Source organism: Streptomyces sp. UF-297 (genome assembly GCF_058245575.1).
The window spans coordinates 56,329-113,463 of the sequence record NZ_JBSIBZ010000011.1 but is presented as its reverse complement, the minus strand read 5'-3'; the positions used below and the strand labels follow the sequence as shown (position 1 = coordinate 113,463).

44 protein-coding genes and 2 pseudogenes (2 of these 46 cut by a window edge) are annotated in these 57,135 nt (G+C 72.1%); 18 read left to right on the top strand and 28 right to left on the bottom strand.

The genetic code is table 11. From position 1 onward, the window contains the following. Together AC4IJH_RS09600 and AC4IJH_RS09595 are read right to left on the bottom strand one after the other, a co-directional pair. On the bottom strand, positions 1-775 hold the 5' portion of the coding sequence (locus AC4IJH_RS09600) for an MDR family NADP-dependent oxidoreductase (protein WP_490851147.1). The gene continues 245 nt to the left of window position 1, outside the view; the window shows 775 of its 1,020 coding nt (coding positions 1-775); it begins with the start codon at positions 773-775; the stop codon falls past the left edge of the window. A 72-nt stretch (positions 776-847) separates the two neighbouring features. Next, on the bottom strand, positions 848-1,618 hold the full coding sequence (locus AC4IJH_RS09595) for an SDR family NAD(P)-dependent oxidoreductase (protein WP_490851146.1): 771 nt from the start codon (positions 1,616-1,618) through the stop codon (positions 848-850). Between the two features lie 226 nt (positions 1,619-1,844). Between AC4IJH_RS09595 and AC4IJH_RS09590 the strand changes: the two genes are divergently transcribed. Together AC4IJH_RS09590 and AC4IJH_RS09585 are read left to right on the top strand one after the other, a co-directional pair. Continuing rightward, positions 1,845-2,441 (top strand): ScbR family autoregulator-binding transcription factor, encoded by a 597-nt coding sequence (locus AC4IJH_RS09590; protein ID WP_490851145.1) that lies wholly within the window; start codon positions 1,845-1,847, stop codon positions 2,439-2,441. A gap of 153 nt (positions 2,442-2,594) precedes the next feature. Beyond that, positions 2,595-3,581, top strand: coding sequence for a ScbA/BarX family gamma-butyrolactone biosynthesis protein (locus AC4IJH_RS09585; RefSeq protein WP_490851144.1), 987 nt, complete (start codon positions 2,595-2,597; stop codon positions 3,579-3,581). A gap of 73 nt (positions 3,582-3,654) precedes the next feature. On the opposite strand, the gene AC4IJH_RS09580 is transcribed toward AC4IJH_RS09585, so the two are convergent. Both AC4IJH_RS09580 and AC4IJH_RS09575 read right to left on the bottom strand, forming a co-directional pair. Further along, on the bottom strand, positions 3,655-5,937 hold the full coding sequence (locus AC4IJH_RS09580) for a bifunctional salicylyl-CoA 5-hydroxylase/oxidoreductase (RefSeq protein ID WP_490851174.1): 2,283 nt from the start codon (positions 5,935-5,937) through the stop codon (positions 3,655-3,657). Between the two features lie 2 nt (positions 5,938-5,939). Continuing rightward, positions 5,940-6,767, bottom strand: coding sequence for an enoyl-CoA hydratase family protein (locus AC4IJH_RS09575; RefSeq protein ID WP_490851143.1), 828 nt, complete (start codon positions 6,765-6,767; stop codon positions 5,940-5,942). Between the two features lie 197 nt (positions 6,768-6,964). On the opposite strand from AC4IJH_RS09575, the gene AC4IJH_RS09570 reads away from it, so the two are divergent. Next, a complete protein-coding gene (locus tag AC4IJH_RS09570; protein ID WP_490851142.1) occupies positions 6,965-10,699 on the top strand; it encodes an nSTAND1 domain-containing NTPase in 3,735 nt (1,244 codons plus the stop codon). A 173-nt stretch (positions 10,700-10,872) separates the two neighbouring features. Further along, positions 10,873-11,328 carry an ATP-binding protein gene (locus tag AC4IJH_RS09565; RefSeq protein ID WP_490851141.1) on the top strand — a complete coding sequence of 152 codons (456 nt, stop codon included), beginning with the start codon at positions 10,873-10,875 and terminating at the stop codon, positions 11,326-11,328. Here the strand turns inward: AC4IJH_RS09565 and AC4IJH_RS09560 are convergent. The 4 genes from AC4IJH_RS09560 to AC4IJH_RS09545 form a co-directional block, all read right to left on the bottom strand. Further along, entirely contained in the window at positions 11,288-12,742 is a 1,455-nt protein-coding gene (locus AC4IJH_RS09560; protein ID WP_490851140.1) for an amino acid permease, read from the bottom strand. The two genes, AC4IJH_RS09565 and AC4IJH_RS09560, sit on opposite strands and share 41 nt — an antisense overlap. 92 nt (positions 12,743-12,834) lie before the next feature. Next, the gene (gene argF / locus AC4IJH_RS09555; protein ID WP_490851139.1) at positions 12,835-13,839 is read right to left on the bottom strand and encodes an ornithine carbamoyltransferase; all 1,005 of its coding nucleotides are present in this window, start codon (positions 13,837-13,839) and stop codon (positions 12,835-12,837) included. A 122-nt stretch (positions 13,840-13,961) separates the two neighbouring features. Beyond that, positions 13,962-15,191 carry an arginine deiminase gene (locus AC4IJH_RS09550; protein WP_490851138.1) on the bottom strand — a complete coding sequence of 410 codons (1,230 nt, stop codon included), beginning with the start codon at positions 15,189-15,191 and terminating at the stop codon, positions 13,962-13,964. A 207-nt stretch (positions 15,192-15,398) separates the two neighbouring features. Then, on the bottom strand, positions 15,399-16,814 hold the full coding sequence (locus tag AC4IJH_RS09545; protein WP_490851137.1) for an MFS transporter: 1,416 nt from the start codon (positions 16,812-16,814) through the stop codon (positions 15,399-15,401). A gap of 72 nt (positions 16,815-16,886) precedes the next feature. Between AC4IJH_RS09545 and AC4IJH_RS09540 the strand changes: the two genes are divergently transcribed. After that, positions 16,887-17,852, top strand: a complete 966-nt coding sequence (locus AC4IJH_RS09540) for a GlxA family transcriptional regulator (protein ID WP_490851136.1) — start codon at positions 16,887-16,889, stop codon at positions 17,850-17,852. A gap of 126 nt (positions 17,853-17,978) precedes the next feature. On the opposite strand, the gene AC4IJH_RS09535 is transcribed toward AC4IJH_RS09540, so the two are convergent. The 3 genes from AC4IJH_RS09535 to AC4IJH_RS09525 form a co-directional block, all read right to left on the bottom strand. Beyond that, positions 17,979-20,564 carry a polynucleotide kinase-phosphatase gene (locus AC4IJH_RS09535; RefSeq protein WP_490851135.1) on the bottom strand — a complete coding sequence of 862 codons (2,586 nt, stop codon included), beginning with the start codon at positions 20,562-20,564 and terminating at the stop codon, positions 17,979-17,981. Continuing rightward, entirely contained in the window at positions 20,561-22,120 is a 1,560-nt protein-coding gene (locus AC4IJH_RS09530) for a 3' terminal RNA ribose 2'-O-methyltransferase Hen1 (RefSeq protein ID WP_490851134.1), read from the bottom strand. Before AC4IJH_RS09530 ends, AC4IJH_RS09535 begins: the two co-directional genes overlap by 4 nt. Positions 22,121-22,242: 122 nt before the next feature. Further along, positions 22,243-23,166 (bottom strand): LLM class F420-dependent oxidoreductase, encoded by a 924-nt coding sequence (locus tag AC4IJH_RS09525; protein WP_490851133.1) that lies wholly within the window; start codon positions 23,164-23,166, stop codon positions 22,243-22,245. Positions 23,167-23,413: 247 nt separating this feature from the next. Here AC4IJH_RS09525 and AC4IJH_RS09520 point away from each other — a divergent pair, with 247 nt between their 5' ends. Then, a complete protein-coding gene (locus AC4IJH_RS09520; protein ID WP_490851176.1) occupies positions 23,414-23,674 on the top strand; it encodes a hypothetical protein in 261 nt (86 codons plus the stop codon). A gap of 186 nt (positions 23,675-23,860) precedes the next feature. Then, entirely contained in the window at positions 23,861-24,367 is a 507-nt protein-coding gene (locus AC4IJH_RS09515; protein WP_490851132.1) for an NUDIX hydrolase, read from the top strand. 87 nt (positions 24,368-24,454) lie between these two features. Here AC4IJH_RS09515 and AC4IJH_RS09510 read toward each other — a convergent pair whose 3' ends face one another. The 4 genes from AC4IJH_RS09510 to AC4IJH_RS09495 all read right to left on the bottom strand — a co-directional run bounded on the left by AC4IJH_RS09510 (position 24,455) and on the right by AC4IJH_RS09495 (position 27,089). Next, positions 24,455-24,910 carry a DUF6099 family protein gene (locus AC4IJH_RS09510; RefSeq protein ID WP_490851131.1) on the bottom strand — a complete coding sequence of 152 codons (456 nt, stop codon included), beginning with the start codon at positions 24,908-24,910 and terminating at the stop codon, positions 24,455-24,457. A 160-nt stretch (positions 24,911-25,070) separates the two neighbouring features. Next, positions 25,071-25,442: a nucleotide pyrophosphohydrolase gene (locus tag AC4IJH_RS09505; RefSeq protein ID WP_490851130.1), complete on the bottom strand. Its 372-nt coding sequence runs from the start codon at positions 25,440-25,442 to the stop codon at positions 25,071-25,073. Then, on the bottom strand, positions 25,439-26,644 hold the full coding sequence (locus AC4IJH_RS09500; RefSeq protein ID WP_490851129.1) for an ATP-binding protein: 1,206 nt from the start codon (positions 26,642-26,644) through the stop codon (positions 25,439-25,441). The genes AC4IJH_RS09505 and AC4IJH_RS09500 overlap by 4 nt, the downstream gene beginning before the upstream one ends. Positions 26,645-26,699: 55 nt before the next feature. Further along, positions 26,700-27,089, bottom strand: a complete 390-nt coding sequence (locus AC4IJH_RS09495) for a cell division protein SepF (protein WP_490851128.1) — start codon at positions 27,087-27,089, stop codon at positions 26,700-26,702. Between the two features lie 229 nt (positions 27,090-27,318). On the opposite strand from AC4IJH_RS09495, the gene AC4IJH_RS09490 reads away from it, so the two are divergent. Continuing rightward, positions 27,319-28,488 (top strand): magnesium and cobalt transport protein CorA, encoded by a 1,170-nt coding sequence (locus AC4IJH_RS09490; protein WP_490851127.1) that lies wholly within the window; start codon positions 27,319-27,321, stop codon positions 28,486-28,488. 228 nt (positions 28,489-28,716) lie between these two features. On the opposite strand, the pseudogene AC4IJH_RS09485 reads toward AC4IJH_RS09490, so the two are convergent. Together AC4IJH_RS09485 and AC4IJH_RS09480 are read right to left on the bottom strand one after the other, a co-directional pair. Then, positions 28,717-28,884, bottom strand: a pseudogene (locus AC4IJH_RS09485) (thioesterase domain-containing protein); the annotation flags it as partial. Between the two features lie 179 nt (positions 28,885-29,063). Then, the gene (locus AC4IJH_RS09480) at positions 29,064-29,504 is read right to left on the bottom strand and encodes a cold shock domain-containing protein (RefSeq protein WP_490851126.1); all 441 of its coding nucleotides are present in this window, start codon (positions 29,502-29,504) and stop codon (positions 29,064-29,066) included. A 437-nt stretch (positions 29,505-29,941) separates the two neighbouring features. Between AC4IJH_RS09480 and AC4IJH_RS09475 the strand changes: the two genes are divergently transcribed. Further along, a complete protein-coding gene (locus tag AC4IJH_RS09475; protein ID WP_490851125.1) occupies positions 29,942-30,367 on the top strand; it encodes a hypothetical protein in 426 nt (141 codons plus the stop codon). 113 nt (positions 30,368-30,480) lie between these two features. Here AC4IJH_RS09475 and AC4IJH_RS09470 read toward each other — a convergent pair whose 3' ends face one another. Next, on the bottom strand, positions 30,481-30,612 hold the full coding sequence (locus AC4IJH_RS09470) for a hypothetical protein (RefSeq protein WP_490851124.1): 132 nt from the start codon (positions 30,610-30,612) through the stop codon (positions 30,481-30,483). Between the two features lie 428 nt (positions 30,613-31,040). On the opposite strand from AC4IJH_RS09470, the gene AC4IJH_RS09465 reads away from it, so the two are divergent. Both AC4IJH_RS09465 and AC4IJH_RS09460 read left to right on the top strand, forming a co-directional pair. Further along, positions 31,041-32,171 carry a sensor histidine kinase gene (locus AC4IJH_RS09465; protein ID WP_490851123.1) on the top strand — a complete coding sequence of 377 codons (1,131 nt, stop codon included), beginning with the start codon at positions 31,041-31,043 and terminating at the stop codon, positions 32,169-32,171. Beyond that, positions 32,168-32,776 (top strand): response regulator transcription factor, encoded by a 609-nt coding sequence (locus tag AC4IJH_RS09460; protein WP_490851122.1) that lies wholly within the window; start codon positions 32,168-32,170, stop codon positions 32,774-32,776. The genes AC4IJH_RS09465 and AC4IJH_RS09460 overlap by 4 nt, the downstream gene beginning before the upstream one ends. A 147-nt stretch (positions 32,777-32,923) precedes the next feature. Here AC4IJH_RS09460 and AC4IJH_RS09455 read toward each other — a convergent pair whose 3' ends face one another. Next, positions 32,924-33,703, bottom strand: a complete 780-nt coding sequence (locus AC4IJH_RS09455) for an alpha/beta hydrolase family protein (RefSeq protein WP_490851121.1) — start codon at positions 33,701-33,703, stop codon at positions 32,924-32,926. Between the two features lie 210 nt (positions 33,704-33,913). Between AC4IJH_RS09455 and AC4IJH_RS09450 the strand changes: the two genes are divergently transcribed. The 5 genes and pseudogenes from AC4IJH_RS09450 to AC4IJH_RS09430 all read left to right on the top strand — a co-directional run bounded on the left by AC4IJH_RS09450 (position 33,914) and on the right by AC4IJH_RS09430 (position 38,047). Next, entirely contained in the window at positions 33,914-34,585 is a 672-nt protein-coding gene (locus AC4IJH_RS09450) for a TetR/AcrR family transcriptional regulator (RefSeq protein ID WP_490851120.1), read from the top strand. A gap of 162 nt (positions 34,586-34,747) precedes the next feature. Continuing rightward, positions 34,748-35,284 carry a DUF4863 family protein gene (locus AC4IJH_RS09445; RefSeq protein WP_490851119.1) on the top strand — a complete coding sequence of 179 codons (537 nt, stop codon included), beginning with the start codon at positions 34,748-34,750 and terminating at the stop codon, positions 35,282-35,284. A gap of 85 nt (positions 35,285-35,369) precedes the next feature. Then, on the top strand, positions 35,370-35,906 hold the full coding sequence (locus AC4IJH_RS09440) for a hypothetical protein (RefSeq protein WP_490851118.1): 537 nt from the start codon (positions 35,370-35,372) through the stop codon (positions 35,904-35,906). A gap of 82 nt (positions 35,907-35,988) precedes the next feature. Then, a pseudogene (locus AC4IJH_RS09435) lies at positions 35,989-37,262 on the top strand (VWA domain-containing protein). Beyond that, positions 37,262-38,047, top strand: coding sequence for a hypothetical protein (locus AC4IJH_RS09430; RefSeq protein WP_490851117.1), 786 nt, complete (start codon positions 37,262-37,264; stop codon positions 38,045-38,047). Before AC4IJH_RS09435 ends, AC4IJH_RS09430 begins: the two are co-directional and overlap by 1 nt. Positions 38,048-38,152: 105 nt before the next feature. On the opposite strand, the gene AC4IJH_RS09425 is transcribed toward AC4IJH_RS09430, so the two are convergent. Beyond that, complete coding sequence (locus tag AC4IJH_RS09425; protein ID WP_490851116.1) at positions 38,153-39,058, bottom strand: EamA family transporter; 906 nt, start codon at positions 39,056-39,058, stop codon at positions 38,153-38,155. Positions 39,059-39,162: 104 nt separating this feature from the next. Here AC4IJH_RS09425 and AC4IJH_RS09420 point away from each other — a divergent pair, with 104 nt between their 5' ends. Together AC4IJH_RS09420 and AC4IJH_RS09415 are read left to right on the top strand one after the other, a co-directional pair. Then, positions 39,163-40,080 (top strand): LysR family transcriptional regulator, encoded by a 918-nt coding sequence (locus tag AC4IJH_RS09420; RefSeq protein ID WP_490851115.1) that lies wholly within the window; start codon positions 39,163-39,165, stop codon positions 40,078-40,080. A 205-nt stretch (positions 40,081-40,285) separates the two neighbouring features. Next, the gene (locus AC4IJH_RS09415) at positions 40,286-40,711 is read left to right on the top strand and encodes a hypothetical protein (RefSeq protein WP_490851114.1); all 426 of its coding nucleotides are present in this window, start codon (positions 40,286-40,288) and stop codon (positions 40,709-40,711) included. Between the two features lie 724 nt (positions 40,712-41,435). Here AC4IJH_RS09415 and AC4IJH_RS09410 read toward each other — a convergent pair. The 8 genes from AC4IJH_RS09410 to AC4IJH_RS09375 form a co-directional block, all read right to left on the bottom strand. Continuing rightward, complete coding sequence (locus AC4IJH_RS09410) at positions 41,436-42,764, bottom strand: class I SAM-dependent RNA methyltransferase (RefSeq protein ID WP_490851113.1); 1,329 nt, start codon at positions 42,762-42,764, stop codon at positions 41,436-41,438. 97 nt (positions 42,765-42,861) lie between these two features. Further along, a complete protein-coding gene (locus tag AC4IJH_RS09405; RefSeq protein WP_490851112.1) occupies positions 42,862-44,913 on the bottom strand; it encodes an APC family permease in 2,052 nt (683 codons plus the stop codon). Positions 44,914-45,155: 242 nt separating this feature from the next. Next, complete coding sequence (locus AC4IJH_RS09400) at positions 45,156-50,204, bottom strand: DNA repair ATPase (RefSeq protein ID WP_490851111.1); 5,049 nt, start codon at positions 50,202-50,204, stop codon at positions 45,156-45,158. 162 nt (positions 50,205-50,366) lie between these two features. After that, positions 50,367-52,481: a flotillin family protein gene (locus tag AC4IJH_RS09395; RefSeq protein ID WP_490851110.1), complete on the bottom strand. Its 2,115-nt coding sequence runs from the start codon at positions 52,479-52,481 to the stop codon at positions 50,367-50,369. 59 nt (positions 52,482-52,540) lie between these two features. After that, positions 52,541-53,143, bottom strand: coding sequence for a hypothetical protein (locus AC4IJH_RS09390; RefSeq protein WP_490851109.1), 603 nt, complete (start codon positions 53,141-53,143; stop codon positions 52,541-52,543). A gap of 158 nt (positions 53,144-53,301) precedes the next feature. After that, positions 53,302-54,408, bottom strand: coding sequence for a PucR family transcriptional regulator (locus tag AC4IJH_RS09385; RefSeq protein ID WP_490851108.1), 1,107 nt, complete (start codon positions 54,406-54,408; stop codon positions 53,302-53,304). A 109-nt stretch (positions 54,409-54,517) separates the two neighbouring features. Beyond that, positions 54,518-56,566 carry an NAD-binding protein gene (locus tag AC4IJH_RS09380; RefSeq protein WP_490851173.1) on the bottom strand — a complete coding sequence of 683 codons (2,049 nt, stop codon included), beginning with the start codon at positions 56,564-56,566 and terminating at the stop codon, positions 54,518-54,520. A gap of 195 nt (positions 56,567-56,761) precedes the next feature. Beyond that, positions 56,762-57,135 carry the end of a baeRF3 domain-containing protein gene (locus AC4IJH_RS09375; protein WP_490851107.1) on the bottom strand. The gene runs 736 nt beyond the window's last position, so 374 of the gene's 1,110 nt are visible here — the last part of the coding sequence; its start codon lies off the right edge, out of view; its stop codon occupies positions 56,762-56,764.

The following is a 57,135-nucleotide window of genomic DNA, read 5'->3' as shown; positions in this document are numbered from 1 at the left end:
CGTCGCTGCCCCCCAGCTGGCCCGAGAGCGCGCCCACCAGCGCGCAGCGGGCGCCCGTCCTGGCCAGCGCCAGCGCCGCCTGGAGCTGCTCGCCGCCCACCGTGTCGAAGAGCACGTCGATGCCCTCCGGGGCCGCCCGGCGCAGCTGCTCCTCGATCGGCTGTGCACCGCGCAGTACGACCTCGTCGTAGCCCAGCACCTCGCGCAGATAGGCGGCCTTGTGCGCGGAGCCGGTGCTGCCGATGACCCGTCCCGCCCCCAGCCGCCGGGCGAGCTGCCCGGCCATGCTGCCGACTCCGCCCGCGGCCCCCGTGACGAACACCGTGTCCCCGGACCGGATGCGGGCGATCTGTGTGAGCGCGCCCCAGGCCGTGGCGCCCTGCGAAAGATGTGCCGCCGGGTCGGGCACCGCATCGGAATCCAGCGGCCTGGCCTGCGCCGCGTCGACCACGGCGTATTCGCGCCAACCGTAGGAGTGCTGCACGAGATCACCGGGCGAGAACTCACCGCCCGGTGCCCGCACCACCTGACCGATGGCCGGTCCCCACAGCGCCTTGCCCGGCACGAAGGACGGCACGGGCAGTTCGGCGGCGGTCATCCGGGTGCGCATGGCGGCGGTGACGGACATGACGCGGTTGCGCACCAGCAACTGCCCCGGCAGCACGGCGGGGACCGGGACGTCACAGACCTCGAAGTGCCCGGCCGACAGCGCGCCCTGGACGCGGCCGGTGAGACGTATCTCCCGGTGGGTTGCGGGGACGGCGGCCTGGGTCATGGCAAAGCTCCTGGGGCGTGACGGGTCGGGACGGGCGGCAGTGCGCCAAAGCCGGTGCGGGTTCCGGTTGTCTCAGACGGCGGTCCAGCCGCCGTCCACGGGGACGTTGGCGCCGGTGATGAACGACGAGCGGTCGCTCAGCAGCCAGGCGGCCGCCTGCGCGATCTCGGTCGGGGAGGCCAGCCGTTTCTGGATCGCATGGGCGTAGAAAGACTCTTCCAGCCCGGGATTGTTCCAAAGGGCGTCTTCGAGAAGTTCGGTCCTGGTGCTGCCGACGATCAGGGCATTGACCCGGATGTCCCGTTTCCCGTATTCGGCGGCCGCCGCCTTGGTGAGTCCGATGACCGCGTGCTTGGAGGCGATATACGGGGCGCCGACGCCGGGAGCCATGACGCCCGCGGTGCTGGAGGTGTTGACGATCGAGCCGCCGCCGCTCTCCAGCATCGCGGAGATCTCATGGCGCAGGCAGTGCCAGGTACCCCGTACGTTGACGTCCATGACATAGTCGAAATCCGCGTCGTCCATCTGGTGCAGCGGGGTCCCCGCCGTACCGAAGCCCGCGTTGTTGAACGCTCCGTCCAGCCGCCCGAACCGCTCCACCGTGGCGTTGACCACGCGCTCCACGTCCTGCTTACGGGTCACGTCGCCCGCCACCGCGAGGGCCTGCCCGCCCGCGTCGCACAGTTCGTCGGCCAGGACGTCCAGCAGCTTCTCGCGCCGGGCGAAAAGGACCACATTGGCACCTTCGGCGCTGAAGAGGCGGGCCGCCGCAGCACCGATACCACTGGAGGCTCCGACGATCAGCACAGTCTTGCCAAGCAGCAGTTGGCCAAAATCATTCATAGGGGGAGTCAATCAGACCCCGAGAAGAACGACGAAGTCATGAATGCCGGGCACATTGGAGCGGGGGTGCCTTATTCTGCTCCAACCGCTTTGACATACCGCGCGGTTGGCTCGCTTGCGACCGTAAAATATAGACTGCTGGGCCCGAGCTCGCGAGGATCCACGAACGCGACATCGTCACGAGGCCAGAGGAAAGGGACGACCGGTGGCCAAGCAGGAACGTGCAATGCGCACGCGACGTACCGTCCTCTTGGCGGCAGCCGAGGTGATCGGCGAGCGGGGGTACGAGGCCGCCACGATGGCGGAGATCATTCAGCGGGCGGGCGTCACCAAGGGCGCGCTGTACTTCCACTTCCCCTCCAAGGACGCCCTGGCCCGCGCGGTCATCGCGGAGCAGACGCAGGAGGTCCTCCCGCCCGTCACCGAGTCCCGCCTCCAGGACGCGATCGACTTCAGCCACGCGGTGGCCGATTCGCTGCGCGACGACCCGCTGCTGCAGGCCGGCACCCGCATCGCCGTCGAGACGAGCTTCAGCGCCGAACCCCTGGTTCCGTACCGCGACTGGATCGACCTGCTGACCGGCATTTTCACCGAGGCCCGCGAGCGCGGGGAACTGCTGCCGGCCGTCTCCCCCCAGAAGGCCTCCGAGCTCTTCGTCGCCGCGTACACCGGCGTGCAGATCTTCTCCCAGGCGGCCACCAACCGCGCCGACCTGTCCGAGCGCGTCGCGACCCTGTGGCAGTACGTGCTGCCCGGACTGGCGACGCCGGGTGCGCTGATCCATCTCGAGCTGCACGGCACCCGCGGGAAGGCCGCCGCCTGACGGCCGCTCCCTCCCCACGTCCCGCCCCGCATGCGCCCGAGGCCCCGCGCAGACTAGAAAACAAACCAGCCGGTTTGTAGGCTAAGGCGCCGCCTCGTTGCATAGGCCGCGATTTCGGACGTCATATGCCGCTCAACTGGGGAGGGATTCAACATGTCCAGCGCCACCCTTGCCGTGCCGCGCGGTGCGGCCGACCGCTGTTCCACCCCAGGGGCTGGCCACCCGGCGATGGCGGCGCCACGGATGGTGACCACCACCGTCCCCCGCCAGTACGTCCACCGCACGGCCATCTCGGAGGTGTTCCTCACCGACTGGTGGCACACCGGGGACGAGACCTGGTCCGTCAGCGCCCAGTGGCCCCGGGCCCACAGCTTCTACGGCCCCGCGCACGGCCTGCACGACCCCGTCCTGCTGGTCGAGACCATCCGCCAGGCCGGAATCCTGCTGGATCACGTCGCCTACGACGTCCCCCTTGACCACCCCATCATCTGGAAGGACCTGCACTACCAGCTGCGCCCGGAGGCGCTGCGCGAGTCGGCCACGCCCGCCGAGGTGGAACTGCAGGTCAGCGGCCACGACATCGTCCGGCGCTGGGGACGGCTGCTGTGCATGCGCCAGACGTACCGAATAACGTGCAACGGCCTGGAGCTGGCCACGGCAGTGGTCAATTTCACCTGCCACTCCCAGGCCGTCTACCGCCGTCTGCGGGGCGAGTACGCCGACCTCGCGCTCGCCAACGAGCGCCGGGTGCCGCCCCCGGAGCCCGTCACCCCCCAGCTCGTCGGCCGCGACCGCCCCTGCGATGTGGTGCTGGCGCCCGCCGAGGGCACCAACCGCTGGCAGCTGCGCGTCGACACCTCCCACCCCGTGCTCTTCGACCACCCGGTCGACCATGTGCCCGGCATGCTGCTCGTGGAGGCCGCCCGGCAGGCCGCGCACGCCGTCGCGGGACCCGGATTCTCCCTCCCCGTCGGCCTGAGATGCGCCTTCGCCCGGTACGGCGAGCTGGACTCCCCCTGCTGGATCCAGGCGGTCCCCAAGGGCCGGGACGCACAAGGCCGGCTGCTCGTCGAGGTCACCGCGGAGCAGAACGGCCGGATCGCCTTCCTCGCCGAGCTGACCTGCCAGCCGCTGTCCTGAGCGGACCGTGGCAGGAGCGCCGCGCTCACACCTGAGCGCCTGTGTCTCAGCCCAGGCTCTATCAGCCCGGGCTCTAGAGGGTCAGCCGTGGCTTGGGTGCGTCCGTGCGCCCCGTGGGCGGGGTGCGGCTGCCGGCGCGGTACGGGAGCGGCCAGGGCGCTCCGTCCCCGTTGTAGCCCTGTTCGGCCGCGGCGTGCAACGTCCAGTGCGGGTCGTACAGATGCGGGCGGGCCAGCGCGCACAGGTCGGCGCGGCCGGCCAGGACCAGGGAGTTCACGTCGTCCCAGGAGGAGATGGCGCCGACCGCGACGACGGGGACGCCCAGGGTGTTGCGGATACGGTCGGCGAACGGCGTCTGGTAGGAGCGGCCGTAGGCGGGGCGCTCGTCGGGGACCACCTGCCCGGAGGAGACGTCGATGGCGTCGGCGCCGTGCGCGGCGAAGGCGCGGGCGATCTCGACGGCGTCCTGGGGGGTGGTGCCGCCCTCGGCCCAGTCGGTCGCGGAGATCCGTACGGTCATGGGCCGCTGCCCGGGCCAGACCTCGCGTACCGCGTCGAAGACCTCCAGGGGGAAGCGCAGCCGCCCCGCCAGGTCGCCTCCGTAGGCGTCGGTGCGGTGGTTGGTCAGCGGGGAGAGGAAGCCGGAGAGCAGATAGCCGTGCGCGCAGTGCAGCTCCAGCAGGTCGAAGCCGGCCCGGTCGGCGCGCCGGGCGGCGGCGACGAACTCCTCGCGTACGGCGGCCAGTTCGGCAATCGACAGGGCGTGTGGGGTCTGGTTGACGCCGGGGCGGTAGGGCAGCGCGGAGGCGGCCACCACGGGCCAGTTGCCCTCCGGGAGGGGGTCGTCGATGCCCTCCCACATGAGCTTGGTGGAGCCCTTGCGGCCGGAGTGGCCCAGCTGGACGCCGATGGCGGTGCCGGGCGAGAAGGTGTGCACGAAGTCGGTGACGCGGCGCCAGGCGTCGGTGTGCCCTGCCTCGTACAGGCCCGTGCAGCCGGGGGTGATACGGCCCTCGGGGCTGACGCAGACCATCTCGGTCATCACCAGGCCCGCGCCGCCCAGGGCGCGGGCGCCCAGGTGGACGAGGTGGAAGTCGCCCGGGGTGCCGTCCTGGGCGGGCGCGGAGTACATGTCCATCGCGGAGACCACGACGCGGTTGCGCAGGGTCAGGCCGCGCAGGGTGAAGGGGGTGAACATCGGCGGGGTGCCGGGCGGGATGTGTGCCGCGCGTTCGACGGAGTCGACGAAGGAGGCGTCGCGCAGCCGCAGGTTGCCGTGGGTGACGCGGCGGCTGCGGGTGAGCAGGTTGAAGGCGAAGCGGTGCGGCTCCTGGTCCAGGTACATCTGGAGGTCCTCGAACCACTCCAGGCTGGCACGGGCGGCGCGCTGGGTGGACTGGACGACGGGGCGCCTCTCGGCCTCGTAGGCTGCCAGCGCCTCGGGGACGGACGGCTGTTCCTTCAGGCAGGCGGCCAGCGCCAGGGCGTCCTCGACGGCGAGCTTGGTGCCGGAGCCGATGGAGAAGTGGGCGGTGTGGGCCGCATCGCCGAGCAGGACCGTATTGCCGTGGTACCAGCGGTCGTTGACGACGGTGGTGAAGGCGGTCCAGGCGGAGCGGTTGGTGCGCAGCGCCCGGCCGCCCAGCGCGTCGGTGAAGATCTTGGCGCACCACTCGGCGGACTCGCTCTCCTCGCAGCCCTCCAGCCCGGCGCGCCGCCAGACCTCCTCGCGCATCTCCACGATGACGGTGCTGGCGCCCTGGGATCCGCCCCGGGAGTACGGGTAGCCGTGCAGCTGGACGACGCCGTGCTCGGTCTCGGCGATCTCGAAGCGGAAGGCGTCGAAGGCGAAGTCGGCGCTGAGCCAGATGTAGCGGCAGCGGTGCGGGGTCAGCTGGGTGCCGAAGGCTTCCGGGTGGGCCTCGCGGGTGCGGCTGTGCACGCCGTCGGCGGCGATGACCAGGTCGTGGGTGCGCGCCAACTCCTCGGCGGGTGGTGCTTCCTGACGGGATTTCAGGGATATGCCCAGTGAGGCGCAGCGCTCGTGCAGGATCTCCAGCAGACGGCGGCGGCCGAGCGCCGCGAAGCCGTGGCCGCCGGAGGTCAGGGTCCGGCCGCGGTGCACGACGTCGATGTCGTCCCAGCGTACGAACTCCCGCCGCAGCGCCTCGTACACCACGGGGTCGGCGTGCTCGATGCCGCCGAGGGTCTCGTCCGAGAGGACGACGCCGAAGCCGAAGGTGTCCTGGGGCGCGTTGCGCTCCCACAGGGTGATCTCGCGGTCCGGGTCCAGGCGCTTGAGCAGGGCGGCGGCGTACAGTCCGCCGGGCCCGCCGCCGATGACGGCCACCCGCATGGCTACCTCCCCTGCCACTTGGGGGGCCGCTTCTCGCCGAAGGCGGCGTGGAACTCGGCGTAGTCCTCGCTGTTCATCAGCAGCGCCTGGGTGGCGGCGTCCATTTCGACGGCGGCGGCCAGCGGCATGTCCAGCTCGGCGGTGAGCAGCGCCTTGGTCTGGGCGAGTGCGAGCGCGGGGCCTTCGGCCAGCCGCCGGGCGAGCGCCGCCGCACCCGCACCCGCCTTGCCTTCCTCGGTCAACTCGCTGATCAGGCCGATGCGTTCGGCCTCGGGGGCGCGTACCGCCTCGCCCAGCATCAACAGCCGGGTGGCGTGCCCCAGGCCCACCACGCGCGGCAGGAGGTAGGCCGCGCCCATGTCGCCGCCGGACAGGCCGACCTTGGTGAACAGGAAGGCGAAGCGGGCGGAGGGGTCGGCGACGCGGAAGTCGGCGGCCAGCGCGAGGACGGCGCCCGCGCCCGCCGCCACGCCGTGGACGGCGGCGATCACCGGGAAGGGGCACTCCCGCACGGCGCGTACGACCTGGCCGGTCATCCGGTTGAAGTCCAGCAGCTGTCCGGTGTCCATGCCGAGCGTGGCGCCGATGATCTCCTCGACGTCGCCGCCGGAGCAGAAGCCGCGCCCTTCGCCGCCCAGGACCAGGGCGCGTACGGAGCGTTCGCGGGAGAGTTCGGCGAGCAGGTCGCGCAGGTCGGCATAGGCCTCGAAGGTGAGGGCGTTGAGTTTCTCCGGACGCGTCAAGGTGACGGTCGCCACGCCGTTTTCCCTGGTCAAGCGGATGTGCTGCCAGTCGCGTGTGGCGCGGGCGGAACCTGTGAACGGGCTCATGGGCGAGCGGCCCCTTTCAGCCGGACGGCTGGTGCCTGTCCTTTGAAGTTATCACTGCCTTGTGACTGTCGTCACGAGAACGCGATAGGGCGTCGACCGATGGGTTCGGGTCAGTCCGGTACGAACCGGCCCGGCGTCCCCCGGGCATCCCCTAGCGTTTGCCGGACCGCCGCACTAGGGAGGGGAGGCGGGGCCGGGTGGGGCGCAAGGAGAATCCGCTGGACCCGAACGCGGGCCCGCTGCCCAGCTTCGCCTTCGCGCTGCGCAAGCTGCGCCAGGAGGCGGGCGGCCTGACCTACCGCGCACTGGCCGCCCGCGCCGGCTATTCGGTCCCCACCCTGTCGCAGGCCGCGGCGGGCGAGAAACTGCCCACCCTCGCGGTCACCCTGGCCTACGTACGCGCCTGCGGCGGGGACACTGCGGAGTGGGAGCGGCGCTGGCACGAGCTCGCCCACGAGCCCGCGCCGGACACCGTCGAGGACGACGGCGCCCCGCCGCCGTACCTGGGCCTGGCCCGCTTCGATGTGGCCGACCACGAGCGGTACTTCGGGCGCGCGCAGCTCACGGAGGACCTGCTGCGCCTGGTGCGCGAGCACCGTTTCACCACCGTCTTCGGGCCCTCCGGCAGCGGCAAGTCCTCGCTGCTGCGCGCCGGTCTGGCGGCCGCCCTGCACAGCGGCACGGCACAGCTCCCGCGCCCGGCGGCGCTGCGCCTATTCACCCCGGGCGACCGGCCCGCGCGCAGCCACCGCGAGCTGTTCACCCCGGCCGGCTCCCCGGGCGACACCTGGCTGCTCGTCGACCAGTTCGAGGAGATCTTCACGCTCTGCCACGACCGGCGCGAGCGCGCGGAGTTCATCGGGCTGCTGCTGCACGCCAGGGACACGGACAGCGGGTTACGGGTGGTGCTGGGCGTCCGCGCGGACTTCTACGGTCGCTGCCTGGAGCACCGGGGGCTTACCGCGGCGCTGCGGGAGGCCAGCCTGCCGGTGGGGCCGATGAGCACACAGGAGCTGCGCGAGGCGGTGGTACGGCCCGCCGCCGCCCAGAGCCTGATCGTCGAACGGGCCCTGACCGCACGTCTGGTGGCGGAGACCGCCGACGCGCCGGGCGGCCTGCCGCTGCTCTCGCACGCCCTGCTGGAGACCTGGCGCAGACGCCGTGGGCGGGCGCTGACCGAGGAGGCCTACGAGGCGGCGGGCGGAGTGCACGGCGCGGTCGCCAAGACCGCCGAGCGGGTCTTCGCGCGGCTGTCCCCCGAGCAGCAGGAGACGGCCCGGCGCATCCTGCTGCGGCTCATCACCCCGGGCGAGGGCACCCAGGACACCCGGCGCAGCGTGGTGCGGGCCGAACTGGCCTCGGGCGCCGGGCCCGACACCGCGCTCGTCCTCGAACAGCTGGTGCGCGCACGGCTGTTGACCGTCGACGACACCACCGTCGACCTGGCCCACGAGGCGCTGATCACGGCCTGGCCGCGGCTGCACGGCTGGATCCAGGAGGACCGCGGCCGCCTGCGGCTGCACCGGCGGCTGACGGAGGCGGCGCGCGGCTGGGACGAGCTGGCGCGCGACGCGGGCGCGCTGTACCGCGGCGCGCGGCTGACCGCGGCGCGGGAAGCGGCCTTCGCCCCCGAGGAACTCACCCCGCTGGAAAGGGAGTTCCTGGCCGCGAGCCAGGCGCACGGCACCCGGGAGCGCCGCCGGATGCGGCTGCTGGTCGGCGGCCTGTCCCTGCTCGTCGTGCTGGCGCTGGTGGCGGGGGCCGTGGTCTGGCAGCAGGGCCGGACCAACGAGCGCCGGCGCGTGGAGACGGCGGCCCGCCGGGTGGCGGCGGTCGCCGACAACAACCGCTACGCCGACCCCCGTACGGCGCTGCGGCTGAGCATCGCGGCGCACGGCGTCGCCGAGACCACCGAGACGCGGGCGGCGCTGATGGCGGCGACCACCCAGCGGGAGCAGGACGCGTTCCGGGTGCCGGTCACCAGCTCCACGGACGCACCGGCGCGCCTGAGCGCCGACGGGCGCACCGCGGTCGACTTCGGCGACCGGGAGGTGTGGCTGTGGGACACCGTGGCCCGGCGGCGCCGGAGCGGGGGCCCGGCGGCCGGGAGCGGCATGGCACCGGCGGTGCTGAGCCCCGACGCGCGGCGGCTGGCGCTGGCGCGGCCCAAGGGCGGGGTACGGGTGCGCGAGGTGGCCTCGGGCGCCGAGGCCACCCTGCCCAAGGCCCTGGCGACGCCCGAGCGCTTCTCCCCCAGCGGCCGCACGCTCGTGGTCGGCTCCACCGGTTCCGGCGCCTCCGTACAGCTGTGGGACGTCGGCCGGCGGCGGCTGCTGTTCGCGCCCGAGGCCCGGGGCGTGGAGGGCGTGGCCGTCAGCCCGGACGACCGGCTGCTGGCGCTGTGCCGCGCGCAGCGGATCGAGGTGTGGGACGTGGCCGCGAAACGGCTGCTGACCAAGGGCGGGCTGCCCCGGGCGGACTGCGACCGGGACTCCTTCGACCACCACGGCGTGCTCGCGTTCGTCCCCGGCCCCCGCCCGGTCCTGGCCGTACTGGAGCAGGGCGCGATCCGCAGATGGGACGTCACGGCGGGCAGGGAGCTGGGCCGGATCGACTTCCCCGGCCTGACCCGCATGGCCTTCAGCGAGGACGGCGCCTACGTCGCGGCCGCCGGCACCCACGAGATCCTGCTGTGGCGCACCTCGGACCCCGACGAACCCGTCTACCGGTACGGGGTCGCCGGGGACGACATCGTGGAACTGCGCCTGGACACCGAGCAGCGCAGGATCCGCTACTCCCTGCTGATGCCGCAGGGCGAGGTGGCGACGATGGTGCGCACCTTGGACGTCGGCGGTGCGGTCGGCCCCGGGTGGCAGCACGGCAGTGCGGACGGGCCCGCGTGGCAGCGCGGCGCCGTGGCCGCCGCCCGGTTCAGCCCGGACGGCACCGTGCTGGCCACCACGCGGGCCGAGGGGGGCCCGGGTGCCAAGACCTTCCGGCTGCTGGACGGGCACACCGGCCGCCGGCTCACCGCCCTGCGGCGGCTGCCGTGCCCCGACGAGAACTGTCAGGAGCTGCTGGGGCTCAGCGCGGACGGCCGGATCGTCGTCCACGGCCTTGCGGGCCCCGATGAACCCGGCAGGGCGCAGCGGCTGTACGTCTACGACGGCCGGACCGGGCGCAGCTCTTCCCTGGACCTCCCCCGCCCCAAGGAGGCGGTCGGCTCGCTCAACGCGATCGCGCTGAGCCCGGACGGGCACACCCTCGCGGTGGCCTGGGAGACGGCAGCGGGGCCGGTCGAGCTGTGGGACCTGCGCCGCCGGGCCAGGCTGCGCACGGTGCGGGGCGTGGGCTGGGTGACGCTGGCGCTGCGGCCGGACGGCGGGCTGCTGGCGGGGTCCGGCGACCGGGTCGCGCAGCTGCCCTCGGGCCGTACCACCCGGCGGGAGTCGGCCCCGGTGGCGGTGACGGCGCTGGCGTTCAGCCCGGACGGGAGGTATCTGGCGGTGGGCGAGAACGGGGGCCGGGTGACCGTCTGGGACGGCGCGGCCCGGCGGCGCCTGGGCAGTCTGTCGGGCACCTTCACCAAGGAGCAGCAGGACGCGGCGACCACGGTGGCGGCGCTGGCCTTCTCCCGCGACGGCCGCACCCTGGCCGTGGCGGGCGGCCAGGGCACGCTGCAGCTGTGGGACGTGGCCACCAACCAGCGCCTGGGCGGGGCGTTCAAGACGCCGGGGGACTCGGTCCTCGCGCTGTCCTTCGGCGCGGACGGCGCGACGCTGTACGCCGCCGGGGACCACGTCCCGCTGCGGGCCTATGCCCTGGACGCCCACCGCGTCACCGCCGCGGTGTGCGAGCGGGCCGGCGGCGGGCTGAGCCGTGCGCAGTGGGCGGCGTACATCCCCGAGGTGCCCTACCGCCAAACCTGCTGAAAGTCCTGCGTTTTTGGCGAAGGTCCCGGCCGCGGGCGTCAAGTGGTCCCGGTCACTTCCGGCCCCCTGTCCCTGACCGTCCGATATTGAACTACGTACCGTTGAGGCATCCTGTTGGATCGGTCCGCAATCCCCCCGGGCCCCTCTGGCCTTCTGTGAACGGAAACAGCGCCTTGCCGGAACCCTCCACCCTCGCCTCCTGGAGGATCGCCCTGCCGCACACCGCGGTCGCCGTCCCCATCGCCCGCGCCCTGATCCGTACGGCGCTGGCGGACCTCGACGCGCCCCTGGACGGCGCGGCGCCCGCCGACAGCGACACCGCCGAGCTGCTGACCGCCGAGCTGGTCGCCAACGCCGTGGAGCACACCGACGGCCGCTTCCCCATAGAGCTGGTGGTCGAGCTGCTGCCGTCCGGCTGTCAGGTGGAGGTGCACGACCGCGATCCGGTGCCGTTCGAGGGGCTCGGGGAGCGGGTGCCCGAGCAGCGGACCGACCCGTTCCAGGAGGGCGGGCGCGGTCTGCTGCTGATACGGACGCTCAGTTCGGCGGCCGGGTGCCGCCCCACCGAGCACGGCAAGGCTGTGTGGTTCACCCTGCCTTCGGTGCCGGCTCAGCCGCCGCGTCGCTGACCTCCGCGGCGTTCAGGCGGGACCTGCGGCGCCCGTAGAGGCTGTAGACCAGCGCTCCGACGACGAGGAAGGCGCCGAACTGGAGCCAGGTCGCCGGACCGGTGCCGTAGATCAGGTAGAGGCAGAAGGCGATGCCCAGGACGGGGCTGACGGGGAAGAGCGGGACGCGGAAGCGGCGCGGCAGGTCGGGGCGGGTGCGGCGGAGCACCATCACGCTGATGTTGACCACGGCCATGATGGCCAGGGTGCCGATGGTGGTCAGGTTCATCACCACGTCCAGCGGGACGACGGCCGCGGGGATCGCGAAGGCGACGGCGACGATCCAGGTGCCGGCGACCGGCGTGGAGGTACGGGGCGAGATCCGCTCGAAGACGCGGGGGATCAGCCCGTCGCGGGACATCGACATCAGGATGCGGGACTGCCCGTACATCACCGCCAGCACCACCGAGGCGATGGCGACGACCGCGCCGAAGGCGATCACGCCGCCGCCCAGGGCCGAGTCGGTGACCTGGTTGACGATCAGGGAGAGCGCCGCGGGCTTGTCGGCGACCTGGTCGGCGCTGAGGGCGCCGATGGCGGCGAGCGCCACCAGGCAGTACAGGACCGTGACCACACCGATGCAGATCATGATCGCCACGGGGATGTTGCGGCGGGGGTTCTTGACCTCTTCGCCGGCCGTGGTGATCGCGTCGAAGCCGATGTAGGAGAAGAAGGCGACCGAGGCGCCGGAGGTGATCCCGGCGATGCCCTCGGGGGCGAACGGGGTGAGGTTGCCGTCCTGGAAGGCGGTGAAGGCGATGCCGCAGAACAGGATCAGGATCGCGAGCTTCAGGACGGCCATGGCGGCGGTGGCCCGGGCGCTCTCGCGGATGCCGCGTACCAGCAGCAGCGCGGCCAGCAGCATCACCACGACGGCCGGGACGTTGACCACGCCGCCGTCGCCGGGCGGGCTGGACAGGGCGGCGGGCAGCTGCCAGCCGACGAGGGACTGCAGCAGTTCGTTGAGGTACTGGCCCCAGCCGACGGCGACGGCCGAGACCGAGACGCCGTATTCGAGCAGCAGGCACCAGCCCACCAGGAAGGCGGTGCGCTCGCCGAGCGTGGCGTACGCGTAGGAGTAGGAGCTGCCGGAGACCGGTATCGCGCCGCCCAGTTCCGCGAATGCGAACGCGGTGAACACGCAGGTGATGGCGGCGAGTACGAAGGAGACCAGGACGGCGGGACCGGCCTGGCCGACGGTGTCGGACAGGCCGACGAAGATGCCGGTGCCCACGATCGCGCCGACGCCGAAGCACACGAGCTGGAAGAGCCCCATGGTGCGCTTGAGGCCGTGGCCTTCGAGGTCCGCGCCGGATTCGGCGATGAGGAGGTCGGGGGACTTGATGCGCAGTCCGGACGGACCTGACGAGGGCATGGGGTGGTTCTCTTCTCTGGTCTTGCAGGTGGTGCACGAAGTGCAGTCGGTGCGGGTGGAACGGCGGGGTTGGAGAGGGTGGTGCCGGGGTCTCAGCCGGCCAGGGTCGCCACCAGCACCGCCTTGATGGTGTGCATCCGGTTCTCCGCCTCGTCGAAGACGACGGAGTGCTCGGACTCGAAGACCTCGTCGGTGACCTCCAGCGAGGTCAGCCCGTGCCGCGCGTGGATCTCCCGGGCCACGTCCGTGCCCAGGTCGTGGAAGGCCGGCAGGCAGTGCAGGAACTTCACGTCCGGATTGCCGGTGGCCGCCAGCACGTCCATGGTGATGGCGTACGGGCCCAGCAGCGCGATCCGCTCGTCCCACACCTCCTTGGACTCGCCCATGGACACCCACACGTCGGTGGCGACGAAGTCCGCGCCGCGCACGCCCTCGTGCACGTCCTCGGTGAGGAGGATGCGCGCGCCGCTGGCGGCCGCCAGCTCGTGCGCCCTGGCGACGACGGCCTCGTCGGGCCACAGCACCTTGGGCGCCACGATGCGTACGTCCATGCCCAGCAGCGCGCCGGTGATCAGGTAGGAGTTGCCCATGTTGTAGCGGGCGTCGCCCAGGTAGGCGAAGGCGATGTGCTCCAGGGGCGTGCCGGGGGCGTGCTCGGCCATGGTCAGGACGTCGGCGAGCATCTGGGTGGGGTGCCACTGGTCGGTCAGGCCGTTGTAGACGGGGACCCCGGCGTGCGCGGCCAGCTCCTCGACGTTGTCCTGGGCGCTGCCCCGGTACTCGATGGCGTCGAACATCCGGCCGAGCACCCGCGCGGAGTCCTTGACCGACTCCTTGTGGCCGATCTGCGATCCCGCCGGGTCCAGGTACGTGGTGTGGGCCCCCTGGTCAGCGGCGGCGACCTCGAACGCGCAGCGCGTACGGGTCGAGGTCTTCTCGAAGATCAGCGCGATGTTCTTGCCCACGAGCCGGCGTACCTCGGTGCCCGCGCGCTTGGCGGCCTTCAGCTCGGCGGCCAGCGCGATCAGGCTGCAGAACTCCTCGGCGCTGAAGTCCAGCTCCTTGAGGAAGTGGCGGCCCGTGAGGTCTATCGCCATGGGTGGGCTCCTAGGTCGCGGCATACGGGGACGCTGGAAGTGTATACGACGCTATGCATCGCTATACGGCCGGTGGGTGACGGCCGCTTCCCGCGGGGCGCCGCGCCCCCGCCGCAAAAACGTCACGCCCCCACCGCGTCCCGCTCCACCGGGCAGCTCATGCAGCGCGGCCCGCCCCTGCCCCGCCCCAGCTCGCTCCCCGGAATCGTAATGACCTCGATGCCACGGCGGCGAAGGAAGGTGTTGGTGGTGACATTGCGCTCATAGGCGACCACCACCCCCGGCTCCACGGCCAGCACGTTGCAGCCGTCGTCCCACTGCTCGCGCTCGGCGGAGTGCACGTCCTGGGTGGCGGTGAGCACCCGGATCTCGTCCAGGCCCAGCGCCGCCGCCATGGCGCGGTGCATGTGCTCCGGCGGGTGGTCGGTGACCTTCAGCTCGCGCTCGCCCGAGCCCGGTTCGATGGTGTACGAGCGCAGCATGCCCAGGCCCGCGTACTGGGTGAAGGTGTCCCCGTCGACCATCGTCATGACGGTGTCCAGGTGCATGAAGGCCCGCCGCTTGGGCATGTCCAGCGCCACGATCGTGCGCGCCGAGCCCGCCGCGAACAGCCCGCGCGCCAGCATCTCCACGGCCTGCGGCGTGGTGCGCTCGCTCATCCCGATGAGCACCGCGCCGTTGCCGAGGACCAGGACGTCGCCGCCCTCGATGGTGGAGGGGTAGTCGCGCTGGCCCTGCGACCAGACCCGGAAGTCCTCGTGGGTGAAGAGCGGGTGGTGCCGGTAGATCGCCTCGTAGTGCACGGTCTCGCGCTGCCGGGCCGGCCAGCGCATGGCGTTGATGGACACCCCGTCGTACACCCAGGCGGAGGTGTCGCGGGTGAACAGGTGGTTGGGCAGCGGGCCCAGCAGGAAGTCGTCCAGATCCATGACGTGGAAGCGCACCGAGGTCGGCTCGGCGCTCCAGGACAGGAACTCCCGCTTGGTCATGCCGCCGACCAGGGCCTGGACCAGGTCGGGGACGGGCAGTTCGTCGAAGGCGGCGCGCAGGTGGTCGGTGGCCAGCGGCCCGTACTCCTTCTCGTCGAAGACCCGGTCCAGTACGAGCGCACGCGCTTCGGGGACCTCAAGGCTCTCGGCCAGCAGGTCCCCGAAGAGGTGCACTTCCACGCCGCGGTCTCTGAGGACGTCGGCGAAGGCGTCGTGTTCGGCCCTGGCCCGGCGCACCCACAGCACGTCGTCGAAGAGCAGCGCGTCCTTGTTGGTGGGGGTCAGGCGCTTGAGCTCCAGATCGGGGCGGTGCAGGATGACGCGGCGCAGCCGCCCGGCCTCGGAGTCGACATGGAATCCCATCCCCCCATCCTGGCCGGATTCCGGTGAGATCACTCGATGTGTGAGGCGGAGGGGGGCCAAGGGGCCTGATCCGGACAGCGGGACGGGTGGTACGGGAGGGGGCGCGGCGTCACGCGGTCGGCGTCACGGGCCCGGCGTCCCGCGGTCGGCGTTACGGGCCTGACGTCACGCGGTCGGCGTTACGCGGTCGGCGTCACGGCCGCGGCGTCACGGCGCCGGTTTGCGCAGCGCCGCCGCGGCCAGAAGGGCGGCGGCCGCCGTCAGGGCCATCAGGATCCAGCCGGTGTGCAGCGCCCCCGGCGTGGTGCGGTGCCCCACGACCGCCACGAGTACGGCCACGCCCAGCGCCGTACCTCCCTGCCGGGCGACCATCAGCACGCCCGAGCCGAGCGAGAGCCGGCCGGCCGCCAGGCGCCCGGTGGCCGCGAACATCACCGGCTGGAACAGCCCCGTTCCCACTCCGGCGAGGACGAGGCCGGGCAGGTATCCGGCGGCGTAGTCACCGCCGCCCGCGGGCGCCGCCACCAGCCACCACAGGGGGGCCGCGGTGAAGGCCGCCGCCCCCAGCAGCGCCGTCCCCCGCTCCCCCAGGGCCCGTACGGCGCGGCCCGAGACCGCGGAGACCAGCAGGACGGTGAGCGGCCAGAGCGCGATCGCCAGACCCGCATCCTGTGAGGAGAAGTGCCAGACCTCGGTGAACAGCAGCGTGGTGCCCAGCGTCATCGCGGAGTAGGCGACGAAGTAGACCAGCAGGCCCAGGGTCGCGGCGGTGAAGCCGCGGGTGCGGAAGAGGGCGGGCTCCACGACGGGCTCGGCGGCCCGGCGTACGTGGCGTACGCACAGCCCCGCCGCCAGCAGACCGGCCGCCAGGAAGGCGAGTGTGCCCGGCGCCGTGCAGCCCCACTCGGGGGCCTGGACGAAGCCGGTGACCAGAGCGGCGACGGTGAGCAGGACCAGCGCGCTGCCCGGCAGGTCCAGGCTGTGCCGCGGCCCCCGTACCGAACGCGGCAGCAGCAGCCGGCCCACGGCCACCGCGACCAGCACCACCGGCACATTGATCAGGAAGATCCACCGCCAGTCGGAGGCGGCCAGCAGCCCGCCGATCACCGGTCCGGAGCTGGCCGCCACCGCGCTGACCGCGGTCCACACGCCCACCGCCGTGGCCCTCTCCCGGGCCGGGAAGACGGGCAGCGCCAGGGACAGCGAGGTGGGGATCAGTACGGCCGCCGCCACCCCCTGGACGGCTCGGGCCGCGATCAGCACACCGAGGCCGGGGGCCGCCGCGCAGGCCAGCGAGGCCAGCCCGAAGAGCACCATGCCCAGCAGGAAGCAGCGCCGCCGCCCCGCCTCGTCGGCGATCCTCCCGGCCGGTACGAGCAGCGCCGCCAGCACGATCGTGTAGGCGCTGAGCACCCAGGACAGCTGCGAGGAGGGCGGTGAGCCGAAGTCCGCGCCGATGGCCGGATAGGCGATGGTGACCGCGATCAGGTCGAGCACGGCCAGGAACTGGGCGGCCGAGGCGGTGGCCAGGACCAGCCAGCGGCGCGGGTCGGGGGCGGCCCCGGGGGTGGTGCCCGTCGCGGACGCACCGGTCCCCGGGGAGGCCGAAGAAGAGATCGTCATGTCCGTCCAGCTTCGTCGCGCGGCCCGCACCCCACGAGTGGCAGAACCGACAGCACCCGCTACATTCCTGCCATGCCTACCCTCGCCGTCGCGGTCACCGACGCGATGCCCTTCTTCGAAGTCGCCGTCCCCTGCCACATCTTCGGCAGCGACCGGCCCGGCACCCCCGAGGGCTGGTACGACCTGCGGGTCTGTGCCATCGGCACCGAGGACGGCACATCGGCCCGCTCCCGCTCCTGGTTCCGCACCGACACCGCTTACGGCGCAAAGGAGTTGGTCGCCGCCGACACCGTGGTCGTACCGGCGTCGGCGGATGTGCACGGCGATCCGCCGCCGGAGCTGGTCCAGGCGCTGCGCGCGGCCCACCGCAGGGGCGCGCGGCTGGTGTCACTGTGTTCGGGCGCCTTCACGCTCGCCGCGACCGGCCTGCTGGACGGGCGCCGGGCCGCGACGCACTGGATGTACGCCGCGCTGCTCGCCGAGCGCCATCCGGCCGTGGAAGTGGACCCCTCGGTCCTGTACGTCGACCACGGCGATGTGCTGACCGGCGCCGGTTCGACCGCGTCCATCGATGTGTGTCTGCATCTGGTGCGCGAGGACTTCGGCACCGAGGCGGCCAACACCCTCTCCCGGCAGCTGGTCGCGCCCGCGCACCGGCCCGGAGGCCAGGCCCAGTACATCCAGGCGCCGGTCCCGGCCCGTACGGACACCTCCCTGTCGCCGCTGCTGCACTGGGCGCGCGAACACCTGGAGGAGCCGCTGACCGTCGCCGGCCTGGCCCGCAGGGCGCACACCAGCCCGCGCACCCTGGCCCGCCGCTTCCACGCCGCCACCGGCACCACCCCCTTGCAGTGGCTGCAGGCCCAACGCATCGCCCGCGCACGGGAGTTGCTGGAGGGCGGCGATCTGCCGATGGACCGGGTGGCGCAGCTGTGCGGCCTGGGCACGGCCGCCAATCTGCGCCGCCACTTCACCCGCGCGGTGGGCGTACCGCCGGTCGACTACCGGCGGTCCTACCGCGCCGCGCGGGCCGGGTGAGCCCTGGAGGGTGCCGAAGGCAGGTGAACTCCCGTGCCCTGTAAGGGGCGCGGGGGACTGAGCGACCAGCCCCCACCGGCCTGCGGATACCTGACCGCCCCTCCAGCAGAGCGCAGCGCCCCGGCCTCACAGCCGCGGGTCCACCGGCTCCGACTCCAGGGCCAGTACGGCGAAGACCGCCTCGTGCACCCGCCACAGCGGCTCGTCCCCGGCCAGCCGGTCCAGCGCCTCCAGGCCCAGCGCGTACTCGCGCAGCGCCAGGGAGCGCTTGTGGCCCAGGTGGCGCACCCGCAGCCGCTTCAGGTTCTCGGGCCGGGTGTACTCCGGGCCGTAGATGATCCGCAGGTACTCGCGGCCGCGGCACTTGATGCCGGGCTGTACGAGCCGCCGCTCACCGGTGGTCACCAGCGCCTGCAGCGGCTTGACGACCATGCCCTCGCCGCCGTCGGCCGTCAGGTCCAGCCACCACTTCACGCCGGCCGCGACGGACGCCTCGTCCCCGGTGTCCACGACCAGGCGGCCGGTGCGCTGCAGCAGCCCGCCGGCGTCGTGCTCCACCAGGCGGTCCAGCCAGGCCAGCTGGCGGTCGTGCGGCACGGTCGCCAGGTTCTTGCCCGCCGCCGCGAGCACCTGGAACGGCGCCAGGCGCACGCCCTCCAGACCCTCGACCGGCCAGCAGTAGCGGCGGTAGGCGTCGGTGAACGCCGCGGCGTCCGCGGCCCGTTCGCGCTGGCGGCCCAGCAGCTCCGTGACGTCCACGCCGCGCGCCGAGGCCGACTCCAGCGCGGCCAGCGCGCCGGGCAGCACCGCGCCGGACGCGGCACCCACGGCGGCGTACTGCTGCCGCAGCAGACCGGCGGCCTTGAGCGACCAGGGCATCAACTCGGCGTCCAGCAGCAGCCAGTCGGTGTCCAGCTCGTCCCACAGCCCGGCGCCCTCGACGCTCGCGCGCAGCCGCGCCAGGATCTGCTCGGTCGTCTGCGTATCGTCGAAGAACGGGCGGCCGGTACGGGTGTAGAGCGCGCCGGTGACACCGGGCGCCGCCCCGAACCGCTCGGCCGCGGCCTGGGCGTCACGGCACACCAGCACCACCGCCCGCGAGCCCATGTGCTTCTCCTCGCACACCACCTCGCGCACCCCCTCCGCCCGGTAGGCGGCGAAGGCCTCGACGGGGTGCTCCAGGTAGCCCTCCTCCTGGGAGGTGGCGGTGGGCGCCATCGTCGGCGGGAGGTAGGGCAGCATCCGCGGGTCGACCGCGAAGCGGCTCATCACCTCCAGCGCGGCCGCGGCGTTCTCCTCCTTGACCGCGATCCGGCCCATGTGCCGGGTCTCCACGACCCGCTTGCCGTGCACGTCCTTCAGGTCCAGCGGGCGCCCGTCCGCGCCGCCCGGCGCCTCGCTGAGCAGCGGCTTGGCGGGCTCGTACCAGACCTGCTCGGCCGGTACGTCCACCAGCTCGCGCTCGGGCCAGCGCAGCGCGGTCATCTTCCCGCCGAACACACAGCCGGTGTCCAGGCAGATGGTGTTGTTGAGCCAGCCCGCACGCGGGGTCGGCGTGTGGCCGTAGACGACGGCGGCGCGGCCGCGGTAGTCCTCGGCCCACGGGTAGCGCACCGGCAGCCCGAACTCGTCGGTCTCGCCGGTGGTGTCGCCGTACAGCGCGAAGGACCGCACCCGGCCCGACGTACGGCCGTGGTACTTCTCCGGCAGCCCGGCGTGGCACACCACCAGCGCGCCGCCGTCCAGGACGTAATGACTGACCAGCGACCTGATGAACTCCGCTGCCCGCGACCGGAATTCGGGGTCGGCAGCTTCCTCGCGCTCCAGCTGCTCGATGGTCTCGGCCAGCCCGTGGGTGTGCTGGACGTTGCGGCCGCTCAGGTAGCGGCCGAGCTTGTTCTCGTGGTTGCCCGGCACGCACAGCGCGTGGCCCGCCGCGACCATGCCCATCACCAGGCGCAGCACGCCGGGGCTGTCCGGGCCGCGGTCCACCAGGTCGCCGACGAAGACCGCCGTACGGCCCTGGGGGTGGACGGCGTCCACGGCGCGGCCCAGCGCGTCCCGCTCGATGGCGTACCCCAGCTCGGCCAGCAGCGTCTCCAGCTCGGAGCGGCAGCCGTGGATGTCGCCGACGATGTCGAAGGGGCCGGTGAGGTGGCGCAGGTCGTTGAAGCGGCGCTCGGTGACGACCTCGGCGGCCTCGACCTGCTCCGCGCCGCGCAGGATGTGCACCTTGCGGAAGCCCTCGCGCTCCAAGTGCCGCAGGGAGCGCCGCAGTTCGCGCTGGTGGCGCTGGATGACGCGGCGCGGCAGCCCGGCCCGGTCGGCGCGCCGGGCGTTTCGCTCGGCGCACACCTCCTCGGGGACGTCCAGCACGATCGCGACCGGCAGCACATCGTGCTCGCGGGCCAGCCGTACCAGCTGCCCGCGCGACTCGGACTGCACGCTCGTGGCGTCGATGACGGTGCGCCGCCCGGCCGCCAGGCGCTTGCCCGCGATGAAGTGCAGCACCTCGAAGGCGTCCTTGGTGGCGGCCTGGTCGTTCTCGTCGTCGCTGACCAGCCCGCGGCAGAAGTCGGAGGAGATGACCTCGGTGGGCTTGAAGTGCCGGGCGGCGAAGGTGGACTTGCCCGATCCGGTGGCGCCGATCAGCACCACCAGGCAAAGGTCGGGCACGGCCAGGGCGCGCCCGGTGGTCGGGTGCTCGGTCATGCCACGGCCTCCTTTTCCGTCGTGTTTTCTGTCGTGTCTGTCGTGTCTGTCGTGTCTGTCGTGTCTGTCGTGGTGGTGCCGGTGACGGCGGCGTGGCTCGCGCTGTCCGTGGCGGACGCGGCGCCGATACGGAACACGGCCATCTGGGTCGGCGCCCCCACCTCGGGGTCCTCCGGTCCCACCGGCGCGAACTCCACGGCGTACCCGTGCCGTTCGGCCACCTGCCGCGCCCAGTCGCCGAACTCCTGCCGCGTCCACTCGAACCGGTGGTCGCGGTGGCGCACCTGCCCCGCGGGCAGCGACTCCCAGCGCACGTTGTACTCGACGTTCGGCGTGGTCACCACGACCGTGGCGGGCCGGGCCGCGCCGAAGACCGCGTACTCCAGCGCCGGCAGCCTCGGCAGGTCGACGTGCTCGATCACCTCGCTGAGCACCGCCGCGTCGTAGCCGGTGAGCCGGGCGTCGGTGTACGCCAGCGAACCCTGCAGCAGCCGCACCCGCTGCGACTGCCGCTCGGGCATCCGCTCCAGCCGCAGCCGGCGCCGCGCCTCGTGCAGCGCCCGCATCGACACGTCCACCCCGACGATGTCGGTAAACTGCCGCTCCTTGAGCAGCGCGCCCACCAACTGGCCCGGCCCGCAGCCCAGATCGAGCACCCGGGCCGCACCGGCGGAGCGCAGCACCTCCAGGATCGCCTCGCGCCGCCGCACCGCCAGCGGCACCGGGCGCTCCTCGGTGTCCGCCTCCTCGTCGACGGCGTTGTCCAGCTCCTCGGCCTCCACGTCGTCCGCCTCCGCCAGCCGCGCCAGCTCCAGGCGCTCCAGCGCCGTGCGCGTCAGCGACCAGCGGCGCGCCAGGTAGCGCCCCGCGATCAGCTTCTGCTCGGGGTGGCTCTCCAGCCAGCCCTGCCCGGCCCGCAGCAGCTTGTCGACCTCGTCGGGCGCGACCCAGTAGTGCTTGGCGTCGTCCAGCACCGGCAGCAGGACGTACAGGTGCCGCAGCGCCTGCGACAGCCGCAGCTCCCCTTCCAGTACGAGGCGTACGTAGCGCGAGTCGCCCCACTCGGGGAACTGCTCGTCCAGCGCCACCGGCTCGGCGGACACCGTCCAGCCCAGCGGCTCGAAGAGGCGGCGCACCAGCTCCGCGCCGCCGCGCGCGGGCAGCGCCGGGACCTCGATGCGCAGCGGCAGCGGCTGCCCCGGCAGCTCGGGGCGGGCCGTGCACTGCCCCTTCATGGCGGTGGCGAAGACGCTGCCGATCGCGACGGCCAGCAGTGAAGAGGCCGCGTAGGGGCGGTCGTTGACGTACTGGGCCAGCGTCGAGTCCGGTGCGCCACCGCGGCCCTTGCCGCGGCCGCGGCGGACCAGCACGACGGGGTCAACCTCCAGCAGCAGGGCGGCCGTGCAGCGCTCGTCGTCCGCCTCGGGGTACACCACATGCGCGGTGCCGTGGGACGTGGAGAACCGTTGCGACTTGTCGGGATGCTTGTGCAGCAGGAATCCGAGGTCGGTCGCGGGACGGTCGGTGCTGCCAGTTGTACTGATGGTCAGGAACACGCGTTTGAGTATTGCCCGACCTGCCCCCTTTTTCCCAACCAGTTTTCCGCGCCCGCCGTACGCGCGGTACGTACGGCGGGCGCGGGGCGCGGGGCGAGGTGCAGGGCGGCGCCCCTCCCGGCTCAGCTCAGCTGCGACTGCACCTGCGAGGCGATCAGCTCCAGGTGGTCGAGATCATCCAGGTCCAGGATCTGCAGGTACACCCGGGACGCCCCGATGTCCGCGTACTTCCCGATCTTGTCGACGACCTCGGCGGGCGAACCGGCCAGCCCGTTGGCCTTCAGCTCCTCCACCTCGCGGCCGATCGCCGCGGCCCGCCGCGCCACCTCGGCGTCGTCCTTGCCCACGCAGACCACCAGCGCGTTGGAGTACACCAGGTCGTCCCCCTTGCGCCCGGCGGTCTCCGCGGCCGCCCGCACCCGCCCGAACTGCCGCTCGCTGTCCTCGATCGAGGCGAAGGGGATGTTGAACTCATCGGCGAACCGCGCTGCCAGCCGCGGGGTACGCGTCGCACCGTGGCCACCGATGAGCACCGGCAGCTTGCGCTGAGCGGGCTTGGGCAGCGCGGGCGACTTCTCCAACTGGTAGTACGTGCCGTCGAAGCTGAACTCCTGGCCGACCTCGGTGGCCCACAGCCCCGTGACGATCGCCAACTGCTCCTCCAGGCGCGCGAACTTCTCCTTGGGGAAGGGGATGCCGTACGCCCGGTGCTCCTCCTCGAACCAGCCCGCGCCCAGACCGAGTTCCACCCGGCCGCCCGACATCTGGTCCACCTGGGCCACCTGGATGGCCAGCACGCCGGGCAGCCGGAAGGTGCCCGCCGTCATCAGCGTCCCCAGGCGGATGCGCTTGGTCTCCCGGGCCAGCCCGGCCAGGGTGATCCAGGCGTCCGTGGGGCCGGGCAGCCCGTCGGCGTTGCCCATGCGCAGATAGTGGTCGGAACGGAAGAAAGCGTCGAAGCCGAGGTCCTCGGTGGCCTTGGCGACGGTGAGCAGGGTGTCGTACGAAGCGCCTTGCTGGGGCTCGGTGAAGATACGGAGATCCATGCCCCCATCCTGCACTCTCGAACGCACGTCAATCGTTAGCCCCCGCCCTCGGTTGGAGTTCCACCGTCGGGTGAATATCCGTCAACACTGCTGGTCGCTCGCGCGCGGGCCAGTGACTCTGTAGTTCGGTGATCGTTGGCGAGGGCGGAGTCGGACCGCCCGGCCCGCGCACCGGTGGCCGCTGCCGGTCGCGACAAGTGCAACGCCGTCCTCCCCCGAAGGGGAGGGCCCAGGCCGAGGAGGCCGCATGTCCCAGGAAGCCGTGCCGGACCAGGCTGCCGTACCCGAGCAGCAGGGCGCGCCCAAAGGTCTCCTGCAGCAGATGGAGGAGTTGATGGCAGCACTCAACGCCGACCTCTCCGATCTCAGCACAGACCTGCACTCCCCCGGCAACCGCCCCCCGGTCTCCCCCACCCACAACACCCCTGACAGCACCGCCTCCGGAAGCGACGGCCCCGGCACCCCCTACGGCACGGACCGTCCCGGCAGGGACCTCCCCACCGACTGAACCACCCCTGCCTCACCCCTCCGGGGGCGGGTCCCCCCCGCCCCCACCCTCCCCGCCCCACCCCCATCCCCCATCCCTCACCCCCGCCCCAGCGCAGTACCAGAGCAAGCCCAGCGGGCCATGGCACGTGCCTGCCACAGCAGATTTCACGGGCGCCCTCATGTGCTCCTGGCTTAGCCTGCCGGAATGTCTGGTCATGAGGGCTACTGCCGCCGATCCGCCCGAGTAGTACTGCTCGATGAAGCCGACCGGGTACTGCTGCTCAAGTTCCACGTCGATCCCGAGAGGCCAGAGGCCGGGTACGGCTGGGCAACCCCCGGCGGGGGCATGGAAGACGGCGAGACGCCGGCGCAAGCCGCTGCCCGGGAACTGCGCGAGGAGACGGGGCTGTCCGTCGAACCGGGTGCGCTCGGTCGCTGCATCGCGGAGACGTCTGGGCACGCCGACCTCGGCTGGGCCTCAGGACTGTTCCAGAACCTCTTCTTCCACTACCGGGTTGTCTCCCACCAGGTCGACACCACCGGGCAGGAACCTCACGAGCTCAAGTACCACGCAGGGCACCGCTGGTGGACTGCGGACGAGCTGGCCGCCAGCAGTGACACGATCCACCCGCTCGGACTGGCCGGGTTGGTAGCCGGCCTCTGCGCCGCGGGAGCGCCCGCCGAACCGGTCCGGCTCCCCTGGCACCACTGACGGACCAGGCCCGCCCCCACCCGCCCCCTGCCCGCGGCCCGCGGCCCGCGGCCCGCCCGCGGGGGACCGGCATACGGCGGCGGCGCGTCACGCCGGGTCTCGGTCGCGTGTGGTGAGGCGTTTCAGGATGCCGGAGACGCGGTCTCTGGAGGCGTCGGCGGCGTCCATGGCTTCTACGCAGTGCCAGTACAGGCCTTCCTCGTCGGCGATGCAGACGATGTTCACCAGGGCCTCGCAGACCTCGCCGAGGAGGCCGCACAGGCCCAGGAGGGCGGCTCGGGCGTCGCGGACCTCGGAGAGCTGGGCGGCGCGCAGGGAGTCGGCTCTGGGCAAGGGGCAGAGCAGCGCCCCGACCGGGCGGGAGCCGGCGTCGCTCAGCCGGTGTGCTCTGGAGCGCACCTCGTGGGGTCCCGATATCGCCAGATGGCTGCCGATCGCCTCCGCGAGGGCCTGCGCCTGCCACGCCTCGACGACGATCTCCTGCACTGTCCGCGCCTGCGCCAGACCGCGCCGACTGGCCGCGATGATTCGCACCGCATCCATCCGCGACCCCTCCCTCGCCCGTTGCCCGCCTCCGCTGCGTTCATCTTCCGCTACCTAGCGTGAACTTGAACCGACAAAAAAGCCAGAGGAATTCGCAAATCTGTGGACAACCACGACGATGTGGAAAGATCCATCACTCCGGAGAGTGACGAAGAGCGTTTCAACCCTCCCGGCCCGGGTGACTTTCCCGGACTTTTTGGCCTTCCTGGCCCGACTTCGCCGGGAACCGCGTCTCATTGCGATCGATCTTGGCGGCCAGCGCCGTCAGCGCGTCGATCCCCAGCACCTCGCAGAACTGCAGCAGGTACGCCAGCACATCGGCGACCTCGTCCTCGACCCGCCCCGCCGTCCGCGGATCCGTCATGACCGCGGCCGACTGCTCGGGCGTCAACCACTGGAAGATCTCGACCAGTTCGGACGCCTCGACGCTCAGCGCCGCGGCCAGATTCTTGGGGGTGTGGAACTGCTGCCAGTCCCGGGCCGCCGCGAAGTCGGCCAGCCGCTTCTGCAATGTGTGAAGATCCTCGCTCATACCCCTAGGTGTAGCACCCGCACACCGGGCAGCCCCTCCGCGGCCGACGCGTCCCGCACCGCCGCCAGCAGCCGGACGTGCCCGCGCTCGGTCATGCGTACCGCCAGCTCCAGCAGTTCGCGGGCCTGGCGCCGGTCCATGCAGCGGTCCAGGCCGTCCGCCAGTACGGCCATCGCCTGCCGGGCGGGCAGCACCTCCGCCACCGGGTCCATCGCCAGCACGCTCGGCCCGGTGAGCAGGACGAGCGCCAGCGCGAGATAGCGCAGCTCGCCGTCGCCCAGCCGCTCCACCGGCATGGTCCCCAGCTCCCCGCGCCCGATCAGCGCCTGCAGCACCGGCGGCCCGCCGGGCACGGCCGCCCGCTCCTCGGCCCACAGCCCCTCGACGGGTCCCGTACACCCGGCCCGTACGGCGGAGACCAGGGCAGCGTGCCGCCGCGAGCACTCCCGGCTCGTACGCTCCAGGACGGCCGGGAGGTTGTCGCACGCGGAGCCCAGCCGCCCCTCGTCCCCCCAGGCGCCCTCGACACCGGCATCCCCAACGCCGTTGGCACCATGGGGCTTTGCGCCGCCCGCCGCGCCCCGCATCGCCTCCGGACGCGGATCGCAGGCGAACGCCGAGCGCAGCGCGACCACGACCTGTTCGGCCGCGGCCAGCACCAGCCGCTGGCCCTCGGTCTTGCCCGCCACCCGCAGCGGCAGCAGGGCCGTGCCCAGCAGGTCGTCCGGCAGCGGGGCCCGGGTCACCGGCACCGCGCCCGCGGTGTGCCAGGCCGCCTGGACCGCGCGCCGCGCCGGGTCCGTGAGCGCGGTGGTCAGCAGCGTCGTGCCGCCGCCGGTCAGCCGCTCGCCGACGATGCGCAGTTCGGGCTCGGCCTGTACGGCGAGGTCGAGGCGGATCTCACCGGCCGGGCCGTCGACCGTGCAGCCGATGCGGAAGCCGCGCCGGCCCTCGCCGTCGGGGCGCGCCCACTGCGGCACGCACGCCGCCGCGCCGCCCGCCGCCGCCACGGCCCGCTCCAGGCGCGCCCCGCCGCCGAGCCGCGCGAGGATCTCGTACGCCTGCAGTACGCCGCTCTTGCCGCTGCCGCTGGCGCCGGACAACAGGGTCAGCGGCCCCAGCGGCAGCGTGCGACCGCGGTGCGACTTGAAAGCGGACAGGCGTAATTCGACGACCACCGGGCGCGCGCAGTCAGTGTCCATGAGCGGACGCTATGCAGCCGCCGTTCCGGAGAACCGTTTTGCCCGGCGGGTCTTCCTACGATCGGGGTACGGCCCCGGCCTGCGGCGCGGCGACCTCGGTGCCGACGGGAGCGAGCAGGAAGACATTGGTGTCCACGCGGTGCATCCCGCTGCCGAGTCCGAAGACGACGCCGCTGGAGAAGTCCAGGATGCGCTTGGCGACATCGGTGTCGGCCACGGAGAGGTCGAGCAGGACCGGGATCTGGGCGATCAGGTACTCGGCGACCTCGCGGGCGTCGGCGAAGGTCTGGACGCGGATGACGACGAAACGCCGCATCTCTTCGTCCGGTTCCTCCTCAGGCAGGGCGCGGTGGTCAGGCCAAGACGGCCATTCACTGCTGCTGCGAAGGGGGACGACCTCGGCGAGCCCTTCCCACTGTTCGTCGGTGGCATCGGGCCCGTTCACCGAATCACCTCGTTCGGGGGCGCGCTGGATATCTGCGGTAGCGGTGTGTGCATCGCGCAATTCTAGGGATAAACATACAAACCTGGCCGGACATGACACACGTGTGGCGTCACATGCCTGCCCCATCCTGCACCATGGGCACTGACCAGCGTCGACACCCCGGCCATATATCCTGCGTCGAGTTCTTGTGTTCCTGTTCACCCCAGTTGTCTCGGAGGTCGGTTCCGCGATGAGCGCCACGGGCAGCGAGCCGCCCGGCCGACGGCGACGCGGACTGCGCGCGCTGCGCAAGAAGCCCGCCAAGAAGCGGCCCGCCCCCGCCCCGCCCGCCGGCACCACGCCCGAACCCGTCACGGCCGAGGGCCGGCCCGCCGCGGCGAGCAGCCTCATCAACGCCGCGCTCTACCGAGGCGGCCACCGGGTCAGCACCCACGACACCCTCGCCGACACCTTCCGGCATCTGCGCTCCACGCCCGACTCCATGGCCTGGATCGGGCTGCACCGCCCCTCCACCGCCGAAGTGGCGGTCCTGGCCTCCGAGTTCGACCTCCACCCGCTGGCGGTGGAGGACGCCCTGGAGGCCCACCAGCGCCCCAAGCTGGAGCGCTACGGCGCCACCCTCTTCGTCGTCCTGCGCGCCGCCCGCTACATGGACGACGCCGAAGAAGTCGACTTCGGCGAGCTGCACATCTTCGTCGGCCCCGACTTCGTCATCACCGTCCGGCACGGCGCGGCCCCCGACCTGTCCTCCGTACGCCGCCGCATGGAGGGCACCCCCGAACTCCTCAAGCGCGGGCCCGAAGCGGTTCTCTACGCGGTCCTGGACACCGTCGTCGACGGCTACGCGCCGGTCGTCGCCGGGGTCCAGAACGACATCGACGAGATCGAGACCGAGGTCTTCGGCGGCGATCCGCGCGTCTCGCGCCGTATCTACGAACTCTCCCGCGAGGTCGTGGAGTTCCAGCGCGCCACCCGCCCGCTCAACGGCATGCTCGAAGGCCTCACCGCCGGCTTCGAGAAGTACGGCATCGACGAGGAACTCCGCCGCTACCTGCGCGACGTGGCCGACCACGCCACCCACACCACCGAACGCGTCGACGGCTTCCGCCAGGCCCTCCAGGACATCCTCACCGTCAACGCGACCCTGGTGAACCAGCAGCAGAACGCCGAGATGCGCGCCCTGGCCGAAGCCGGCTTCGAGCAGAACGAGGAGATCAAGAAGATCTCGTCCTGGGCGGCGATCCTCTTCGCGCCGACGCTGGTGGGGACGATCTACGGCATGAACTTCGACTTCATGCCGGAGACGCACTGGGTGCTGGGGTATCCCTTCGCGATCGTGCTGATGGCGGTGGTGTGCGTCAGCCTGTATTTCATTTTCAAGCGGCGGGACTGGCTCTGAGCGGCCGTTACGGGGTGGCGGTCGCGGTGCGGGCGTGGCAGGCGAGGCGCTCGTTGATGTCCTTTGGGCGGTCGGCCAGGCAGAAGTGGCCTCCGGGGTAGACGGCCATGCCGAAGGCGCCGTCGGTGGTCCGTCGTCGTCACGCTGGTGGGCGGCCTCGTTGCAGAAGAGGGAGAGGGCCCGGCGTCCGGAGGCGAAGAGCATGGTGGGCCGCGCGCCGTCCTTGTCCAGTCGCAGCGCGGTCTCGAAGGCCGGCCCGGCGCCCATGCTGTGGCCGAAGAGGGCAAAGGGCACATCGGTCCACGGGCGCAGGGCGGCGGCCAGTTGGTCGGCCATGGCGGCCACCGTGCCGATCGGCTCTTCACCGCGGCGGTCCCGGCGGCCCGGGTACCGCATCGCGAAGATCTCGGCGGTGCCGGAGAGTCCCGAGCGTCGGCTCCCTTCCCTGCCCTGCCCGTTGCTGCCGCCGGGCGGAGCGCGGGTGCATAGGGGCGCCGCAGCTATGCGGGCATGGCTGCGGCACCCTTGGTGCATAAAGTCCGCTGGTGGGGTGGGTGTTGGTACGCGGCCGGGTGTCAGCCCTCGACCCATCCGTGGTCGCGTGCCAGGTCGACGATGCTCGCGCGGATCCGCTGGATCTGCCCGGCCGTCAGGCTCTCGTCGGCCGAGACGAGGGCTTCGAGCAGCTCGCTCCTGAGGTCGGCCGTGGTCAGCACGTCGCACAGGTCGTCCTGGGGCAGGCTCCGCTGCGCGGTCGTACGCCCCGGACCCGAGGCCAGCGAGTCGTGGGCGAGCGGCCGGCCCGCCGGCTTGTGCAGGAGGCGGATCTTGGATGCCTTGGGGCCCTTCTCCCCCGCCTCCAGGAAGAACTCCACCTGGTTGCCCGCCTGGTAGGCGGGCTTCTCGTCGACCAAATCGTTCGCGTGCATGAAAACGTCCTCGTCCCCCGAGTCGGGGGCGATGAAGCCGTATCCACGAACCTCGTCGAACCGCAGGATCTTCCCCGTCATCAACACAACAGCCACACCTTCTAGCAATACCGCTACCGCAACAGACGGGCGCCCCTGGCGCCTACGTACAACGTACCTACGCGCGCCGGATCGCACGAGCCGTCTTTGCACAGTGACTCCGGACGGTACGGGCGCCGGCGCCCCGGCGGCCGGTCCGCCCGCATCCAAGTGGCCGTCGTGGAAGCCCATTGGGCCCGTGGGCTCGACGACTCGCCCTGCTCAGGCGGCCGCGCCCGGTGAGGGAGCCGCCCGCTACCCCTAGAAATTCATGACATTTGTCATGTGCGACCAATGGGAGATCTCACTACCGAGCACACGGCGCCGACGAGAATCATCCGTTGTCGTAAGAGACGTTGCATGGGTACGACTGGAATTCCGGGAGACGGCCCGCAGGCTCAACGCGAGTTTCGTCCGAGCACCAGCAGGAAAGCGAAAGGACCACCATGACAACCCGGGTCATCGCGGCGGAACGCCTGGACGACGAGAGCGTCCAGCGGAATTTCCGCAGCACCAAACGGCTCGTCGGCTGCTACGTCGCCCTGAGCGTCCTTACGCTCATCGCCATCATTGTGCTGCGCGACCACCCCGACATCGCGACCGACGCCGCATGGGTCCGCTGCATCATCGTCGTCGCCACTTCTCTGCTCATGACCTCGTTCGCGGCCCGGGCCTCCCGCGGCCACGCCAAGTCCTTCCTGCGACTGCGGCTGGCGTCGGGAATCATGGTGGTGGCCATCGCCATCATCGTCGCACTGCCCGGCGCGTTCCCGGTGTGGCTGAGGATCGAGCAGGCCGTCTGCGGACTCATTTTGCTGGGCGTCGTCTCGAAGGCGAACAGCAAGCTGCTGCGCTCGGTGTTCGCCGAGTAGCGAGTGTTCGCCGAGCGGCGGATGCCGAAAACCCGAATCGCCCGCAAGGAACCGGCCGAACGGTTCCTTGCGGGCGATTTCCGTTACGAAAAGGCAAGCCCTGTGTGCGGACCTTACGCCTTGCTCTCGGCCGCCTCCGCGTCCGCGGCGGCCGACTCCTCGGCCGCCGGGCCCGCGAGCATCTCGCCGCTCATCGAGGAAATCATCGGCACGTCGGCCGGGCGCGGGGCGATGCCGTCCAGCACCCGCAGAGTGTTTCTACCGGCACACCTGCTGTTGGGGCCGCCGTGGTCAGCGGCGCTCCGTGAACGGATCGTGCCGGCTGACGGCGTCAGGACCCCGTCAGGGCAGCCCGCTGGATCATTGTTATGCCGGGGGCCTGCGGTGTTCAGCTGACGCGAGTCCGCACCTGAACGCCGCTGCCGCGGAAGGGGTGTCCGAAATCTGCACCCATGACAAAAGTCATGATCGAACGGTGGGAGGTATCACTGTCGTGCCCTTGTCCCCTCCGCCATCATGGCTGTTGTGAACGGAGAAGGCCCTGGTCAGACAGGTGGCGGCAGCAGCCAACTCCCCGGTGGCCGTGGCGCTTTTCAGGTGGTGGATACCGTGGAGGCACTGCGCGGGGACAGCCCCCACACCCGATGGCAAGGACGGTAGGTAGCGTGCGGTGATGTACGAAGGCATGAGGCCACCGGGCGACTGGTCGGCCGTCACGCCGGAGCGATGGTCCCGGGGGTGGCGGCGGCTGGTGCTGGCCGCCGGGATGCTGGTCTTCCCCCTGGTGACGGCAGCCGGGATTCCCGAGTACTCGCACGGCACGGACGCCGTCGCCGGGTATGTGATCGTGGCCGGGTTCTGCTGCTGCTGCGCGCTCGCGGGCGCCTTGGCCGCACGTCTGGCCTGGACCCCGTTCTGGGTGATGCTCGGCGCGATGGCCGTGCTGTTCGTCGCGGCTCTGCCCTACGCCCGCACCGACGCCTTCTTCCTGTGCGCGGTCATCGTCTCGATGGCCGCGGTGTTCGTACGGCGCTATGTGGCGCTGACCGTGGCGGCCTGCGCGCTCGCCAGCCTTGTCGTGCCCTGCCTGGTGCGCTCGTGGCACGACGGGCCCGGCTGGGGCCAGGCGCTGGCCATCGTCTTCACCTCCCTGACCGTGTACGCCTTCTCCGAGATCGCCCGCGCCAACCGCTCCTTGGTCGAGGCGCGCGCCGAGGTCGCCCGGCTGGCCTCGGAGGCCGAGCGGGCCCGTATCGCCCGTGACCTGCACGACCTCCTCGGCCATTCGCTCACCGCCATCACGGTCAAGAGCAGCCTCGCCCGCCGGCTCGCCGCGGGCGAGGCCTCCCGCGCGCTCCCCGAGATCACCGAAGTGGAGACGCTGACCCGTCAGGCGCTCGCCGACGTCCGTGCCGCGGTGTCGGGCTACCGCGAGGTGACCCTCGCCAATGAGCTCGCCCGCGGACGGGAGTTGCTGCGGGCATCGGGCGTCACCGCCGATCTGCCCACGGCCGCCGATGTGGTCGATGCCGCCCACCAGGAGTTGTTCGGCTGGGTCGTACGCGAAGGCCTGACCAACGTCGCACGCCACGCGCGCGCCAGCCGGTGCACCGTCACGCTCTCCGCCTCGGAGGTGGAGGTCCGCGACGACGGCGTGGGCGGCCCGGCCCCCGACGGCAACGGGCTCTCCGGCCTGCGGGAGCGGGTCGCGGCGGCCGGCGGCCGCGTGGAGGCAGGACCGGTGCGCCCACGCGGCTGGCACCTGCGGGTATCGCTCGAAGAAACGGCGGCCACACTGCCATGACGATCCGTCTTCTGCTCGCCGACGACCAGGCCCTGATCCGCCAAGCGCTGTGCGCCCTCTTGGCGTTGGAGGAGGACTTCGAGGTCGTCGCCTCCGTCGGGCGCGGCGACGAGATCGTGGAGGCTGCCCGGCAGGCCGGGCCCGACGTGGCGCTGCTCGACATCGAGATGCCCGGCCTCGACGGGCTGGCGGCGGCCGCGGTCCTCGCCAAGCAGCTGCCGTCCTGCCGCGTGGTCATCCTGACGACGTTCGGCCGGGCGGGCTATCTGCGCCGGGCCATGGACGCCGGCGCCGTCGGGTTCGTGGTCAAGGACGCCCCGGTCGAAGTGCTCGCGGATGCCATTCGCCGGGTGATGCGGGGCGAGCGCGTCGTGGACCCGGCGCTGGCCGTGGCGACCCTGGCGGCAGGCGAATCCCCCCTCACCGCCCGGGAGCGCGATGTGCTCATTGCCGCGCGCTCCGGTGCCACGGTGGCCGAGATCGCGGCCACCCTCTATCTGTCCGAAGGGACCGTCCGTAACTACCTGTCAGCGGCGACCACCAAAACCCAGACCCGCAATCGGATGGAAGCGCTGCGCGTCGCGGATGAGCGCGGCTGGTTGTAGTGACCGAGAGTCGCCGTGCGCAGGAGATGTTGAGCGCGCTGGGCGAGATCGTCCGGGATCCCTCCCTGGACAAGGTCGCCGAGCTGGCCCGCCGCAGCCGTCTGCCCGCGCTGGACTGACCCGCCGCGCCCCCAACTCCCTTGACTGTCAGCCCTGTTGCGGTACGGGGAGGTAGCGCCCGGCCCAGGCGGCGAGCACGGCCGCGGCGTACTCGGCGTCGGCCCGGCGGGTGAGCAGGTGGTCGGCGCCGTCGAGCGCGACGAAGGACTTGGGGTGGCGGGCGGCGCCGAAGATCTGCCGCGCGTGGTCCACGTCCACCGTCGCGTCCGAGGGCGCGTGCATCACCAGCAGGGCCGCGCCCAGTTCCCGTATGTGCCGGGCCTGCGGCTGTGCGGTGATGTCGTCGATGAACTGCTTGCGGATACGGAAGGTGCGGCCGGCCAGGTTCACCTCGGCCTCGCCGCGCCCCGCGATCTCCGCCCGGCGCTCGCCGAAGCTGTGCGTGACGTGTTCCGGGGCGGCCGGGGCGCCGATCGTGGCGACGGCCGCGGTCTCGGGGATGTGGCGGGCGGCGGCCAGCACCGCCGCCCCGCCCAGCGAGTGCCCGATCAGCAGGGAGGGCGCCGCGTACCGCTCGCGCAGGTGGGCGGCCGCGCGCACCACGTCGTCCACGTTCGAGCTGAAGGTGGTGTCCGCGAAGTCGCCGCCGGATTCTCCCAGGCCCGTGAAGTCGAAGCGGAGTACGGCGATTCCGTACGCCGTCAGGGCCCGCGAGATCCTGGCGGCGGCGAACCCGTCCTTGCCGCAGGTGAAGCAGTGCGCGAAGACGGCGTAGGCCCGCGGGGTCCCCTCGGGGTGTTCCAGGCGCGCCGCCAGTAACGCGCCCTGCGATCCGGGAAGTTCCATCGTCGTGCTGCGTCCGGCCATGCCCGGTGCCCCCTCCTGCGGTCTGTGCGCCCTGTCCCGGAGTGCCCGTACGCGTGGTCGCGGTGCGTACGCCGCCTCTGTCCGGCCACCTTGCCGCACCAGAATCGTTACAGTCAATAGTCGTAACTGAAGTATGTCCCGTCGGCGCCTCCCGGCCCCGCGACCGGCCGCCGGGCTGGCTAGTGTGAGCGGCACACAGGAGGGCAGCACATGAGCAGCGAGAACGGGACCGGCAGCGGGTCCGCGCCCCGGGGGAAGACGCCGCAGCGGGCACAGGCCTCGCACCCCGGCGGCAGGCCGCGCGACCCGGCCATCGAAGAGGCCATCATCCGGGCCACCCGCAAGCGCCTGGCCAGCGACGGCTACTCCCGCATGACGATCGGCGACATCGTCGCGGACGCGGGAGTCACCCGCCCCACGCTCTACCGGCGCTGGGCGAACAAGTACGAGCTGGTCGTCGACGCCCTCCAGTACGGGCTGCACAAGCAGCGCGACGCCTACCCGCCCCTGGACCTGGACCGGCTCGCACCGCTGGAAGCCTTCACCGAAGCGGTGCGCCGCCTCGATCCGCGCTATCACAACGACCGCGCCATGGCCCTGCACGGGAACTTCATGGCCGAGGTCGAACGCGAGCCGGGCCTGCTGGAGCAGCTGCGCGAGCACGGGGTGGCCCCGCGCTGCGAGGAGCTGCGCCTGGCCCTGGACGCGCTCCAGCGACGGGGCGCCGTACGCGAGGACGCCGACCTCGACGCCGTCGTCTCGCTCTGCTTCGGCAGCTACTTCGCCGACTATCTGCGCACCGGCCGGGACACCCCCGACGACCTCGCCGACCGCGTCGTCGCCCTCCTGTGGCCCGCCATCGCGGCGGACGGCGCGCCCTAGAGGACCGCGCAGCCGACGCCCCGTCGGCACCGCACGCCGGACCCGCTTCCGGGCCGGCGGAGCACGTCCCGCAGCAAAGTTTCGTTACAGCTATTGACTGTAACGAAACCAGTCGGGCAAGGTGATCACACCGCGTACCACTCGTACCGAAAGGCATGCACCATGAGCACCGACCACCGCGCCGAACTCATCGAGCGCAGCATCCCGTTCCTGGCGGAGATCAAGAACCGGACGGCGGGCAAGGAGCTGGAGGCCTGGCTCAACAGCACCTACGGCCCGTACAGCGCGCTGTACGGAGACCTGGCCCGGCTGATCACACTGGGCGTCGAGGAGGGCTGGGCCGCCAACATCGAGGTGGACGGGCCCCGTTACCGGCGCAGCGTCATCGCGCCGCCGTCGCCCGACAACCACTACTTCAGCATCACGGCCGTCTACATGAACAGCGTCGAGCGCTTCCGGGGCCAGTACCACGCCCACCCCTACGGCGAGCTGAACCTCGTCGTCCCCCTCGACCCCGGAGCCGAACTGGTCGGCCCCAGCGGCTGGCAGGGCCCCGGCTGGACCTCGCCCGCGCCCGGCAGCCACCACTACCCGGAGGTCAGGGGCGGCGCGCTGATCGCCCTGTTCTACCTCCCCGCGGGCCGTATCTCCTACGACGTCACGCGGCCGCCCCGGCACTCCCGTACCACCACGGCCTGAACCGGGGGCCGATGGGCCGATGGGGGCCGATGGGCCGATGCGTGCCGATGGGCCGGCGGATGCCCACTGGGTATCGTGACGCCGCGTGGGCGACAACAGCACTGTATGGACCCTGGCCATCGCCGCGCTGACCGGTGCGACGGCGGTGCTGGCCAGTTGGGTCACCAGCCGGGGCAGCACCCGGGCCGCCCGTATCCAGGCGGAGACCGCAGCGCTCGCCCAGCGCACCGAGCGGCTGCGGGAGAGCCGGCGCGCGGCGTATCTCGACTTGATCGAGCAGACGCACCGGATGGGCGAGCTGTACTGGGAGATCTCCGCCGCGCTGCGGGTGACGGACGAGGGTGAACGCCTCGCCGCGCTCAAGGAGTTGCAGGACCGCGAGGTCGCCGAGTACGCCAGGCTGCGGCGGTGCGCCCGGGTCGTGGAGCTGGAGGGGCCGCCGCATGTCGCGGCCTCGGCGCTCACCCTCCAGAAGGCGACCGGCCCCTTCTTCCGGTCCGTCAGGGCCGCGCTGGCGGGCGATGCGGGCGCCCCGCAGGAGTTCGACGGGGCCTACCGCCCCTTCTGGCAGGCGCTGGAGGGCTTCGTCGACGCCGCGCGGGACGCCCACCAGAGGGACTGACGAAGAGACGGGCATCGGGCCTGCCCACAGTCCCTGATCGGCCGTTTTGGATCAAGGCGGGAGTTCTCCATACGATCCATCGATGATCACAAGAAAACGGCTGGCGGCCGGGGTGTCCGGCCTGCTCGCCGCCCTGGCGCTGGGGCTGCTGCCCACACCCGCTGCCGCCGCCGACGAACCGGGCGCGGCGGACGCGAAGCCCTCCCCCAAGGTCGAGTTGGTGCTCGACGTCAGCGGCTCCATGCGGGCGCGGGACATCGACGGCAAGTCCCGGATGGCCGCCGCGAAGCAGGCGTTCAACGAGGTGCTGGACGCCGTGCCGCCGCAGGTGCGGCTCGGTATCCGTACGCTCGGTGCCAACTACCCCGGCGAGGACCGCCAGCTGGGGTGCAAGGACACCAAGCAGCTCTACCCGGTCGGCCGCTGGACCGCACCGAGGCCAAGACCGCGGTGGCCACCCTCGCTCCGACCGGCTGGACGCCCATCGGACCGGCCCTGCTGGCCGCGGCCGACGACCTCAAGGGCGACGACGCGACCCGGCGGATCGTCCTGATCACGGACGGCGAGGACACCTGTGCGCCGCTCGACCCGTGCGTGGTGGCGCGCGAGCTGGCCGCCAAGGGCACCCATCTCACCGTCGACACCCTGGGGCTGCGCCCGGACGCCAAGACGCGCAAGCAGCTGAGCTGCATCGCCGAGGCCACCGGAGGCACGTACACCACCGTGCAGCACACCGCCGAACTGCGGGACCGCGTGCACCAGTTGGTGGACAGAGCGGCCAAACCCACCGTCAACCCGGTGGCCACCGAGGGCGCGCAGAGCTGCACCGACGCCCCCAAGCTGGGGGCCGGGCTCTACACCGACCGTGAGAAGTTCGGCGAGCACCGCTGGTACCGGGTGGACGTCAAGCCCGGTCAGGAGCTGCGCGCCTCGGTGAGCGTGGGCGCGGACCGCGCGGTCAACAACGACTACGGCGTACTGCTGCGGGCCTCGACCCTGCACGGCCGGGAGATCGTACGGGGCTCGGAGGCGGGTTACGGACGCACCGACGTCATCTCCTCCGGTCTGCGCTACCCCAAGCCCGCGGCCGACGACGAGAACGCTCCGGCGGAGACCGTCTGCCTCCAGATCGGCAACTCCTTCTCGGCGCCGCCCTCCGTCAAGACCGACCCCGGCCTCCCCGTCGAGCTGGCCGTCGACGTCGTGAACGCGCCCGACGACGCCGCCGACCCGGCCTCCTTCGGCCTGGGCCGCGGCTGGTGGCTGCTGGCCGCGCTGGCCCTGGCAGGTCTGATCGCCGGTCTGCTGTGGGGCTGGATCTCCCGCTGGCGCGTCACCGTCTGGAGGACCAACTGATGCGTACCGTACGGACTCTGACGACCCTTCTCCTCCTGACCGGCACCGCCCTGGGCCTGACCGCCCCGGCCCACGCCGACACCACGCCCCCTTCCCCCTCCCCCAGCGCGAGCACCCCCGCCACCCCCACCGAGGCCGGCACCTCCTTCCGTACCGCAACGCCCGTCAAGCTGGGCCAGAAGGCCACCGCCGACGCCTCCACCGGCGACTACCTCTACTGGTCGCTCCCCCTGGACGCCGGCCAACGGGCCACCGTCACCACCAAGGTGACGCTCCCTCAGTCCGCGCGCCACGGCACCGCCACCTGGCAGCTGGACGTCTACGACGGCCTGCGCCGCCGCCAGCCCTGCATGTACGGCGCCAACTCCAGATCGGCCCCCAAGGACGCCACCACCCTCGAACTCTCCTGCACCCTGCGCCCCGTCCACTCCTGGGCCGACCCCTGGTCCAACACCCCCCTCCCCGGCACCTACTACATCCGTCTGACCACCACCGCCCTCCCCCAGGACGACCTCGGCCAGCCGGCCCACGCCGAACTCACCACCACCGCGCTCGACACCGGCGGCGCCCAGGCCGTCGACGGCAAACTGGCCGCTCCCCTGGTCCCCGCCGGCGCCTCGACGGACGCCACCGCCCCGGAGGGCGGCTGGTCCTCCGGCCGCTGGTCCGACCGCTGGCTGTGGACCGCGGTCGGCGCCGCCCTGGCAGCCCTCGCCGGCATCGGCGGCTACACCCTCACCCGCGGCCGAGGCCGCCCGTCCCACCTTCCCCCGCCGGGCGCCTGACCTTTATGCCCGTTGCCAGGAGGGCCACCCCTGCACCAGGGGTGGCCCTCCTGAATTCTTGACGGGGTGTGGCGAAGCTCGACTCTCGACGGGTGCGGGCGAACCTCAGGGCGCCGCGACCGTCGCAGGCGTCCGGTCGGATTCCGCGGGGGCCGGCTTCTTGGTACGACGGAGCATTCCCACGGCAATTCCGGTGATGACCAGAGCCGTGGCGGAGAACGTCAGCACGGTCATCCGCTCGCCCTGGAAAATCCAGGCAGAGGCCAGGCCGAATATGGGGACGAGCAAGGAGAACGGGGCGACGGTCGGCGCGTCGTAGGTCCGCAGGAGATAGCCCCAGGCGGCGAACCCGAAAAGCGTCGCGCCCCACGCCACATAGAGGGCGGCGCCCACTCCGCTGACATTCAGGTGCTGCAGCGCCCGCAGGTCCGCGTCCCAGCCCTCGAAGAGGACGGAGATGACGGCGAGCGGAATGGGCGGTACGACGCTCACCCAGACCATGAAGCGGAAGGTGTCCGGCGGGCCCGCTTTGCGCATGGCGATGTTCGACAGGCCCCAGCACGCCGCCGCACCCACGACCAGAAGGAATCCGGCGAGGGTGCCGGCCGTCGAGTCCAGGCCGGCCAGCACGATGCCCGCCGCGGCGATGACCATGCCGACGATCTGGACCCGGCGGGCGCGCTCCTTGAGCAGCGCCGCGGCGAAGAGCACGGTGAACACCGCCTGGCCCTGGAGCACCAGGGAGGCCAGCCCCGGGGGCAGTCCCGCGCGCATCCCGATGAACAGCATCCCGAATTTCATGATGCCGAGCGTGACGCCGACCGCGATCACCCAGCGCCAGGCGACCCTGGGGCGCCCGATGAAGAAGACCGCGGGCAGTGCGGCCAGGAGAAAGCGCACCGCGGAGAAGAGCAGCGGCGGAAAGTCGCGCAGCCCTACGTCGATCACCACGAAGTTCACGCCCCATACGGCGGCGACAGCCACCGCCAAGGCAACGTGTACGGGCTTCATGCACTGGCTCCTGGGGACGTACTCCTGCGGGACGGTCCATCCCAACAGCCGTTTCCTGTAAGGGCCAGCGAAAGTTTCTGAAGGTGGGGTATTAGCATCGCTTCATGTTCGACCTCAATCGCCTGCGGGCCCTGCGCGCCGTGGCCGCCCACGGCTCGATGACGGGCGCGGCCGCGGCGCTGGGCTACACGCCGTCCGCCATCTCCCAGCAGATCGCCAAGCTGGAGCGCGAGATGGGCACCGAACTGCTCGACCGGCAGGGCGGCAAGGTGGAGCTCACGCCCGCGGCCTGGCTGCTCGCGGAGGCGACGGACGAGGTCGTGGCGGTGCTGGAGCGCACCCGCTCGCGCCTGGAGGAACAGCGCGGCCGGCCCACCGGGCGGCTGGTGCTCGCCGTGTTCCCCACGGCCTGCCGCGGCTTCGCCACCGCCGCGCTCGCCGACCTCGCCGAGCGCGAACAGGCCCTGGACTGCCGCCTGGTGGAGGCCGATCCCAACCGCGCCATCAGCCTCGTCGTACGGGGAGAGGCGGATCTGGCGGTCGTGCACGACTGGCACAACACCCCGCTGGCGCTGCCCGATTCACTGTCCGTGGCCGAGCTGGGCGAGGACCTCGCCGACGTCGCCCTGCCCGCGGGGCACCCGCTCGCCGAACGGGACACGCTGACCCCGTACGACCTGCGGGAAGAGCGGTGGATCGGGCAGGGCTCGGGGGCCATGTGCCACGAGTGGCTGCTGCGTTCCTTCTCCGGCCTCGGCACCGAACCGGACATCGCCTACCAGATCGAGGAATACGAGTCCCAAGTAGCGCTTCTGGCGGCGGGATTGGGCGTCACGATGCTGCCCCGGCTCGGCCGCGGCACCCTGCCGCCCACCGTCCGCGTCGTCCCGATGCGACCCGCGCCCTCCCGTCGGATTTCGGCCATCTGGCGCTCCCGGGCCGACCGCAGACCCGCGACACACGCCGCACTGACGGCCCTGCGCGCGCACTGGCCGGGTGCGCATTCCGGCCATCCGGCCTGACTTGGAATGTCCAACTTCCATACCCTGCAACCGGCGTGACTACCGTCGCCGCCCCGTTCCCCCCAAGTTGCCCCCGCAGAACCCCAATAGCAGACCGAACGCAAAGCCGACCCCAGGCCGGCCAACTCCGAAACCGGACTGGGACCGCGACTCCGACAGGTGGAAGCCGGGCGACGGCTGGGATACCGCCTTCCTCGCACGACACATGATCAACTTGCTTGACAGTGCCCAGTTCCCACCGGACACCCTCAACGGCCCACCGCTCCACCCCACACCGGAGAACAACCCGGGCGGCAAGAACAACGACCGTCAGCGCGAGGACAACAAGAGCGACCACAACCCAGGACGGAAGTCGCCAGGGACGAACACCAACACCTCCACTCAGCCACCGAGCATGTGGACGGAATCTCATTACCTCGAGATGGCGCCCGCCATGCCGAGTGAGCCCGGACAGCGAAATGCCAACCCCGACGCATGGGACACTTCGGAAGCGGAGGGGGCCCCAGAAATTCAATTCGGAACCCCGGACAACCTGTTCCACGCATTGGGGACGAATGGCGGCGAGGGCGCCTTCCTGGGCAAGGGAATCCATGACTACGCCATGCCGTTCTCCGAGTGGCTGTACCGCTAACTGCCCATAATGTTTGACAGGCCGGTGCACACTCGCACCAGCGCCTGACAGACATACTCGTATGGGGGCAAACCGATGGAGCTGACGCACTGTGTTGGCTCACAGTCGGAGAATCGCCGGAGGAATGGCCGATCGCTGTGTGGGCCCGGCACGGCGGCGGTTGGGAGCTCTACCACTGCGGCATGGTGGAGTTCCTACTGAAGGTCTTCCGGGCGGATTTCGATAGGTGTCCGCTCAGTAACACATCGCTGTGGGGAGACTCCGCTCCGCGATTCCTTCACTTGCGGGAGGAAGAGCGTCTCCGCGACGCTGGCCTCAATCCCTGGACGGGCGAACCGGATCCGTTTGCCGGCATGGAGCTCGACTGAGCGGTGTGCTGCAGGTGACTCATGCCCCGGCGCTTCAGACGTGAGCGCCGGGGCATGAGAACCCGGCGTCCTCCGGCGGCAGTTGCAACGGCATCCCGGCCATCACGAGGCTGTCCAAGTGCCTTTCGGTGAGTTTTCTGCGGCCTTCGTGCCCGGAAGCCAGGGAGGCGCGGAGGCACCCACTGAGCCAGAAGAGCCGCCCATCGTCCCGAGTGATTCGGGAACGGTGGGCGGCTCTTTCTGTGTCTGATGGTGCGTCAGGAGGGCGGCGGGTGCGTTACCTCAGTGCTAGGACAGCATCCTCGACTTCCCCAACGTGTGTGACGCCCACACTGCGCTCCGGGCGAAACCCCGACTCAGGCGCCCTTCTTGGTCCGTTCCAGGATGGCCACGCACTCCACGTGATGCGTCATCGGGAACAGGTCGAAGGCCTGGAGGCGGCGGGGGGTGTAGCCGGCTTCGGCGAAGTAGTTGAGGTCGCGGGCCAGGGCGGCCGGGTCGCAGGCCACGTAGGCGATGCGGCGGGGGGTGAGGGAGGCGAGGTGGGAGACGGTCTGCTTGCCGGCGCCGGCGCGGGGCGGGTCGAGGACGATGAGGTCGACGTCGGTGATGCCGGTGCGGGGGAGGACGGATTCGACCTTGCCGTGTTCGATGCGGACGCGGTCGAGGTCGGCGAGGTTGTGGCGGGCGTCTTCGACGGCGCGCTTGCCGGATTCGATGCCGAGGACGGCGCCCTTGTCGCCGACGCGTTCGGCGAGGGCTCCGGCGAAGAGGCCGACGCCGCAGTACAGGTCGAGGGCCATGTCACCCTTTTTGGGCATCAGGCCGCGCATGACGGCTTCGACGAGGAGGTCGGCGGCCTGCGGGTGGATCTGCCAGAAGCCGCCGTCACCGACGCGCCAGGTGCGCTCGGCGGCGCGTTCGCGGACGAAGGGGCGGCCGTGCACGCGGTGGACGGCCTTGTCCTTCTCGCCGATGCGCTGGACGGAGACGGGCTTGTCGAGTTCGACGATGGGCAGCCGGCCGCCGGGCTTGGGGGTGAGGATGACCTGGCGGTCGTGGGAGCCGGTGGCGGCGATGGCCTCGACGGTGGCGATCTGGGGCCAGGTGCGCTTTTCGATGCCCAGTTCGCTGACGCCGGGGGCGGCGATCATGCAGTGGGTGATGGGCTCGATGTCGTGCGAGCGGTGCTTGCGCAGGCCCGCGCGGCCCTCGTCGTCGATGGCGTACTGGACGCGGGTGCGCCAGGCCGGGACCTCGCCCGCGGCCACCTTGTCGCCGGGGGCCGGGACGACCGTGCCGTCCCAGTTGGCCTGCTCGGGGGTCAGGCCCGCAAGGCGCAGCAGCTGCTCGGCGACGACCTCGCCCTTCAGGCGGCGCTGGGCGCCGGGCTTGGCGTGCTGCCAGTCGCAGCCGCCGCACTTGCCGGGGCCGGAGAAGGGGCAGGGGGCCTCGACGCGGTCCTTGGAGGGGTCGAGGATCTCGACGGCGTCGGCGCGCAGGAAGCGGGCGCCCTCCTCGCCGTCGGTGACGCGGGCCAGGACGCGCTCGCCGGGCAGGGCGTGGCGTACGAAGAGGACCTGGCCCTCGTCCGTACGGGCGATGCAGTGCCCGCCGTGCGCCACCGGGCCGACCTCGACCTCGTACTCCTCGCCTACCAGCGACTTCTTCTGATCTGCCTGCATGGTGGGAGGGCTCCTGAGGTGGGGTAGTGCGGCGGGACAACGACCTTCGATTGTACGTCCCGCCGCACCGTGCGCCGCACGGACGCAGCGCCACCGCTCACTTGCGCGTGGCCGCCTTCTCCTTCTTGGGCTGGGCGACCGGGCCGCGCCGCACCGCGCCGGGCGCGTTCCACTCGGCGCGCTTGCGGGCGCGCTTCTTGGCGGCTTCGGAGGAGTCCAGCTGCCAGGGCACGGAGGTCACCATGACGCCGGGGGTGAACAGGAGACGGCCCTTGAGGCGCAGCGCGGACTGGTTGTGGAGCAGGTGCTCGTACCAGTGGCCGACGACGTACTCGGGGATGTAGACCGAGACGGCGTCGCGCGGGCTCTCCCGGCGCAGCGACTTGACGTAGTCGATGATGGGCCGGGTGATCTCGCGGTAGGGCGAGGCCAGGACCTTCAGCGGTACGTCGATGCCGCGCCGCTCCCACTCCGCCTTCAGGGCCTTGGTGTCGGCGGGGTCGACGTCGACGCTGACGGCTTCCAGGGTGTCCGAGCGCATCAGCTTGGCGTAGCTCAGCGCCCGCAGGGTGGGCTTGTGGACCTTGGAGACCAGGACGATGGAGTGCACCCGGGAGGGGCGTACGACCTCGTCGCTGGGGTCGTCCTCGGCGGCGATCTCGTCGGCGACCCGGTCGTAGTGCTTACGGATCGCGGTCATGGTGACGTAGAAGATGACCATGCCGAGCAGGGCGACCCAGGCGCCGTGGGTGAACTTCGTCAGCAGCACGACGACCAGGACCAGGCCGGTGAAGAAGGCGCCGAAGGCGTTGATCGCGCGGGAGCGGATCATGTGGCGGCGCTTGGCCGGGTCCTTCTCGGTGACCAGATGGCGGTTCCAGTGGCGGACCATGCCGGTCTGGCTGAGCGTGAAGGAGACGAAGACGCCGACGATGTAGAGCTGGATGAGCTTGGTGGAGTCGGCGTCGTAGAGGAAGACGAGTATCGCGGCGGCGCCGGCCAGCAGCACGATGCCGTTGGAGAAGGCCAGGCGGTCGCCGCGGGTGTGCAGCTGGCGCGGCAGATAGCGGTCCTGGGCGAGGATCGAGCCGAGCAGCGGGAAGCCGTTGTAGGCGGTGTTGGCGGCCAGGAACAGCACCAGGGCGGTGGCTGCGGCCAGCACGATGAAGAGGAACGATCCGTCGCCGAAGACGGCCGAGGCGACCTGGGAGATCACCGGGTTCTGGGTGTAGCCGGAGCCGACCGGGACGCCGTCCTTGAGGAGGTCCTTGGCGGGGCTCTCGGCCATCTTGACCTTGGTGACCATGGCCAGGGCGATGATGCCGCAGAACATGGTGACGGCCAGGCCGCCCATCAGGGCCAGCGTGGTCGCGGCGTTCTTGGACTTGGGCTTGCGGAAGGCAGGGACACCATTGGAGATCGCCTCGACGCCGGTGAGGGCGGCGCAGCCGGAGGAGAAGGCGCGCAGGAGGAGGAAGACCAGCGCGAAGCCGGCCAGCCCGCCCTGTTCGGCGTGGACGGTGAAGTCGGCGGTGGGGGCCTTCATCGTGTCGCCGAAGAACAGTCCGCGGACCGCACCCCAGATGATCATGACGAAGACGCCGGCGACGAACACGTACGTGGGGATCGCGAAGAGCTTTCCGGACTCCTTGACGCCCCGCAGGTTCATCAGCGTCAGCAGCACGATCATGCCGACGGCGACGAGTGTCTTGTGCTCGACGACGAAGGGGATCGCGGAGCCCAGGTTCTCCACTCCCGAGGAGATGGAGACGGCGACGGTCAGGACGTAGTCGACCAGCAGGGCGCTGGCGACGGTCAGACCGGCCTTGGGGCCGAGGTTGACGTTGGCGACCTCGTAGTCGCCGCCGCCGCTCGGGTAGGCGTGCACGTTCTGCCGGTAGGACGCCACCACCGTGAACATCAGCACCACGACCGCGACGGCGATCCAGGGGCTGAAGTGGTACGCCGACACACCCGCGACGGACAGGACGATCAGCACCTCGCCCGGCGCGTAGGCCACGGAGGAGAGCGGGTCGGAGGCGAAGACGGGGAGTGCGATGCGCTTGGGGAGAAGGGTTTCTCCGAGCTTGTCGCTGCGCAGTGCGCGCCCGATCAGGATCCGTTTGGGCACGTCGGTCAGTTTGGACACGCAGAGGATGCTAAGCCTTCGTCAAGGATGCCGCCCACCCGCCACCCGCGGCGCGGAAGACGCTATGAACGAAGCCCTCGAACGGCCTCCCACCTCGGTGATCCGTGCTGTTGGGCCCTCCTCCCCCGGCGTTTGCCCGCCGTGACGACGCCTCGGCGGGCTCGCACTTTGACGGCTTCTTAACGGCGCCGGGCGCGCGCCGGACCCGGCACAGTGCTCCGCCGAAGGCGCCGGCTGTCCGCTCAACGGCTCCGGCTCTCCCTCTCACGGCGCCAGGCCTCCTTCAGCTCCGCCCACCGCCGCTCCTGCGCCTCGGTGAGCCGGCCTCGGATCTCGGCGAGCTTGAGGAGGTTGGCCTCGGCGCCGGAGGTCAGGGTCTGGGCCTCGCCGCGGTAGTGGTCGTCGATCAGCGCCTGGAGCTCCGTGTCGTTCATCACGGGCACGATGCGCGCGGCCAGCTTGTTGGTGTTGCGGTAGGAGCCCTGCAGGAGGAAGGGCGGCTCGGTACGGGTGGCGTCCGCGCGGGCCGCGGAGTCGATGTAGGCGCGGTTGACGGCCAGCACCGTGTCCTGGACGCGCAGCAGCTTGCGCAGCACGGACAGGATCTGGTCCAGCTCGGCCGGGGTGTAGGGGTGGGTGAGCTGGTCGGCGCGTACGGTCTGCTCGCCGCGCGCCAGCCGGACCAGCAGGTCGATGTCGGCGCGGTCGCGGGCGGCCAGCGGCGCCAGCACCGTATTGGCGGTGAGCGCGTTCTCGATGTGGGAGAGCGCGAACAGCTCCTCCTTGCCGGAGAGCACATCGCCCAGGTTCCACACGTCCGCGCGGTTGGCGAGCATGTCGGGCAGCCGGAAGCGGCTGCCGGACTCGGTGTAGGGGTTGCCCGCCATGCACACCGCGAAGCGCTTGCCGCGCAGGTCGTAGGTGCGGGCCTCGCCCTCCCACACGCCCTCCATGCGGCGCTGGGCGTCGCACAGCGAGATGAACTTCTGCAGGAGTTCGGGCGAGGTGTGCTGGATGTCGTCGAGGTAGAGCAGCACGTTGGAGCCCATCTCCAGCGCGAAGGAGATCTTCTCCACCTCGCGGCGGGCGGCGGCGTCCGGTGCCGCGGCCGGGTCCAGGGAGGTCGTACGGTGCCCGAGCGCGGGCCCGTCCACCTTCACCAGGACGAGCCCGAGCCGCGCCGCGACGTATTCCATCAGGGTCGTCTTGCCGTAGCCGGGGGGAGACAGCAGCAGGAGCAGGCCCTGGCTGTCGGTGCGGCGCTGCTCGCCGGCCGCGCCCAGCTGCTTGGCGAGGTTGTCGCCGATCAGCGGCAGATAGACCTCGTCGATCAGGCGGTTGCGGACGAAGGCGGGCATGACCTGGGGGCGCAGCGCGTCCAGGCGCAGCCGGCCGCGCTCGGCGGCCAGGGCCCGGGTGCGGTGCTGGGTGTAGGCGCGGTGCGCGGGGACGCGGTGGGTGCGGAACTCCTGGGTGCGGGCGAGGAACTCGTCCAGGCGCACGGGCAGGCTGCCGCCGGTGGCGATGCGCGGGTGGCTGCCGAGCAGCCCGGTGACGTCCGTGACCGGTGCGGCGGCGATCTCGCGGCGCGCCAGCTCGGGGCCGCACACCTCGATGGCCGTGGCCTCGGCCAGCTCCGTCTCCGGGACGGTGTGCGCCTGTGCGTACGCGCCGAGCCAGGCCTGGGCCAGCTGCCGCCGCGCCGCCACGTCCTCGCCCAGGGCCCGCAGGTCCTCGGTGAACTCCTTGGCGGCCACCGACCCCTCGCCGCCCAGCGCCCGCCGGAAGCCGGCGAGCAGTTCGCGGGCCGCGGCGGAGGTGGCGAAGCGGGGGCCGCCGGGGGACGCGGCCAGCTCCTCCAGGAGGTAACTGCCCAGGGCCGGGTCGGCTTCGGCGGGGTCCTGGGACTGCACGGTGATTCCCGCGGCGGCCAGGAACTCCCCTGCCGCGAAGGTCAGTTCGGCGGCGAGGTCGGCCACCGCGGGGGCGTGGCCGAACAGGGCGCGGGCGCGGGCCAGGGACTGGGCGCGGGTGGTCCACAGGGCGCGGGAGGGCTCGTCGGCCCCGTAGCGCCAAAAGAGCTGGGCGGCGGCGCGGGTGTGCGGGGTGAAGCGCAGCAGTCCGGCGGCCGAGCGCAGCCGCAGCAGGGCGGTGAGGATGGCGGCGGCGTCGTGGTCGTGGACGCCGCGGTCGTACCCCTCCTCGTAGCGCTCGGCGGCGGCGCGGCCGACCAGCGCCGGCAGGTCCTCGGCCGCCTCCAGGGCGCCGAGCGTCAGGGGGCCGCTGCCCGCCTCGGCCTCGTGCAGCAGCGTCGCGGCGAGGTGTTCGGCGCGGTAGACCTGGGGGGATTCGGAGACCAGCGGCTGGTCCCACAGGGCGCGGTGGGCCAGCAGCTGGGGGTCGCGGGCGATGCGGCGGTAGTCGGTGCCGGTGATGGCGAAGGCGAGCTGTCCGTCGTACGGGACCAGGGTCAGGTCCAGCGGCTGGGTGTTGACGGCGAAGCGGTGCCGGCCCAGGCGGATGGTGCCGCCGGCGTCGTAGAGGTCGGCGCGGTCGCGCAGGGCGCGGCCCGCTTCCTGGCGGGCGGCCTTGAGGCGGCCCTCCAGTTCGTCGGCGCGTACCGCCTCGCCCAGCTCGCGCAGCTCGGCCGCGGTGGTGCGGATCTTGCCGACCAGGGGGTCGGCGGCGAAGTAGGCGTTGACCTCGTCCGGGGTGGGCAGGGAGCGGGCACGGCGGGTGACGGTGCCCAGGACGCGTTCGGCGGAGGCGGCGAGCCGGTCGGCGCGGCGGGCGCGCTCCTCCAGCTGGCTCTGCTTACGGGCGGAGAAGACCTCGTAGATCTCCTCGCGCTGGGTGGCGATGCGCTCGGCGTAGTCCTCGAAGGAGGCGAAGGAAGCTTCGAGGTTTTCCACCTGGAGCAGCAGGCGGCCCAGTTCCTCGTCGCAGCTCTCGGGGGTGGTGGCCGCGGCCAGGGCCCCGGCGACCGCCTGGCCGAGCAGGGCGAACTGGGCGGCGAACTCCTCGCGCCCCTCGGACTCCAGCAGCTCGCGGCGGCGCGCGTCCAGGGCGGCGCGGGCCCGGTTGACGCCGCCGAGGACCTCGCCGATGCGGGTGAGGATGGCGGTGCGCACGGTGGCGTCGGGCAGCTCCAGGGTGCCCACGACGTCGGTGACGATCCGCAGCCCGTCGGCCTGTTCGTCGATGCGCCCGGCCAGCGGCGCGGCCTCGGCGACGGTGGCGACGGCGGCGGCCTGCCCGGCGAGTTCGGCGACGGCTTCGTGGGTGGCGGCGAAGGCGTCCTCACCGCTGAGGAAGGCCACCGCGCGCCGCCCGGTGGCGGCCAGGTCCTCGGCCAGCGCCGCGGACAGCTCCTGGAGGCGGTCCAGGTCGATGTGGCGTATCTCCCGCAGGGTCTCCAAGTGACCCTGGGCGCGCCGCAGTTCGGCGATGTTACGGACCCAGGCGTCCGCGGTGGCGGGCTGCTCGCCGCGCACCCGCCGTACCAGTGCGGTGGTGCTCTCCTGGGCCTGCGCGAGGGCTTCGGCGGCGCGCTGGCGCAGCTGGGTGACCCGCTCGTACTCGGCGAGGACCTGCTCGGCGGTGGTGCGTACGGCCCCCAGCGGCTTATCCAGGGCGCCCAGTTCGTCCTCGCCCAGCCAGTGGTGGGTGTCGGCGGCCTTGGTCGCGGCGGCGGCGATCGCCTGGAAGACGGCGGCGGCGGGGGCCATGTCGAAGGCCATGCGGGCGACCGAGAGGGCGTCGGAGATGCCGCGGACGAGCTCGGCGTTGCCGATGCGCTCCAGCGGGCCGCTGCCCTGCGGCCGGGCGGCGGCGTAGGCGTCGGAGGTGAAGGGGGTGCGCCAGACCTGCAGCGGGTGGACGCGGGCGGGTTCGGTGCCCTGGGTCCGCAGGACGGCCAGGGTGCCGTCGTCCATGAGGGCGTGGCCGTGGGCGGTGAGGGGTGCGGCGGCCTCCTCGCGGATGATGTTGTACGGCAGCAGCAGGCTGCGGCCCTGGGCGCGGGCGTGGAAGACGTACAGCACGTCCTCGCCGTTGGGCGAGCGCACCTCGCGCTCGAACTCCAGGGCAGTGAGCAGCTGCTCGTCGAGGTCGAAGGTCTTGGTGGCGCCGGTGGTGAGGTAGTAGCCGCCGGGGAAGACGATGCCCTGGTCCTCGGGGAGGCGGCGGCAGGCCTGCCCGATGCCGTCCAGCCGCTTGACGTCCTGGGTGCGGGTGTTGAGGACGAGGTGGCGCTGGACGCTCTCGTTGTACGGGCGTACCCGCAGCAGGAGCAGCGGGCCGACGCGGGCGTGCGCGACCTCGGCGTCGGCGAGGGACTGCAGGGCTTCCTCGACCGGCTCGGCGTACAGCCTCTCGCCGCTGCCGTCCGCGGCGCGCAGGGTGAGCTGCCCGTCGGAGGTGGTCAGGTGGACAGCGCCCTGGATGTCGATGTGCGGGTGGCGGCCCGGCACGTGGCCCTCGCGGGTGACCGGGGTCCAGGTGAAGTCGTGGGCGGGCGGGAGGGTGTGGTCCTTCTCGCCCTTGTCGTCCAGGTAGGCGGGGGTGCCGTCGGCGTCGATGCGCCAGCGCAGTACGTGGATGTCGGCGAGGCGCTCGCCGGTGCGGAAGACGGCGAGCAACAGGTGCCCGGCGCGGCGCAGTTGGAGGAGCTGGGCCTGGCGGTAGTAGCGGTACAGGTCGGCGAAGTCGCGCCGGAAGCGGGCGTCGTCCAGCAGCCCCGGCACCTCGGCGGGCCCGGCTTCGGCCACCCGCTCCCCCTCCAGGCGGTGCAGGGTGAAGACGTCCTCGACGTCCAGGGGGCCGTCGGCGGGCGGGGTGTGCGGGTTGCGGCCGGCCAGCAGCAGCCCGCCGGCCTGGACCAGGTCGCGCAGTTCGCAGGCGTCCTGGGTGCGGATGCGGTCGGTGCCCAGCAGGGCGAGTTCGCCGCCGCCGAAGGCCTCGGTACGGCGGGTATTGAGCGCCTGGGCGCGGCCGGCCAGCTCGGTGGCGGCGGCCGTCAGCCGCTCCCGCAGCACCTCGTAGGTGCCTGCTTCCAGCGAGGGAGCGGCCTGTGGTGCGGCGCCCTGGGCGCGCGCAGCCGCGTTCGAGGGAGCGGCCTGTGGTGCGGCGCCCTGGGCGCGCGCAGCCGCGTTCACAGGAGCGGCCTGGGCGCTCGCGTCCGTGTCCGAAGGGGCCGCCTGAGCCGCCCCGGCCTGCATGCCCTCGGCCGCCATCACGCGCTCGGTGTCCACGTGCCGTCCAACTCCCTGCTCGGTTGTGCGTGTTGCCATGTGATCGGGGCTCCCCCGTCGCCGCCGGTCCCCGCCACTGCCGCTCAGCGCGGCGGGGACCGGCGAAGCGACCTGGTACGGCCCGCCGGCCGTACCGCCCTGCCGGGTGGGCGGGTCCGCCGGAACCCGCCCGCCTCGGCCGTGGCCGTCCTGTGGCGGCGCCTACTGCCCGGCCGCGGCCGGAGCCGCGCCGTTCATCCGGGCGGGTGCCGCCCCCAGTTCGGCCAGCTTGGTGTCGGCCAGACCACTGGCCCGTACGGACTCCAGGAGCCCCTTGAGCGGTGCGGCCTGTGCGCCGCCCTGCGCGATCAGCCGGGACAGCGCCCCCGCGATGGTCAGATCGCGCAGTCCGGAGGCCCCCAGGCCGCCGAGGATGGTGCCCAGGTCCTTGGTGAAGGTGGAGTTGTCCTTGTCCAGCCAGGGGCCGGCCACCGTACGAACCGTCTCCGAGCGCTCCACCAGGGCGTCCAGGCCCTTGCCGGTGCCGATCGCGCCGGCCAGCCGGTCCAGGAAGACGCTCTCCCCGCCGACGATGTCGATCTTCGCGTTCTCCAGGCCGGTGGCCAGGACGGTGGCCTGTGCCTCGGCGATCTGGCGCTGGACGTCGATGCCGGCCAGGCGGATGTCCTTCTCGGCCTCCAGCCGCAGGCGGTACTCCTCGTGCTCGCGGCTGGCCGCGTCCAGGGCGGCCATCGCCGCGGCCTTCTCGGTCAGACCCGCGGCCTCGGCCCTGAGCTTCTCGGAGATGGCGACCGCGTCGGCCTGGGCCTGGGCCCTCGCTCCCTCGGCGTTGGCCAGCGCCTTGGCGCGGGCGCCCTCCGCCTCGGCCTTCATCAGCGCCTGGGCGGCCTCGGCCTCGGCCAGGCCCGACTTCTCGATCGCGGCGGCGTTCATCTCGCGCACCTGCACATCGGCCAGTCCGGCCGCAGCGGCCTCGGCCTGGATGCCCTCCGCCAGACGGATCTTGGCCTGGGCGTCCAGCTCGGCGGTCTTGTGCCGGGTCTCGGCCAGCGTGAGCTCCTCGGCGGCCCGGTGGGTCGCCGCCTGCTCGGCCGCCTCGGCCGCCTTGAGGTCCTTGACCAGGCGCTCCTGGGCCTCGGCCTCGGCGCGGATGATCAGTGCCTGGCGCTCGCGCTCGGCCTCCTGGACCGTACGCAGCTTCTTGATCTCCTCCTCCTGGGCGGCGACGGTCTTCTCGACGGCGATCCGCTCGCGTACGACGTCGGCGATCTCGCGCTTCTCCGCCTCGACCTCCTTGTCGGCGGCGATCCGCACCAGCTGGGTCTCCCGCTCGCGGGCGATGACCTCCAGGAGGCGGTCCTTCTCGATGCGCTCGTTCTCGATGGCGATGACCCGCTCGCGGTTCTTGGCGGCCACCGCGATCTCCCGCTCGCGGTTCTCGTTCTGGATGCCGAGCGATTCCTCGGTCTTCAGGTGCGCGGAGTGCGAGCGCAGCCGCTCCTCGGCCTGCACGCGCGCGGTCTCGGCCTCCTCGCGGGCCCGTACGGTCTCGATCTCGCGCTTCTGCTTGATCTCGGCGTCCGCCTGCCGGCGCTCCAGCTCCAGGACGGCCTCGCGGGCGTCCACGTTCTGCCGGGTGATCTCCTTCTCCTCGTGGCGCTGGTACTCATTGGTGCGCACGTGCTCGATCGCCGTCAGTTCGGTGATCTTGCGGATGCCCTGCGCGTCGAGGATGTTGTCGCCGTCCAGCTGGTCCAGCGGCGTCTGCTCCAGGTAGTCGATCGCCGCGTCCTCCAGGCTGTAGCCGTTGAGGTCGGTGCCGATGACGGCGATGATCCGGTCCCGGAACTCGTCCCGCTTGGTGTAGAGGTCCTGGAAGTCCAGCTGCTTGCCGACGGTCTTCAGGGCCTCGGAGAACTTCGCGTTGAACAGCTCCTGCAGAGTGCGCTCGTCGCTGGCGCGGGCGGTACCGATGGCCTGGGCGACCTTGACGACGTCCTCGCGGGTCTTGTTGACGCGTACGAAGAAGGCGATGCGGATGTCGGCGCGGATGTTGTCCTGGCAGATCAGGCCCTCGTTGCCGGTGCGGCCGATCTCGATGGTCTTCACCGAGATGTCCATGACCTCGGCCTTGTGCAGCACCGGCAGGACGACGGCGCCGGTGAAGGTGACATCGACCTTGCGGTACTTGGAGACGATCAGCGCCTGGCCCTGGTGGACCTTGCGGTACAGGCGGGTGAGCGCGAACAGCGCCACGAGCACGACCAGTACGACGACGGCGATGGTCACGCCGATTCCTACGGTGATGGCATCCATGGGTGAATCCCTGGGTCAGTTCGAAAAGTTGCTGACTACGGCGCGGGCCCTCAGCCCGCCTAGAGCGCTGGGCCGCCGGGGCGGTACGGGTCCAGTACGGCGTCGAAGCGCGCCACGCGGAAGAACTCGCCCTCGGAGTCGTAGTCGAAGATCAGCGCGGAGCTGCCCGCGGCCAGGCCGGTCTCGTCGGTGCGGACCTGGACGACGGCGGTGGAGCCGTCCTCGGCCGTGACCTCGGCCTGGCCGAAGCCGGTGTCCACGCGGCCGGTGCGGATGACGCACACCCGGCCCACGAAGTCCTCGCGCGAGGCGACCCGTTCAGGAGGCAGCATGCGCCGGGCCAGCCGCAGGGCGACGCGGGTGCCGCCCCAGGCGGCCAGCAGCGCGAGCGCCAGGGCCGCGGCACGCAGCGGGAGGCTCTCGGTGAGCGCGGCGCCGGCCAGGCTCACGAACCAGGCAATGAGGATGCCCAGCGAGAGCGTGACGGTCACCGGCAGCCCGGCCGTCTCGGCGGACCCCGCCTCGACACCCTCACCCCCGTCGAGGATGTCGGCGCTCACTCCGCCGATCAGCACCAGCAGCCAGTACGCCGCCATGATCACTAGCGCGAAGCTGAACAGCGCGGCGGGGAAGGAGAGCGCGGCGCGCAGAAAATCGCCCATGGTCCGTTCCCCCGTTTCGTGATCTTCCTGCGGCTGGTGTGCCTTGATGGTGGCATCACGGGGGCGGTCCGCACATTGCCGGATCCCGGCAATCTTTACGCGTTCCTAATGGCCTGTTAACGGCCCACCATCTCGCTCCGGACAGCACCGGAGCGCGGTCACAGCGGCTTGTCGGGCCACCCCAGCAGCCGTGCGCCCATCGCGGCGGTCTCCAGGGTGAAGCGCTGCAGCCCGTCGGAGGGGTCGTAACCGGTGAGGAACTTGATCCGCTCCAGTCGGTAGGACAGGGTGCGCACGCTGACCTTGAGACGGCGGGCCGCCTCCGCGTTGACGTACCCGGCGGCCGCGCAGGCGCCGATCGTCTCCAGCAGCGGCCCCGCGCCGCCACGGGACTGCGTCAGCGGGCCCAGCACGGTGCCCACCAGGTCGGCCATGGCCGCCCGGTCCCGCAGCAGTACGGGGAAGACCAGCAGGTCCGAGGCGCGCAGCACCGGCTCGGTCAGCTCCAGTTGCTCGGCCAGCTCCAGGGCGCCCAGCGCCTCCTCGTAGGAGCGCACCACTCCCCCGGCGCCGGAGTGGGCCCGGCCGATGGCCACCCGGCTGGCGCCGCGCTGCCCGACGTCGGGCCACTGGGCGTACTTGGCGAAGGCGTCCAGGACCGCGCGCTCGCTGCTGGCGCCGACGCACACCAGCCGGCCCTCCTTGGTGGCGATCAGCACATCGCGGTCGCCGAAGCGGCCGATCAGCTCGCGCTCGACCCGGCGGGCGACGGGGTGGATGTCGTCGAAGGGCTCGTCCCCCTCGGCGACGGCGACGGCGTGCTCGTGGGCCAGGCGCAGCCCGAAGCGCTCGGCGCGCTCGGCCAGCCGCCCCAGGTCGCTGCGCCCGTACAGCAGGTCGTCGACGAACTCGCGGCGGGCGGCCTCCTCCTGGCGTACGGCCAGGCGCTGGGCGCGCTCGTGGCCCTCGCCCAGGGCGGCGATGGCCGCGTCCACGGCGCCGAGCACCGCGTCGCCCATACGGGCCCGCTCGGCGGCACCGGCGGCCTTGGCCACGCCCGGCAGCTCGCCCCACACCCGGCGGGTCTCCCCCAGGAAGATCCCGACCAGTTCGCGCAGCCCGTGCCCGCCCTCGGCGGCGCGCTCGCCCAGGTCGCGCAGCGCGTCCAGTTCGTGGCGGCGCGGCAGCCGTCCGGTCTCGGAGACCTCGGCCAAAAGCGAGGCGTAGACCTGGAGGTACTGGCTGGATATCCCGCCGCGCTGCACTGCTGGTTCTCCTCGGGCCGCTGTCCGCCGCCGGCGTGCGGCGGCCGCCGTCCGGACGGGACGACGGCCTTCCAGGATGCCGCAGGCACACGGCCGACCGTCAATCGCGTCAGTCCCACCGCTCGGGCACCTGCTGCGGCGCCGGGGCATCGGCCGCCGCCCGCGACCTGCGGCCCAGCAGGTCGCCCAGGCCCTGGCGGGTGGCGGCCACCAGGACGCGGTCCTGGGGGCGCAGGACGTAATCGGGCCCCAGGTCCTTGGCCAGACGGGCGGGCGCGGGCTCCCTGGCCTCGGCGCGGTCCGTACGCTCACCGCGCTCCGTACGCTCACCCCGGTCCGTACGGGAGGCGGGCGCCGCGGCCGGCTGCTCGCAGGCCACCGCCAGCACGCGCACCCGCCCGGCGCGGAAGACCTCGCCGATGGTGCGGCCCTCCAGGTCGGCGTGGCCGCGTACCTCCACCCGCGCGAAGAGCAGCACCCGGCGCTCGACGGGGATGGCGCCCAGGATCTGCCGGCCCATCATCGCGCCGGCGAAGGCGGGCGCGGCCAGGAAGCTGACGCTGCGGCTGCGGGTCAGGGCGTGCGGGTGGGCGGTGCGCAGGGTGCGGTAGACGGCGGTGGCGAAGCGGTCGTCGAACAGGCGCAGGGTCACCCGCAGCCGCGGCTTGAGCGACCTGGCGTACAGCGCGGCCTCCAGATTCGTACTGTCCGCGCTGGTCAGGGCGAGCAGGATGCGGGCCCGGCCGATCTTGGCGGCCTCCAGGACGCCTTCTTGGGTGACATCGCCCAGGACGGTGGGCACCCGCAGCCGCCTGGCCAGCGCGACACCGCGCGCCTCCGGGTCGGCCTCCACGCACACCACCGGTATACCCATCTCGTGCAGCCGGGCCAGTACGCGGGTGCCGACCTTGCCCAGGCCCAGCAGGACGACATGGCCCGACAGGCCGCGCGGCGGGCGGCGCAGCGCGGTGCCGTTGCGGAAGGTGCCCAGGCCCTCCAGGACCGCGGCGACCATGACCGGCATCAGCAGCAGCCCCAGCAGCCCGGACAGCAGCTGGATCAGCTTGCGGGCCACCGGCTCCTCGACGGCCGGTTCGTTGATGGCGAAGAGGTCCAGCAGGGCGAGGTAGGCGGCGTGTACGGGGGTGATGTCGGTGGTGAGGAAGGAGGTGACGGTCAGCAGCAGGACCGTGGCGACCACTCCGGCGATCGACCAGCGCAGCCGGCGCGAGAAGAGCTGGCGCAGCGGAATGCCGGCGCTGCCCAGGCCGCCGCCGCGCAGCGGCCGCCCGCGGTAGGTGACGGTCTCCAGGACGACGGCCTGGCAGCCCGCCGCGGTGGCGGCCAGTTCGTCGGTGGGCAGCAGGGTGGGCCCGTCGCCGCTGACGGCCGAACCCTCGGCGCCCGCCGGGTCGTTGACGGTGGCGGACAGCAGCGCCAGGGTGGCCAGGCCCGGGTCGGCGACCCGGTCGGGGGCGGGCGGGGTGCGGTCCACGGCGCGCAGCAGCAGCCCGTCGGCCTCGATGACCTTGCTGGTGCCGGCGACGGCGGTGGCCACCAGGCCGGGCGCGACGGTGTCGGCGTCGGAGAGCACGGTGGTCGAGGCGTCGACGGCCGCGCCCTGGCCCTCGTCGGGGGTGGCGACGGCCGCCGCCTGGTCCAGCAGGTCCTCCAGGTACTGGCCGAGTTTGCGGTTGTAGAGGCGGATGACCAGCCGCAGGCAGGGGTTGAGGCGGCGGGCGCGCAGCGCGGCGTGGATGTTGGCCTCGTCGTCGTCATAGACCAGCGCGAGCGCCCCGGCCTCGCACACGCCCGCCGCGGTCAGCGCCTCGTCGTCGGCCTCCGGCGCCACTAGGACCCGCAGCTGCCCGGCGGGCGGGCGGCGCGCGCCGTTGCCCTGCGGCCCCGTCTCGCCGTTGGCCTGCTGCCCGTTGCCCTCGCCGCCCTCCACGGGCGGGAGCACGGCCGTACGGGAGACCGCCGCCGAGACCCGGCCCAGCAGCGCGGTGGCGCGGTTCAGCCCGCGCAGCGGCGGCGGGACCAGGGGGCGCTGCGGCTCGCGCGCCGAGGGCACGACCAGGGTGACCCGCTCGCCGTAGACCTCGGTCAGCTCGGCGGCCAGGCGGTGGGCGAGCGCGTCGTCGCCGCAGACCACCATGTGGGGCGCGGGCGGCCGGTGTTGAGGGTGCTGCGGCTGCGAAGGCAGAGTGGACACGGTTCGTAGGGTGCCTCATCGGGCAGATGTACGCACCTAGTTGAGGGTTTCACCGGGGGAAATTCGGGGCCGGTGGGACATCGGCGGCGGTTTCGGCGCATCCGGGGCAGCCGCCGCTCGCCCCGCCCCGGCGCGACGTCAGTAGCGCAGCACCGCGGCGGTCCCTCCGTGGTCGGCCAGCGCCCCGTCGGCAACGAAGACGACCTCGGCGTCGGTGCCGAGCGCGCTCTCCACGAGGGTGTCGATCACGTCCTCCTGGGCGCCGGGGGTATCGGGCGCATCGGCCGGGAGCAGCCGGGCTCCGTCGGGCACGGCCGTGATCTGCAGGCTCTCCTCGACCAGCAGCAGCGCGGCCCGCCCCTGGTGCACCGCCTCCCACACCTCGGCGGGCGCCGCGGCGAAGCGGCGGGCGCCCAGCGCGTCCCGCAGGCGCGCCAGGGCCTGCTCCTGCCGGGCGGCGGCATGCGCCCGGCGGGCCGGCCGCAGCAGTTCGGCCAGCTCGTGCGCGGGCG

Excerpts from the sequence above, each read along its gene's own strand:
- AC4IJH_RS09595 (WP_490851146.1), bottom strand. The coding sequence starts at position 1,618 with ATGAATGATTTTGGCCAACTGCTGCTTGGCAAGACTGTGCTGATCGTC.
- AC4IJH_RS09590 (WP_490851145.1), top strand. The coding sequence starts at position 1,845 with ATGCGCACGCGACGTACCGTCCTCTTGGCGGCAGCCGAGGTGATCGGC.
- AC4IJH_RS09585 (WP_490851144.1), top strand. The coding sequence starts at position 2,595 with ATGTCCAGCGCCACCCTTGCCGTGCCGCGCGGTGCGGCCGACCGCTGT.
- AC4IJH_RS09580 (WP_490851174.1), bottom strand. The coding sequence starts at position 5,937 with ATGCGGGTGGCCGTCATCGGCGGCGGGCCCGGCGGACTGTACGCCGCC.
- AC4IJH_RS09575 (WP_490851143.1), bottom strand. The coding sequence starts at position 6,767 with ATGAGCCCGTTCACAGGTTCCGCCCGCGCCACACGCGACTGGCAGCAC.
- AC4IJH_RS09560 (WP_490851140.1), bottom strand. The coding sequence starts at position 12,742 with ATGCCCTCGTCAGGTCCGTCCGGACTGCGCATCAAGTCCCCCGACCTC.
- argF (WP_490851139.1), bottom strand. The coding sequence starts at position 13,839 with ATGGCGATAGACCTCACGGGCCGCCACTTCCTCAAGGAGCTGGACTTC.
- AC4IJH_RS09550 (WP_490851138.1), bottom strand. The coding sequence starts at position 15,191 with ATGGGATTCCATGTCGACTCCGAGGCCGGGCGGCTGCGCCGCGTCATC.
- AC4IJH_RS09545 (WP_490851137.1), bottom strand. The coding sequence starts at position 16,814 with ATGACGATCTCTTCTTCGGCCTCCCCGGGGACCGGTGCGTCCGCGACG.
- AC4IJH_RS09540 (WP_490851136.1), top strand. The coding sequence starts at position 16,887 with ATGCCTACCCTCGCCGTCGCGGTCACCGACGCGATGCCCTTCTTCGAA.
- AC4IJH_RS09535 (WP_490851135.1), bottom strand. The coding sequence starts at position 20,564 with ATGACCGAGCACCCGACCACCGGGCGCGCCCTGGCCGTGCCCGACCTT.
- AC4IJH_RS09525 (WP_490851133.1), bottom strand. The coding sequence starts at position 23,166 with ATGGATCTCCGTATCTTCACCGAGCCCCAGCAAGGCGCTTCGTACGAC.
- AC4IJH_RS09520 (WP_490851176.1), top strand. The coding sequence starts at position 23,414 with ATGTCCCAGGAAGCCGTGCCGGACCAGGCTGCCGTACCCGAGCAGCAG.
- AC4IJH_RS09515 (WP_490851132.1), top strand. The coding sequence starts at position 23,861 with ATGTCTGGTCATGAGGGCTACTGCCGCCGATCCGCCCGAGTAGTACTG.
- AC4IJH_RS09510 (WP_490851131.1), bottom strand. The coding sequence starts at position 24,910 with ATGGATGCGGTGCGAATCATCGCGGCCAGTCGGCGCGGTCTGGCGCAG.
- AC4IJH_RS09505 (WP_490851130.1), bottom strand. The coding sequence starts at position 25,442 with ATGAGCGAGGATCTTCACACATTGCAGAAGCGGCTGGCCGACTTCGCG.
- AC4IJH_RS09500 (WP_490851129.1), bottom strand. The coding sequence starts at position 26,644 with ATGGACACTGACTGCGCGCGCCCGGTGGTCGTCGAATTACGCCTGTCC.
- AC4IJH_RS09490 (WP_490851127.1), top strand. The coding sequence starts at position 27,319 with ATGAGCGCCACGGGCAGCGAGCCGCCCGGCCGACGGCGACGCGGACTG.
- AC4IJH_RS09475 (WP_490851125.1), top strand. The coding sequence starts at position 29,942 with ATGACAACCCGGGTCATCGCGGCGGAACGCCTGGACGACGAGAGCGTC.
- AC4IJH_RS09465 (WP_490851123.1), top strand. The coding sequence starts at position 31,041 with ATGTACGAAGGCATGAGGCCACCGGGCGACTGGTCGGCCGTCACGCCG.
- AC4IJH_RS09460 (WP_490851122.1), top strand. The coding sequence starts at position 32,168 with ATGACGATCCGTCTTCTGCTCGCCGACGACCAGGCCCTGATCCGCCAA.
- AC4IJH_RS09455 (WP_490851121.1), bottom strand. The coding sequence starts at position 33,703 with ATGGCCGGACGCAGCACGACGATGGAACTTCCCGGATCGCAGGGCGCG.
- AC4IJH_RS09450 (WP_490851120.1), top strand. The coding sequence starts at position 33,914 with ATGAGCAGCGAGAACGGGACCGGCAGCGGGTCCGCGCCCCGGGGGAAG.
- AC4IJH_RS09445 (WP_490851119.1), top strand. The coding sequence starts at position 34,748 with ATGAGCACCGACCACCGCGCCGAACTCATCGAGCGCAGCATCCCGTTC.
- AC4IJH_RS09430 (WP_490851117.1), top strand. The coding sequence starts at position 37,262 with ATGCGTACCGTACGGACTCTGACGACCCTTCTCCTCCTGACCGGCACC.
- AC4IJH_RS09425 (WP_490851116.1), bottom strand. The coding sequence starts at position 39,058 with ATGAAGCCCGTACACGTTGCCTTGGCGGTGGCTGTCGCCGCCGTATGG.
- AC4IJH_RS09420 (WP_490851115.1), top strand. The coding sequence starts at position 39,163 with ATGTTCGACCTCAATCGCCTGCGGGCCCTGCGCGCCGTGGCCGCCCAC.
- AC4IJH_RS09415 (WP_490851114.1), top strand. The coding sequence starts at position 40,286 with ATGATCAACTTGCTTGACAGTGCCCAGTTCCCACCGGACACCCTCAAC.
- AC4IJH_RS09410 (WP_490851113.1), bottom strand. The coding sequence starts at position 42,764 with ATGCAGGCAGATCAGAAGAAGTCGCTGGTAGGCGAGGAGTACGAGGTC.
- AC4IJH_RS09400 (WP_490851111.1), bottom strand. The coding sequence starts at position 50,204 with ATGGCAACACGCACAACCGAGCAGGGAGTTGGACGGCACGTGGACACC.
- AC4IJH_RS09395 (WP_490851110.1), bottom strand. The coding sequence starts at position 52,481 with ATGGATGCCATCACCGTAGGAATCGGCGTGACCATCGCCGTCGTCGTA.
- AC4IJH_RS09390 (WP_490851109.1), bottom strand. The coding sequence starts at position 53,143 with ATGGGCGATTTTCTGCGCGCCGCGCTCTCCTTCCCCGCCGCGCTGTTC.
- AC4IJH_RS09380 (WP_490851173.1), bottom strand. The coding sequence starts at position 56,566 with ATGGTGGTCTGCGGCGACGACGCGCTCGCCCACCGCCTGGCCGCCGAG.